We start from the raw sequence: 55,763 nt of genomic DNA, 5'->3' as shown, positions 1-55,763 counted from the left end.
GGCGCGCTTCTACGAGGGCGACCTTGCCGATGCGGCGCTACTGGCGCAGATCTTCACCGAAAACAGCATCGACGCGATCATCCATTTCGCCGGGTCGATCATCGTGCCGGAATCGGTCGCCGATCCCCTCTCCTATTACGACAACAACACGGTCAAGTCACGGGCGCTGATCGCCGCGGCCGTCGCGGCGAAGATCCCGCATTTCGTCTTCTCCTCGACCGCCGCCGTCTACGGCACGCCCGACGGCACGGAACCGGTGCTGGAAAGCGCGGCGCTGCGGCCGGAATCGCCCTACGGCTCCTCCAAGCTGATGACCGAGATCATGCTGCGCGACACCGCCGCCGCGTATGACTTCACCTATACGGCGCTGCGCTACTTCAACGTCGCCGGCGCCGATCCGCGCGGGCGCACCGGCCAGTCGACGGCAGGCGCCACGCATCTCATCAAGGTGGCGAGCGAGGCGGCGCTCGGCAAGCGCGCCGGCATGGATGTCTTCGGCACCGACTATCCGACGCCGGACGGCACCTGCGTGCGCGACTATATCCACGTCACCGACCTTGCCAATGCGCATCTGAAGGCGCTGCAGCGCATGCGGGCGGGCGGCGGCTCGATCGTCGCCAATTGCGGCTATGGGCGCGGCTTCTCCGTGCTGGAGGTGCTGGAGCAGGTGAAGGCCGTCTCCGGCAAGGACTTCCCCGTGCGCTTTGCCGGGCGCCGGCCGGGCGATGCGGTGCTGATCGTCGCCAACCCCTCCGTCGCGATGCGGGAACTCGACTGGAAGCCGCAGCATGACGACCTCGGCTTCATCGTGCGTACAGCGCTCGACTGGGAGGAGCACCTCGGCAAGCGCAACCAGATCTGACGCCTATTCTTCGCCGAGCAGCGCCTTTTCGTGGGCGATGGCACGGGCGATAAGCTCTGCCCAGATTCCCTCGTAGAAGGCACCGTCGAGGCCGAGGGCCTCGGCATTGCGGTGCGCATTGTCGCGCACTTCCCGGACGCGCTCCGGCACGTCGGCGGGAATGCCAAGGCCCGCCTTGATCTCGGCCGCCCGGCCGATGAAGCTCCAGCGCTCGGCGAAGAGCGCCATCAGCGCCCGGTCGACCCGGTCGATGTTTTCCCGGATTTCCGCCATCGTCGTGCAGTCTGCGGCCGTCTTCGCCATTGCGGTCTCCCTTGTCGGGACCCCGATAGCAGAGGAATGTTTTGGGGGAAAGCCGCGAACGTCTCCTGAGACGCAAGGCCACATGCAGGCCCGGGGGTTAAGCGGAAGGAGGGTGCGGTCCTATCTTCTGCTTGCGGGCCTGCATGCTGGCCGAGGCGGAACCTAGGCAAGCAAGCTGGCGCGAGGCTGGATGCTTTTACGTTACGTGAGCACCTTGTTTTCCGGCACCCGGCTAGGTCCCGATGGCGAGCTTGATGGCGAAGCCGACGATCGTCACCGCCAGCACGCCGCCCGCCCACAGGCCTACGAACCAGAGCAGCCTGCGGCCGGTCGAACCCTCCGTCATCAGTGGTACCCCTCCTCGGGATCGACCTTGCCGCGGAAGACCCAATAGGCATAGGCCGTGTAGCCGAGGATCATGGGAATGAGCACCAGCGCGCCGACCAGCAGGAAGGCGAGGCTCTCCTCCGGCGCGGCCGCCTGCCAGATCGTCAGCGAGGCCGGCACGATATAGGGGTAGAAGCTGATGCCGATGCCGGCGAAGCCGAGCACGAAGAGGCCGAGCGCGGCGATGAAGGGCCGCGAATCGTGCCGGGTGCGCAGGCCCTGGACCAGCAGGGCGAAGCAGCCGAGCACGAGAAGCGGCACGAGCAGACTGAAGAGCAGCGTCGGCCAGCCGAACCAGCGGTCGAAATAGAGCGGCTCCAGGAAGGGCGTCCACAGGCTGAAGACGCCCATGGCAAAGAGCGTGCCGATGCCGGCCTTCAGCGCATAGCCGCGGGCGCGTTCGGCAAGGTCGCCGCTCGTCTTCATCACCAGCCAGGTGGCGCCGAGCAGCGCATAGCCGACGATCAGCGCCAAGCCGGTCGCGATGGAGAAGGGCGTCAGCCAGTCCCACCAGCCGCCGGCATAGGCGCGCCCTTCCACCGGAATGCCCTGCACCAGCGCACCGAGCGCCACCCCTTGCGTGAAGGCCGCGACCATGGAACCGCCGGAAAAGGCGATGTCCCAGAGGAACTCGCCGCGCCGGGTGCGCCAGCGATATTCGAAGGCGACGCCGCGGAAGATGAGGCCCAGCAGCATCAGCACCAGGGGCATGTAGAGCGCCGGCAGGATCGTCGCATAGGCGAGCGGGAAGACGGCCATCAGCCCGCCGCCGCCCAGCACCAGCCAGGTCTCGTTTCCATCCCAGACAGGCGCGACGGAGTTCATCATCACGTCGCGATCGTGTTTCTCCTTGAAGAAGGGAAAGAGGATGCCGACGCCGAGATCGAAGCCGTCGAGGATGACATAGGCAAGCACCGCGAAGGCGATGATGGCTGCCCAGATGAAGGGAAGATCAATGGCCATGGTGGCGGCTCCCGGACGGGGTGGCGGCGGCGGGCATGATGCCGGCCGAACGGAGGGGACCTTCCGCCAGATCCGGCATGGGATCGCGCGGCAGGCGGCCCATCAGGCGCAGGATGTAGAAGGTGCCGGCGCCGAAGACGAGGAAATAGACCACGATGAAGGCGATCAGCGAGGTGGCGACGGCGGGCGCATCGATGGGCGCCACGGAATTGGCGGTGAGCAGATGGCCGTAGACCGTATAGGGCTGGCGGCCGACCTCCGTCGTCACCCAGCCGGCCAGCACGGCGAGGAAGCCGGCAGGCCCCATCAGCACGGCAGCACGGTGCAGCCAGCGGTTCTCGCCGAGCGTCCCGCGCCACCGACACCACAGCGACCAGAACCCGATGCCCAGCATGGCAAAGCCGATGGCGACCATGATGCGGAAGGACCAGAAGACGATGCCGACCGGCGGATGCAGCTCCTTCGGCACCGTGTCGAGCCCGGCCAGCGGCGCATCAAGGTCATGCTTGAGGATGAGGCTCGACAGTTTCGGGATCTCGAGGGCGTAGTCGACGCGCTGTTCGGCCGAATTCGGAATGCCGAAGAGGATGAGCGGCGCGCCGTCGGGATGGCTCTGGTAGTGCCCTTCCATCGCCATGACCTTGGCCGGCTGGTGCTCCAGCGTGTTGAGGCCGTGCATGTCGCCGGCGAGGATCTGGATCGGCGCGACGACGGCCGCCATCCACATCGCCATGGAAAACATCGTCTTCGCGCGCTTCGGCGCATCGCCGCGCAGGAGGTGGTAGGCCCCGACGGCGCCGACGACGAAGGCGGTTGTCAGGTAGGCGGCCAGCACCATGTGCACGAGGCGATAGGGGAAGGACGGATTGAAGATCACCGCCCACCAGTCGACCGGCACGAACTGGCCGGCTTCGTTGACGGTGAAGCCGGCGGGCGTCTGCATCCAGGAATTGGCGGCAAGGATCCAGGTCGCCGAGATCAGCGTGCCGATGGCGACCATCAGCGTGGCGAAGAAATGCAGCTTCGGACCGACACGGTTGAGGCCGAACAGCATGACGCCGAGGAAGCCGGCCTCCAGGAAAAAGGCCGTCAGCACCTCGTAGCCCATCAGCGGGCCGATGACCGGCCCCGCCTTGTCGGAGAAGACGCTCCAGTTCGTGCCGAACTGGTAGGACATGACGATGCCGGAAACGACGCCCATGCCGAAGGCGAGCGCGAAGATCGTCTTCCAGAAGTTGAACAGCGCGAAATAGACCTCGTCCTTCGTCCAGAGCCACAACCCTTCCAGCACGGCGAGATAGCTCGCAAGGCCGATCGAGAAGGCGGGAAAGACGATGTGGAACGATACGGTGAAGGCGAACTGGAAGCGGGCGAGCAGCGTTGCGTCCAACGATTCGAACATTGGCCACGTCCTTTCGTAAGGCTGGCGCGGCCCTCGACAGGCCGCGCTCGCAGGAAAGAATGCGGTCCGGAACAGGCAAAGGTCAATTCCGTGCACGCGCCCACGTTGCCGCACCGCGACAATCGCCCGCGTGCGGCATTTCGGCCAGCATCGGCCCCCGCCGCCTCGAACGAACGAAGCTCCCGGCGGGGAACCGGGAGCTTCGGATGGCAGGGCAAAGGGATCGTCGCTTACCGGTCGGCAGTCGCCGTGCGGTCGAGGCCCGGATAATAATCGCCATTGGCCGGGCCGATCCGCCGGGGCGTGGTTTCCGCCCGGGAATAGACATGGCCGTTTGCTATGCGGGCCTGGCGCTTCGCCTCGATCATCTGATCCTGCTCGGAAGTGGGCGAGACGCCCCTGTAATAGTCGCCGCCAGCGAAGGCGGCGGAACCACCGAAGAGCGATGCGGCGAGAAGCGTCGCCGCGAAGGCTGCGTTGAGGGACTTGCTCATTGTTTCATTCCTTGGTCAGTCTTGGGAGTTGGCCTTGCAGATGTGGCCGCTCAGCGGTCGTTCCTGTCGAGGCCCCTGTAGTAGTCGCCCCTGGCAGGGCCGGCAGCCGCCACGATCACCGTGGACTTTGCGTCGCTCCTGTCGATGCTCTGCGTGGTGACACGGTCGATGGTCTGGCTCTGGGCCTGGTCGCGGTCGATACCGCGATAATAATCGCCGTCACCACCGGCGAGGGCTGCGGAGCCGCCGAAAACGGAGGCGGCGAGAAGGGCGGTCGCAAAGGTCGTGCTCAAGGTCTTGGTCATTGTCTTGTTCCTTTCATATATGCATCTTGAAACGGCAGTTCGGGGTCCATCGTGGCCGCGGACATCGCGTTCCGCCGATGGCGACAGGGACGATCCGGCTGACTTCCAGGCGATGCCCGCATGGCGGCAGCCGCACGTCTCTCGTCTTCATCATGGCCCGGCATCATCGTTCCTATCGGTCTTCCAGGAGCGGTTGGCCGCTCTTGCGAAATAAAGATGGTCCCTCAATTTGCGGGATGGAAGGGTCTCAAACTGGAAACAGCCGTCAACGTTTTTTGAACAATGAAAAGCGCGGCTTCGGCACACAACCAAGTCGGCTAAAACCGGCAAAACCGTCCATATAGACGGTTTTTCATGAGGAAAGCCTCATGATTCAAACCATTGATTTATCGCAATTATATTCATCCTTCCCACCGCGAAAGGGAAAGGGCGCACGCGGAAGCTGCAGCGGAAGAAGGCCGTCTTTACAATTATGGCATTGAAAGCCGCAACGCCGATTTCAAGAGTTTCACGAATGTGTGAGGGGTGAAAAACACGGCTGAAATCGCTTTCGGCGTGCCCTGAATTGTGTCCGCATTGTGTCAGAAAGGCCGACACCGGCCACCGCCGGGGACAACACGCAGGCGCAAATCATCAGTTGCACATTTTCACAATAATCAATCTATAGGAGAATTTAAGACTCTGGGCGCACGATAAAGGTGCATTCCTTTTGAAAGGTGCAACCGCCTTGTCGCCGGACAATCCAAAGGAGGAGATGTCATGCACGCCCTGTCCCGCCTGTCTAAGGATCGCGCCGGCACCTCGGCGCTGGAATTTGCGATCATCGCCCCCCTCTTCTTCCTCATCCTCTTCACGCTGATCGCCTACGGCATCTATCTCAGCGTCACCCATGCGGTGCAGCAGGTGGCGGCGGATGCCGCGCGCACGGCGGTCGCCGGCCTCAACCCGACCGAGCGCGTCACGCTGGTCAACCGCTACCTCGACGCCTCGCATTTCGACTATGCCTTCCTCAACCGTGCGAAGATGCAGGTCGTCGTCACCGACGACCCGGCCAATCCGGAACAATTCACCGTCACGATCACCTATGATTCCGGCGACCTGCCGATCTGGAACCTCTTCACCTTCGCGCTGCCGAGCCAGAGGATCGAGCGTTATTCCACCGTGCGCGTGGGAGGGCTGTAACCATGAAGACCCCGCGCACCCTTCTTTGCGAACGCAACGGCAATATCGGCACGCTTGCCGCCATCAGCCTGCCGCTCATCATCTTCTCGCTTGCCCTCGGCGTCGACTATGGCTACCTCACCGTGCAGCAGCGCCAGTTGCAGGCCGCCGCCGACCTGGCCGCCATCGCCGCCGCCGCCAATGTCGCCGAGGCCGAAAAATCCGCGGCCACCTATTTCGCCCTCAACAACCTTCCCGTCTCGGTGACCGGCAAGGACGGCACCACCATCCCCGCCGTGATCACGGCGCTCAACTCCAGGGCGACGCCCGCCACCGCCCTCGTCGAGCGCGGACGCTACACCGCCGATCCGGACATCGCGCCGGAAGAGCGTTTCAAGCCGGCCAGCGCCGATGCGGATGCCGCCCGGGTGACGCTCACCCGCCCCTCCGATCTCTTCGTCGCCGCGGTCTTCACACCCACATCGCCGATGCTCTCGGCGACCGGCTCGGCCGCCCGCTCCAAGACCGCCGCCTTTTCCATCGGTACGCGTCTTGCCAGCCTCAATGACGGCATCCTGAACGCCCTGCTCGGCAAGCTGCTCGGCACGAACCTCTCCCTCAACGTGATGGACTACCGCGCGCTGGTCGATGCCGACATCGCCGTCCACCCCTTCCTGAAGGCGGTCGCGACGACCCTCAACCTCACCGCGGGCACCTATGAGGAGGTGCTGAATGCCGGCATCACCGTGCCGCAGCTGCTCGCCTCCATGCGCGCCGTCGAGGGTCTTTCCGGCCCCGTGCGCTCGGCGCTCCGGCTCGTCGAGCAGGCGACGGCCGGCAGCAAGGTCAAGCTGCCGCTCTCGCGCATCCTCAACCTCGATCCGAAGAAGGGGCTTGCCGTCGCCACCGGCGGCGACTGGAAGATGTCGATCAACGCCCTGCAGATGATCACCGCCGCGGCAGCGCTCGCCAACGGCAAGAACCAGGTGGCGCTGGATGTCGGCGCGGTCGTGCCGGGACTTGCCGCGGTGAAGGTGAACCTTGCGATCGGCGAGCCGCCCGTCGAAACGCCCTCGCACCGGCTCGGCGCGCCGGGCAGCGCGGTGCGCAGCGCGCAGACGCGGCTGTCGGTCGAGGTGGGCATAGACGGGCTTGCCGCGCTCGCGGGCCTGCGCATCAAGCTGCCGCTCTATGTCGAGGTTGCCGCCGCGGAGGCGAAGCTGACCGATATCCGCTGCTACGGCGGCTCGCTCGGCAATGCCAATGTCGCGATCGACGCGGTGCCGGGCGTCGCGGAGATCGCCATCGGCAAGGTCGATCCCTCCGTGCTCTCCGATTTTTCCGACGATGCGCGCGTGACAAAGGCCCGCATCGTCGATTCGGCCCTCCTGAGCATCGATGCGATCACGCATGTCGAGGCGAAGAACCTATCGAAGACCCGCCTCACCTACACGCCGGCGGAGATCGCCGCCGGAACGATGAAATCCGTCTCCACGCGGGACACGCTGACCTCCGCCGTCCGGTCGCTGTTCGGCAATCTCGATGCCGAGATCAACATCAAGCTGCTCGGCCTGCCGATCGGCATTCCGGGTATCGCGTCCGCGCTCGGCAGCACGCTCGGCGCCGTCACGCCCGCCATCGACGAACTGCTCTACAACGTGCTGCTTCTTGCCGGCGTGCGGATCGGCGAGGCGGATATCCGCGTCACGGGCGTCAGCTGCCAGCGCCCCGCGCTGGTGCAATAGCGGGATCGGCGCGCCTCAATAGCCCTGCGCATATTGCGGCAAGCCGTCCTCGATCTCGTAATAGTCGCCCTTGTCGGCGCAGAAGATGTGCTTGCCGATGGCAAGCCCGGTCGGCAGGTCGAAGGTACCGGCCATGATCGAGGTATAATTCGTCCCGTCGCCCTTCCAGAACAGGGCCGAGCCGCAGGTGCGGCAAAAGCCCCGTCCCGCCATGTCGCTCGCCCGATACCAGGTGACGTTCTCCCCGCCCTCGACCGTCAGCGCGTCATCGGGCACGTTGGTCGCCGCGTAGAAATGCCCGGTCTGGCGCCGGCACTGGCTGCAATGGCAGGCGATCACCTCGCGCAGCGGCCCCTTGGTGCGAAAGCGCACCGCCCCGCAAAGACAATGGCCGGTATGTTCCTCGCTCATGCATTCCCCCCAAACGAAACCGGGCCAGCTTCGCGAGCCGGCCCGGTTCTGTCAATTTCACATTCCTGAATGCTTGCATCAGTTCCGCTAATCTACGGGACCGAAGCATGAACGGATGGAGATCAACCGTTCACGACCATGCGCTTTTCATCGCGGCCGCCCTTCATGCGCTCGGCAAGAAGGAAGGCGAGCTCGAGCGCCTGGTCGGCATTGAGGCGCGGATCGCAGTGCGTATGGTAGCGGTCGGCGAGGTCATCGCCCGACAGCGCACGCGCACCGCCGGTGCATTCCGTCACGTCGTTGCCGGTCATCTCGACATGAATGCCGCCCGGATGCGTGCCTTCCGCGCGGTGGATCTGGAAGAAGCTTTCCACTTCCGACAGGATCCGCTCGAAAGGACGGGTCTTGTAGTTGTTGAGCGTGATCGTGTTGCCGTGCATCGGATCGCAGGACCACACCACCTTCTTGCCTTCCCGCTCGACGGCGCGGATCAGCTTCGGCAGGTTGTCGGCAACCTTGTCATGGCCGAAGCGGCAGATCAGCGTCAGGCGGCCGGCCTCGTTCGCCGGGTTCAGGAGGTCTATCAGCTCCAGGAGGCCGTCGCTGGTCAGAGACGGGCCGCACTTGAGGCCGAGCGGGTTCTTGATGCCGCGGCAATATTCGATATGCGCATGGTCGGGCTGGCGCGTGCGGTCGCCGATCCAGATCATGTGGCCGGACGTCGCATACCAGTCGCCCGAGGTCGAATCGACGCGGGTCAGCGCCTGCTCGTAGCCAAGCAGCAGCGCTTCATGGCTGGTGAAGAAATCGGTCTCGCGCAGGCCCGGATGGTTTTCCGCACTGATGCCGATCGCCTTCATGAAGTCCATCGTCTCGGAAATCCGGTCGGCGAGCTTGCGGTAGCGCTCGGCCTGCGGCGAGTCCTTGACGAAGCCGAGCATCCACTGGTGCACGTTCTCCAGATTGGCATAACCGCCCATCGCGAAGGCGCGCAGGAGGTTCAGCGTCGCGGCAGACTGGCGGTAGGCCATGATCTGGCGTTCCGGGCTCGGCACGCGGGCCTCTTCGGTGAACTCGATGCCGTTGATGATGTCGCCGCGGTAGGACGGCAGCGTCACGTCGCCCTGCTTCTCGATGCCCGAGGAGCGGGGCTTGGCGAACTGGCCGGCAATGCGGCCGACCTTCACGACGGGCTGCTGGGCGCCGAAGGTCAGCACCACGGCCATCTGGAGGAAGGCGCGGAAGAAGTCGCGGATCGTGTCGGCGCCGTGTTCGACGAAGCTCTCGGCACAATCGCCACCCTGCAGCAGGAAGCCGTTGCCCTCCGCCACGCTCGCAAGCGAGGCCTTCAGGCGCCGTGCTTCGCCGGCGAAGACGAGCGGCGGAAACTTCGAAAGGCGCTCTTCGGTCGCCGCCAATGCGGCGAGATCGGGATAGTCCGGAACCTGCTGGATGGGCTTGTGCCGCCAGCTACTCGGGGTCCAATTCTCTGCCATGATGTTCACCTGTCCTGATGCGCCCGCGATAACCGGGGGGCGCCACGTCCGTTTGAAGATGCGGGCTTATAAACCGTTAGATGGGTCTTGCATAGCCGCAGATCCAGCGGCGGCGGCGCATTTGCGACGGCTCCGCCCTCCGCTCCGGGACAGGCTGTAGAGCACGGAGGGCGACAGGTCTGGCCTAGAAGCGACGCGGGCTTGCACGCAAGGCAACTGCCCTGTCCGGCAGGGCCTGTCGCGTGCCCCTCGGCTCCGGCCGGCCGCGCCCGTTGAGGAGGCGCGCAAGAAGCGCGCTCACCGCTTCCAGCCCGCGCCAGGCTTCCGCTTCCAGCGGATCGGACAAAGGGTCTATCCGGCGCTGCTTCATCGTCTTTTCCGCCCTGTCGAGGGCGATCATCCATTCCGGGCTCATGACGGCCTCCTGTTTCCGGTGTCCTTCCCGAGATAGCGACCGGACCCCGGCAAGCGTAGACGCGGAAATGAAACGCCCGTTTCACCGATGAGCGATGCCTGCCGGCGGCTTTTGCGCTAGAAGGAAGCGTTCAACAGGAGCGGTGCATGTCGGAAGTCGACTGGAGCGATCTGCAGCTTTTCTTCCACGTCGCGGCGGAGGGCGGGCTTGCCGGCGCCGCGGCGATCACGGGCGCCAGCGCGCCGACGATCGGCCGCCGCATGCTGGCGCTGGAGCGGGCCATGGGCCGCACGCTCTTCATCCGCAGCCAGCAGGGCTACCGGCTCGCCCCGGACGGCATGGTGCTGTTCGAGCATGTCCAGACGATCCGCCGCACGACCGCCGACATCACCCGCTGGCACGGCGACGCCTTCGCGCTGCCCATAGTCGCCATTGCCGGCGATATCTGGCTGATGGGCTTCGTTGCGGAGAACACGAGCGAGCTGCGCGGCCCCGCCGACAGCTTCCGCCTCTGCTGCAAGCAATTGCCGGCGGGAGGGGACCTGACCTATCGCCACGGCATGATCGGCCTCTTCCACAGCGCGCCGAAGACCGGCAATGTCGCCGTGCGCAAGTCGGTGACCGTCGCCTATGCGGTCTATCGCGCCGCAAACCTCGCCCTCGAAGCGGACCTGCCCTGGGTCTCGATCGGCACGGAAGTTGCCGTTTCCGATGCGGAGAAATGGGTTTTCCGCAACCACGAGCCGCAGATCCACACCTGGACGAACGCGCCTGCCGTGCTGGCCCGGCTGATTGCGGGCGGCGCGGGACGCGGCGTGCTGCCGGCCTTCGTGGGCGATGCCATGCCGACGCTCGTGCGCGAGGGCGAGCCGATAGAGGCGCTCAGCCATCCGCTCTGGCTCGCCGTCAACGACGACGACCGCCACCGGCCGGAAATGCGGCTCGCCCTCGATCGCCTCGCAAACCTCTTCAAGCGCCACGAAGACCGCTTCGCCGGCCGGCTGGCCGGCGAGACGCGGCCGTCCGTCAGACCCGCTGTCCGTTCCTGACGCGGTAGCTCGGCTGGTACATGGTCACCAGCTCCTCGCTCGCCGTCGGGTGCACCGCCATGGTGCGGTCGAAGTCGTCCTTGGTGACGCCGGCCTTCAGCGAGATGCCGAGGAGCTGCGCCATCTCGCCGGCCTCGTGGCCGAGGATATGCGCGCCGACGACCTTGCGATCGGCCGCATTGACGATGAGCTTCATGATCGTCTTCTCCTGCCGGCCGGAGAGCGTCGCCTTCATCGGGCGGAATTCGGCGCGGTAGACCTCCAGTTCGTCGAAGGCTTTTGCCGCCGCCTCCTCGCTGAGGCCGACGGTACCGATCTCCGGCTGGGAGAAGACCGCGGTGGCGATGAGGTCGTGGTCCGGCGAAACCGGGTTGCCGCGGAACTCCGTCTCGATGAAGCACATCGCCTCATGGATCGCGACGGGGGTGAGCTGCACACGGTCCGTGACGTCGCCGAGCGCGAAGATGCCCGGAACGTTGGTACGGGAATAGGCATCGACGAGGATCGCCCCCCGCTCGTCCATCGCCACGCCCGCCGCCTCCAGGCCGAGGCTGCCGGTGTTCGGCACCCGGCCGAGCGCCAGCATCACCTGGTCGACGGCAAGCGTCTCGCCCGCCTTGGTGGTGACGGTGCGCCCGCCGCCCTCGGCCGCGCTCACGTTGGTGATGATGTCCTCGCAAAGGATGCGGATGCCCTTGGCGATCATCGCCGCCTGCACGCCCTGGCGCATGTCCTGGTCGAACCGCGACAGGATCTGCTTGCCGCGGTAGATCAGCGTGGTCTCGACGCCGAGGCCATGGAAGATGTTGGCGAACTCGACGGCGATATAGCCGCCGCCGGCGATCAGGATGGATTTCGGCAGTTCCGGCAGGTCGAACGCCTCGTTGGAACTGATGCAAAGCTCATGGCCGGGAAGGTCGGCATGCGGCGTCGGATGGCCGCCGACCGCGATCAGGATGCGCTCGGCGGTCACAAGCTCGTCTGTCGCCGTCAGGCGCACCGTGTTCGGCCCGACGAGCACGGCGCGGGTCGCAAGGATCGTCGCCCCGGCATTGTCGAGGCCCTTGCGGTAAAGGCCCTCCAGGCGGGTGATCTCCTTCTCCTTGGCGGCAACGAGGGCCGGCCAGTCGAAGCGCGTCTCGCCGACCTGCCAGCCGAAGCCGGCGGCATCCTCGAAATGCTCGGGGAACTGCGAGGCATAGACATAGAGCTTCTTCGGCACGCAGCCGCGGATGACGCAGGTGCCGCCGAAGCGGAATTCCTCGGCGATACCCACCTTCTTGCCCATGCTGGTGGCAAGGCGCGCGCTGCGCACGCCGCCGGAGCCTCCGCCGATGACGAAGAGGTCGTAGTCGAATGTCGGCATGGTGATCTCCTGCGGGCAAGGCTGGCCGGACGGCCGTCAAAGTCCACCAAACCTCTCTTCCGTCATGGTCGGGCTTGACCCGACCATCCACAGCCGCGGGTGCCGCTTGGATCCTCGGGTCAAGCCCGAGGATGACGGTAGTGGGCAGGCGATGTCCGTCATAAAACAGAGGGCGGCTTGCGCCGCCCTTTCGTCATTCGATCACTGCTGCGGCTGTTGCGCCTCGCCGCCTTCGGCGGCTGCGCCGAGGATCGGGTTGAGCTTCTTGGCGCTTTCGGCGCGCAGGTCACGGTCGACGCCGACAGCCCATATCTCGGCGGCCTTCATGACTTCGCGCGTGGCGATCGGGCCGTCCGACAGCAGCTTCTTGCCGACAGGCGAGTTGTAGAAGTCGGCGATCGCCTTCAGCTCTTCCTGGGTGAAGGTCTTGGCGTAGATCGTCGCGGCTTCCCGCTCCAGGTCGGCGCGGCGCGGCGCGAGCGCCAGGGCCTGCTCGTCGACGGTGGCGTTGATTTCCGACTCGTGGTTCGGTGAGGCCTGGACGAGCGTCGCCTTGATGCGAACGGCAAGGCCCGGCAGGATGTTGTCGAAACCGTTCGTCGCGCCGATCGCGTCGATGGCGGCGCGGGCCGCCTTGACCTGCTCGTCGGTGACGTCCTGCGCCTTGGCGGCGCCGGCAAGCGCTGCCGAAACGATGAGGGTCGCCGCGAGGGTCCGGCCGAAACCAGCAAATTTGATCATGTCGGTCTGTGCTCCTGTCTAGTCTTTCGCCGTCAGCGTGCGCGCACCCGCGGGTCCCGCGATGATGGCCAGCGACGCCATGTTGATGAAGAGGCCGTGTTCGACGACACCGGGTATGTCATTGAGGCTGCTTGCGAGCGCATCTGCATCAGGAATGCGGCCAAAAGATGCGTCGAGAATGTAGTGTCCGCCATCCGTCATGAAGGTGCCGTCGCCCGAGGCGCGCAGCGCGATTGCCCCGGAAAGCCCGAGGCGGGCCGCCGTCTTCTCGATGGCGATGCGGGTGGCGGTGAGGCCGAAGGGATTGACCTCGATCGGCAGCTTGAAGGCGCCGAGCGTCTCGACCACCTTGCTCTCGTCGGCAATCACGATCATGCGCGTCGAAGCGCTGGCGACGATCTTCTCGCGCAGCAGCGCGCCGCCGCCGCCCTTGATGAGGCGCAGCCTGCCGTCGACCTCGTCGGCGCCGTCGATGGTGAGGTCGAGTTCCGGCAGTTCGTCGAGCGACTTCAGCGGCACGCCGAGCTCGACGCAGAGCCGCGCCGTGCGCTCGGAGGTGGGCACGCCCTCGACCTTCAGCCCACCGGCGACCTTTTCGGCCAGGAGCCGCACGAATTCCTCCGCGGTCGATCCGGTGCCGATGCCGAGGCGCATGCCGTCCTCGACATGGGTGAGCGCGACCTCCGCGGCCTTGATTTTCATTTCCCGGGCGTCCATGGCCCAAAACTCCCTGAATGGTCGTAGCCGGCGCCGAAGCGACCGGAATTCCGGTGAGACACTTACACGCCCCTGCCGGCAAACGAAAGCCAAAATCGCCGCATGTTCCGATGCCGGCCGCGCGCCCGCCGGGGTGGAGAAGGCGATTGCAAATGCCGCCGCCATCGCATACCGGAGGGGCCTGCCTGCCTCCTCCCCATACACAAGGTTTTCCCATGTCCGCTTCTCTCGTAGTCTTCGATCTCGACGGTACGCTCATCGATACGGCGCACGACCTCGTGGCGAGCCTCAACCACACGATCGGCCTCGAGGGCCTCGATCCCGTCGGCTATGGCGACCTCACCTATCTCGTCGGCCATGGCGGCCAGGTGATGATCAAGCGCGCCTTCGCGCTGCGCGGGCGGGAGATCTCGGACGCGGAACTGCAGCGCATGCTCGCCGCCTTCGTCGAGCACTATTCCGGCGCCATGCCGGGTGTCTCCGTGCCCTATCCGGGCCTCCTTGCCGCCATGGACCGCCTCGCCGGCGCCGGCTATCGCCTTGCCGTCTGCACCAACAAGCTGGAAGGCCTCGCCCGGCGCCTGCTCGATGGCCTCGCACTCACCCCGCGCTTTGCCGCGATCACCGGCGGCGACACCTTTGCGGTGCGCAAGCCCGATGCCGAGCATCTGCTCGGCACCGTCCGCCTCGCCGAGGCCGACCCCAGCCGCACCGTGATGATCGGCGACAGCCTCAACGACATGCTCGTCGCCCGCAATGCCGGCGTGCCCTCCATCGGCGTGCCCTTCGGCTATTCGGACGTGCCCGTCGCCGAGCTCGAGCCGAGCCATGTCATCGCCCATTTCGACGAGCTGACACCGGACCTGGTCGAGCGTCTCATCGCCCGCTGACATGTTTGGCGAGCGGCCAGGCACCACCGGGTGAGAACGGACGCTTGAAACGCTGACCGCCGGCGCGGCGGCCCTAGCTCGCGCGCAGGTAATGCTCGGTCAGTTCCGTCCAGAAGGCGGCGCCGACCGGCAGGAGGTCGTCGTTGAAATTGTAGCCGGGATGGTGGAGCGACTTGTCGTTTTCGCCGCCCTTGCCGCCAAGGAAGAAATAGGTGCCCGGCCGCTCCTTCAGCATATAGGCGAAATCCTCGCTGCCCATGAAGGGGCGGTCAAGGTCGACGACCTTGTCGGCACCGGCAAAGCGGATGGCGAGGTCGCGTACGAGATCCGTCTCGGCCTTGTGGTTGACCGTCGCATCGTAGAAACGCTGGTAGTCCACCGTGGCGCTCATGCCGTAGCTTTCCGCCTGGCGCTCGGCGATGAGGCGGATGCGGCGCTCCAGCTCGTCGCGCACGGCAGGATCGAAGGAGCGGATGCCGACGACGATCTCGGCCCGGCTCGGGATGATGTTGCTCGCCGAGCCCGCATGGAACGATCCGACCGTCACCACGGTCGGATCGAGCGGGTGGATGTTGCGCGAGACGATGGTCTGCAGCGCCATGACGATCGAGGCGCCGCAGACGATCGGGTCGAGCGTCTCCTGCGGCTCCGCGCCATGGCCGCCGACGCCGTTCACCGTGATGCGCGCCTCGTCGACCGCCGCCATGATCGGGCCGTCACGCAGCGCGAACTGGCCGAAGGGCAGGCCCGGCTCGTTGTGCAGGGCGAAGACGGCATCGCAGGGGAATTTGTCGAACAGCCCCTCCTCCACCATGATCTTCGCGCCGCCGAAATTCTCCTCCGCCGGCTGGAAGATCAAGTGAACGGTGCCGTCGAAATTGCGCCGCTCGGCAATCGCCCTCGCCGCGCCGAGCAGCATGGCCGTGTGCCCGTCATGGCCGCAGGCATGCATTTTTCCCGGCGTCTTGCTGGCATAGGCAAGGCCGGTCTCCTCGTGGATCGGCAGCGCATCGATATCGGCCCTGATGCCGATCGACTTGCGGCCGGTGCCGTTCACGAGGGTTGCGACGAGGCCGGTTTTCGCAAGGCCGCGCGTGACCTTGTAGCCGTAGCCTTCAAGATGGCGCGCGATGACATCCGACGTGCGCACCTCCTCCAGCCCCAGTTCCGGGTGCTCGTGCAGGTCGCGGCGGATCGCCACCATTTCCGGCATCGAGTTCTGGAGGGTCGTATGGATCGTCATGTCATCGTCCTTTTCAGGCACCACGCGTCGGGATCCTGCGTTCGAAATAGCGGAAGGCGACCACCAGGATGGCGGTCAGGCAGAGATAGATGAGCGCGAGCAGCAGCAGCGGCTCATAGGTGATGTAGGTCTCCTGCCGCACCTTGGAGATGACGGCGTAGACATCGATCACGGTGATCGTCGCGACGAGCGGCGTCGCCTTCAATTGCAGCACGGTCTCGCCGTTCAGCGTCGGCAGCGCCCGGTGCACGGCACGTGGCAGCCAGATGCGGCGGAACATCGTGAACCGGCTCATGCCATAGGCGCGCGCGGCCTCCAGTTCCCCTGCCGGCACGCCGGCAAAGGCGCCGCGCATCACCTCTCCCTCATAGGCCGCAAAGGAGATGGTCAGCGCCGCCACCCCATAGGGCCACGCCTCGCGCAGATAGGGCCAGAGGAAGGAATTGCGGATTTCCGGGAATTGCGGGAAGAGCGAGCCCAGCCCGTAATAGAGCAGCCACAGCTGGAGCAGCAGCGGCGTGCCGCGGATGATCGTGCAGAAGCCGCGCGCCAGCAATTTCAGCGGCCATGGCCCGGTCACCTGCACGAGGCCGATCGGCACGGCGAGCAGGAAGCCGAGGATCGAGGTGGTGAACAGTATCAGCAGCGTGACGCCGACGCCATAAACGAGGCGGCCGGAATATTTCGGCACCCAATCCCAGCGCATGAACCAGACGATGCAGAAGACCAGCACGGCGGCGATGGCCATCAGCACGATGCGGTGCGGCTTGAGGAGCGCGCGCTTCGAGGGCAGTTCTGTGAGGGCCAGGGCGGAAACGGTCTCCTCGCTCATCACGCATGCCTCGTCAGGCCGCGCCGATAGTGGCGCTCGATGATGCCGATCAGGACGTTGGAGAGCAGCGTGAGCAGCAGATAGAGCATGCCGGCCGCGCAGAAGAAGAGAAGATAGGCCTTGGTGCTGCCGGCCGCCTGGCGTGTCACCAACGTCAGCTCGCTGAAGCCGACGACCGCGAGAAGCGCCGTGTCCTTGGTGGCGATCAGCCAGAGGTTCGAAAGTCCGGGAATGGCATGCGGCAGCATGGCCGGCAGCGTGATGCGGCGCATGACCTGAAGGGGCGACATGCCATAGGCGCGCGCCGCCTCCATCTGCCCCGCCGGCACCGCCTTGATCGCGCCGCGCAGGACCTCGGTGGAATAGGCGCCCTGCACGACGCCGATGACGAAGATGCCGGCGGCAAGGCCGCTGATATCGACCGACCCGAAGCCGAGCGCGGCGGACATCTTGTTGAGCACGTCCGTGCCGGCATAATAAAGGATCAGGATCAGCACCAGTTCGGGGACGGCCCGAACGACGGTCGTATAGACCTCGAGAAGGTCCTTCGTCACCGGGCCGCCATAGAGCTTGCCCATGGCGCCGCCCGTGCCGAGCAGCAGGCCGAGCGCATAGCCACCGACGGCGATCTGGACCGACTGCCACAACCCTGCCAGAAGCACCCCGCCCCAGCCGGGCGGTTCGAGCGCGAGAAGGCTCCAGTTGATCAGCGATCCGGCATCGGCCATGAGGTTTTTCGTCCTTGCAAGGAACATGGCCGGCGGCGGGAGCCGCCGGCGTCAAGCACAGACCGGCGATCAGCCGCCATAGACGTCGAAGTCAAAATACTTCTTCGAGAACTCGTCATAGGTGCCGTTCTCGCGGATCGCCTTGATCGCGGCGTTGATCTTTTCCTTGAGTTCGGTCTCGCCCTTGCGCAGGCCGACGCCGACACCAGCACCGAGGATTTCCGGATCGTCCTTCACATTGCCCTTCAGGTCGCAGCAGGCCGCGCCCTGCTCGGTCTTCAGGAAATCGCTGAGGGCGATCGAGTCGGCCTGCACCGCATCGATTCGGCCGGCGGCGAGGTCGTTGTTCGCCTCGTCCTGGGTCTGGTACTCCTTCACGGTCGCGCCATTCTCGCCGAAATACTTGTTGGCGTAGACTTGGTGAATGGTGGCGACCTGCACGCCGATCGTCTTGCCGGAAAGGCCTTCCGGCGTCGGCTCGAAGTCCTGGCCCTTCGGACCGATCACGGCGGTGGGCGTGTTATAGTATTTGTCGGAGAAGTCGATCGTCTGGAGACGCTCGGCCGTGATCGACATGGAACCGATGATCATGTCGATCTTGTTGGAGGTCAGTGCGGGGATGATGCCGTCCCAGGCGACCGGCGTGATGACGCAGTCGAGCTTGGCCTCGGCGCAGATCGCCTTCATGAAGTCGACTTCCCAGCCTTCCCAGTTGCCGGAGGCATCCGGCGAGGTGAAGGGCGGATAGGGCTCGGCGGCAAAGCCGACGCGGACCTGCTGGGCCGCGGCGCCGGACAGGGCGGCAAGGCCGATCGCGGCGGCAAGGGCGATTGTCTTTACGGCATTCTTCATGATCTTCCCTCTGTTGGTTTTTGCTTCTCAGTGGATGGAGCTGATGAACTTCTTCAGCCGCTCCGATTTCGGCGACCCGAACAGTTCGTCCGGCGGGCCCTGCTCCTCGATGACCCCGTTCGCCAGGAAGACGACGTGGCTCGCGACATTGCGCGCGAACTTCATCTCGTGCGTGACGAGGATCATCGTGCGCTTTTCCTTGGCAAGATCGCCGATGACGGAGAGCACCTCGCCGACCAGCTCCGGATCGAGCGCGGAGGTGGGCTCGTCGAAGAGCATGACATGGGGCTGGATGGCGAGCGCCCGGGCGATGGCCGCGCGCTGCTGCTGGCCACCGGAGAGGAAGGCCGGATAGGCATCGCGCTTTTCGTGGAGCCCGACGCGGCGCAGCAGCGCCTCGGCCCGCTCGATCGCCTCGTCCTTCCTCACGCCGAGCACATGGACGGGCGCCTCGATGACGTTTTCCAGGATGGTCATGTGCTGCCAGAGATTGAAGCTCTGGAACACCATGCCGAGGCGCGAGCGCAGGCGCTGCACCTGCTTGCGATCGGCCGGCATCATGCCGCCGTGGCCGTCGTTCTTCATGGCGATCGTCTCGCCGTGGATGGTCACCGAACCGGCGCTCGGCAATTCCAGCATGTTGATGCAGCGAAGGAAGGTGGACTTGCCCGAGCCCGAACCGCCGATGATGGCGATCACGTCGCCCTCATGCGCGGTCAGCGAAACACCCTTGAGAACGTCAAGCGGCCCGAAGCGCTTGTGCAGGTCCCTGACCGCGATTGCCTCGGCGCGTTCCGTCATCGCGGAGCTGTCTCCAGCGCGCGGAAAATCGATGCATGGCCCATGCCAAATTCCCCTGTTTTTCAGCGTTCCCGCGGGCATCTTCGGCCCGTCGTGTCGTCTTATGGAATGCATCGTGGCACTTGTTAAGAAATTATTCAAGCGTATAATAGGCGCATCGCTGACTTTTCCGGCAGCGCCCGTCCAAGATGATTTTCCCTTAGGAGCAGTGAATGACCGCCTACGGTTCGCAGGAAATGTCGGCCCCCCTGATGCGTGTTCTGATGCGCCGCCCCGGCGAGAGCCTGAGGGGCGCCGATGCCGCCAAGTGGCATTACGGCCCGACCTTCGACGGCGCCCGCGCGGTCCACCAGTACAAGGCCTTCGCCGAGCTCGTGGAAAAATCCGGCACCGAGATCATCTGGCTGGAGGACGAAGGCGACGGGCTCGCCGACGCCATGTTCACCCACGATCCCTCGCTGATGTCCGATCACGGCGCGATCCTCCTGCGCATGGGCAAGCCGCTGCGCGTCGCCGAAACCGCGCTGCACGAAAAGGCCTATGCCGAACGCCAGATCCCGATCCTCGGCCGCATCGAGGGCGACGGCACCGTGGAGGGCGGCGACTGCATCTGGCTCGATGCGAAGACGCTCGTCATCGGCCGCGGCGTGCGCACCAACCAGGAAGGCATCGACCAGATCACGAAGATCCTCGGCCCGCACGGCGTCACGGTTCTCGCCTACGACCTGCCGCTCTGGCAGGGCGAGGAAGCCTGCCTCCACCTGATGAGCGTGATGAGCCCGCTGGCGGACGACCTTGCCCTCGTCTTCGCCCCGCTGCTGCCGGCCGCCTTCTACCAGCTGCTCAAGAAGCGCGGCATCCGCCTGATCGAGGCGCCGGCCGACGAATTCCACGCCAGCAACGGCCTGTCGCTCAACGTGCTGCCGACCCGGCCCTACGAGGTCATCATGGTCGAAGGCTTCCCGGCCACCAAGGCGGCGATGGAAGCGGCCGGCTGCACGGTGGAGACCTTCGAGGCCGACGCGCTGTGCATCGCCTGCGAGGGCGGGCCGACCTGCCTGACGCGGCCGGTGCTGCGCCGCGCGGCCTGAAGCAGCTCCAGCGGAAGGGGGCAGCCTTGCGTCCGGAATTGCGCAGAGACTAGAGAGGAACCATGGCCCGCCGGACCTTCCATCGCGCCCCCGAGGCCGAACGCCGCCACGACCTGATCGAGGCGACGCTCGACTGCATCGCGGAATACGGCCTGGAGGGCGCGACGGTCCGGCAGATCGCCATCAAGGCGGGCGTGACGGCGGGCCTCATCCGGCATTACTTCCAGTCCAAGGAGCACATCCTGCAGGAGGCCTATCGGGTCGTCATCGCCCGGCTCACCGAAAAGGCCGAGCGGGTGACGGGCGATCCGGAAACGCGGCTGCGCGACTTCATCGTCATCAACCTGACGGAACCGGTCGCCAACAGCCGAAGCCTCTCGCTCTGGGCCTCGTTCATCAGCCGCGTCAGCGTCGATCCGGAACTCGCCGCCATCCACCGCGAGGGCTATCTGAGTTTCCGCAACGCGCTGGAGGGCCTGCTCGGCGACTTCCTTGCCGCGCGCGGCGCGGACGCCTCGCCGGAGCGCTGCCGCACGCTCGCCATCGCGATCAACGGCCTGCTCGACGGACTCTGGCTGGAAGGCTGCCTGGCCGGCGAGCTTTTCGGGGAAAGCGAGCTCGTCGAGATCGCGCTGACCTCGATCGAAACCCTGCTCGGGCTGCGCCTGAGACCGGTCGACGCCGCAGGCACCGACCGATAAACGACACCCAATGGAAATGCGGAGGACGGCCATGCGCTATGCATCCATCACAGATCGGCTTGCCAATCTCGGCTCTGAAAAATGGGCCATCCACGCCGAGGCGCGACGCATGAAGGCCGAAGGCGCGGCGGTCATCGAGCTGACCATCGGCGAGCCGGACGTACCGCCGGACCCGGCGCTGCTGGCCGAGGCCGCGCGTACCATGCATGCCGGCCGCTACCGCTATTCCAACGGCCGCGGCGAACCCTCCGTGGTCGACGCGCTGGTGCGCAAGTACCAGAAGCGCCGCTGCGACGTGACCTCCGCCAACGTGCTCTGCTTCCCCGGCACCCAGACCGCCCTCTTCGCCGTCATGCTCGGCCTCGTGGAAGCGGGCGATGCGGTGCTCGTCGGCGATCCGCTCTATGCCACCTACGAGGGTGTCATCCGCGCCACCGGCGCCGAGCGCATCGCCGTGCCGCTGCGCCCGGAAAACGGCTTCCACATGAAGGCGGCCGACCTCGAAGCCGCCATCACGCCGGCCTGCCGGGTACTGCTGCTCAACACGCCGCACAACCCGACGGGCGCGGTGCTGAGCGCCGCCGAGATCGCCGAGATCGGCGCCGTCTGCCGCAGGCACGACCTGTGGATCGTCTGCGACGAGGTCTATGAAGAGCTCGTCTTCGGCGCGGCCTTCGCCTCGCCCTTCGACAATCCCGACCTTGCCGAGCGCACCATCGTCGTCTCCTCCATCTCGAAATCCCACGCCGCGCCGGGCTTCCGCAGCGGCTGGGCGATCGGCCCGGCGGAATTCTGCACGCGGCTGCTCTCGGTTTCCGAGACGATGCTGTTCGGCGGCCAGCCCTTCATCGCCGACATGACGGCCTATGCGCTCGACAACCCGATCTCGACCGCCGCGACGATGCGCCAGAGCTACAAGGCGCGCGCCGCCCGTTTCGCCGAAGCCCTGTCGCGCGCACCCGGCCTCGTGCCGCTGCCGCCGGAGGCCGGCATGTTCATCGTCGTCGACGTTTCCGAAACGGGCATGAGCGGCGAGGATTTCGCCTGGGCACTCCTGCGCGAGGAACGTGTCGCGGTCATGCCGGGTTCCTCCTTCGGCGAGGAGGCGGAAGGCTTCATCCGCCTCAGCCTGACCGTGCCCGATGCCCATATCGACGAGGCCTGCCGGCGCATCACCGCGCTCGCAACCCGTTCCACCATGCCGAAGGAGCGCCGCGCATGAGCACGAAAACCGTCGGGGAAGTTCTCGTCGACCTCCTGGAGGCTAACGGCGTCGAGGTCGTGTTCGGCATTCCGGGCGTGCACACGGTCGAACTCTACCGGGGCCTTGCCGCCGCGAAGATCCGCCACATCACGCCGCGCCACGAACAGGGCGCCGGCTTCATGGCGGACGGGTATGCCCGCGTTTCCGGCAAGCCGGGCGTCGCGCTGGTCATCACCGGCCCCGGCCTTACCAACACCATCACGGCGATGGCGCAGGCGCGGCAGGATTCCGTGCCCATGCTGGTCATATCCGGCGTCAACCGGCGCGATTCGCTCGGCCACGGCCGCGGCCTGCTGCACGAATTGCCGGACCAGCAGGGCATGATGAAGACGCTCGCCCTCTATTCGCACACGCTGCTCAATCCCGCCGACCTGCCGCTCGTCATGGAACGCGCCTTTGCCGTGCTGCTGTCCGGCCGCCCCGGCCCGGTGCATATCGAAATCCCGACCGACGTGATGGCGAAGCCCATCGAGACCGGCAGCTTCCCCGCCGCGGTCGCCACGCGCCCGCGCGCCGATGCGGAAACCCTGCAGCGCGCCGCCATCCTGTGCACCAACGCCTCGCGCCCCGTCATCCTCGCCGGCGGCGGCGCGGTGACGGCGGAAGAGGAGATCCGCGCCCTTGCCGAGCGCATCGGCGCGCCCGTCGTCACCACCGTCAATGCCCGCGGGATGCTTGCCGGAAGTGCCCTGCGCGTGCCGGCGAGCCCCAGCCTCAAGGCCGTGCGCCGGCTGCTTGCCGATGCCGACCTCGTCGTCGCCTTCGGCACGGAATTCGGACCGACGGACTATGACATCAATGTCGACAACGGCTTTCCGCGGCTGAAATCGCTGATCCGCATCGATATCGACGCCGCCCAGCTTGCCCGCACGCCACAATCGGGGCTTTCGATCTTCTCCAGCGCCAAGACGGCGGCGGCCGGCATGCTCGGCTTCCTCGAGGGTCACAAGGCGACAAGCAACGGGGCTGCACGCGCCGAAACCGCCCGCAAGGGCGCCTGGAACGAGCTGACGGCGAAGATGCAGGCGGAAATCGGCGTCATCGATGCCATCTGGCGCACGCTGCCGAAGGCGATCATCGTGGGCGATTCCACCCAGGCCGTCTATGCCGGCAACTACTATTGCGACGCGCCGCGCCCGCGCAGCTGGTTCAACGCCGCGACCGGCTACGGCGCGCTCGGCTTCGCCCCGCCCGCCGCCATCGGCGCAGCCCTTGCCGAACCCGATGTGCCGGTTATCTGCCTTGTCGGCGATGGCGGCCTGCAGTTCTCCCTGTCGGAGATCGGCTCGGCGGCGGATGCCGGCGCGCGCGTCATCTTCCTCGTCTGGAACAATGACGGCTACCAGGAGATCGAGAACTTCATGGTCGAGGCCGGCATCACGCCGGAAGGGGTGAAACCCTCCGCGCCCGACTTCATCGCCATCGGCACCGCCTATGGCGTGCCCGCCGAACGCCTCGCCGACGTGCGCGACCTGCCGGCCGCGCTGGAGCAGGCAGGCGGCCGCAAGGGCCCGAGCCTCATCGAGATCCACCAGACGAAGACAGCCGGCGCTACGGCCTGATTCGCGGCGGCAAGGCATCGGGCACGCCGCCCCGCACGTTCCCGAACGGACCGGCCGACGACGCAAAGCCCGGATATGCCCGGGTTTTCCGGGCGCCGGCGGCGCTGGCCGATTCCACGCCTTTGCAAGCCGTCGTTTATTTGTCATGGATGGCGCTGCCGTCTGCCAGCCCTTGCGCCGACGGCCACGGGAACGGACTCGAATACAGGTTGGCGGACCAGCAGGCTTTTCCAGGACCAGTCTATCAAAGGGTGCCGCCCGGTGCGCGGCCTCCCGTGCCCTCGCTCATCCAGAAGGCGCTCGACTGGGTGCCGATGCGCGACTTCGCAGCGGCCCATGTCGGCTTTACCGGCCGGTTCAACCGCGCGACCCGGCGGCTCGACCGCGAGGGCGGCCCGGCCATCCTCGCCGCCCAGGGCCACTTCCATTTCGGCGAACAGCTGGTGATCCCCGTCGCCACCAAACGCCTGACGACCCGGCTGCGCGACAACATCTCCGATCGTGGCCAGCTTCGCTGGATCGGCACACATTTCCTCGACGGCAGCGACTGGAGCCGCGTCGTCGAACCGCTCGACAAATCCTCCTCCCATGCGGAGATCGTCGAACTCGTCGAAACGCGGCAGGATTTTCGCGCGGGGGCACGCTACCAGGCCTATGCCGAGCGCATCAGGGGCGGCGCGACGGTCAAGCGCAACCGCATCGCCCTCGACACGATCGACAAGCTCGACAATTTCTTCGAATACTATCTGGCGCTCATCGCCGACATCGAGAAGAACGGTATCGTGCCGCATTCCGATCTCGGCCTGCGCGGCCAGACCGGCCGGCGCCATCGCTGGACACGCACGCTCTGGCAGGACCTTGCCGAGCGCGACATCGGCGTGGCGATCGGCGCCGATGGCACCCTCATCCGCCATACCAACGGCAAGCACCGCATGGCGGCCGCGCTCACGCTCGGCATCGAGCGCATTCCCGTCGAAATCCGGCTCGTACATGCCGGCTGGCTCATGCGCCGGAGCGAGCGTCTCGGCCTCTCACCGGCCGATGCCCTCGTCGCCACGCTTGAGCAGGCCCGCGCGACGGGATGGCCCGCGGTATAAAAAGCCCGGCGAACCGGGCCTTTCACCTACAAAAACCAGCTTTGGATGCCTCAGGCGACCGGACGGCTCTTCAGGAGGTCGCGGATCTCGGTGAGAAGTAGCACGTCTTCCGGCGGCGGTGCGGGCTCGGCGGCACCGGCAGCCTTTTCCTTCTCCAGCGACGCGCGCATGCGGTTCACGCCCTTGATCATCAGGAAGATGATCCAGGCGAGGATGAGGAAGTTGATGAATACGGTGATGAAGCTGCCATAGGCGAAAACGGCGCCCTGCTCGCGGGCGGCGGCGAGCGACGAGGCCGTCACATTGCTCGACAGGGGCAGGAAGTAGTTGGAAAAGTCGAAACCGCCCCCGGTCAAGGCACCGACGATCGGCATGACGAGGTCATTGACGACGGATTCGACGATCTTGTTGAAGGCTGCACCGATGATGACACCCACGGCGAGGTCCATGACATTGCCGCGGGCGATAAACGCCTTGAACTCATTGAGCATGAGGGTCTCCTGTTGCTGCAAAGCCCGAGCAACCTAGATTAGTTTTCATGGAGATGGAACTGCGTTCCATCAATATCGACGGGGTTACACACCGCTCCTTTTCATCCTCGACCTTCGACGCAATTTCCTTCCCGTCCGCTTTGGCCTATTCTCGTTTGAAAGGCCGAAGGACTGCGGGAGGAAGCATGCCGGGCTCGCTGATATTCGCCTTGGCGCTCGCCTATCTGCTCCTGCTCTTCGCAGTCGCAAGTTACGGTGACCGGAAGGCAAAACGCACCGACCGCACATCGAAGGGCCGGCCGCTCGTCTATGCGCTGAGCCTTGCGATCTACTGCACCTCCTGGACCTATTTCGGCGGCGTGGGCCTCGCCACGACCAATGGCCTCGAATTTGCCGGCATCTATATCGGCCCGATCCTGATGTTCACGCTCGGCATGCCGCTCCTGCGCCGCATCGTGACGCTGGCCAAATCCGAGCGCCTCACCTCGATCGCCGACTTCGTCGCCGCGCGCTACGGCAAGAATCCCGGCGTTGCCGCCGTCGTCGCCCTCATCTCGCTGATCGGCTACATTCCCTATATCGCGCTCCAGCTGAAGGCGGTCTCGAGCTCCGTCTCGGCCATGGTCGATACCACCGGCTTCGGCATCGCCGCTTCCGGCGGCCTCATCGACCTGCCGCTGGTCGTCACGCTGTTCCTTGCCTGCTTTGCCATCGTCTTCGGCACGCGCCACACGGACGCCACCGAGCACCAGGACGGCCTCATCCTCGCCATCTCGATGGAATCGCTGGTCAAGCTCGTCGCCATCGCCTCCGTCGGCATCTACGTCATCTACTTCATGTTCGACGGGCTCGGCGACCTCTGGCAGCGCGCGGCGGAAAACGAACGCGTCATGCAAGCGCTGACCTACGAGACGCCGGTCGCGCGCTGGATCCTGCTCATCGTGCTCTCCGCCTTCGCCATCGTCATGCTGCCGCGCCAGTTCCACGTCACGGTCGTGGAGAACCGCACGGCCGGCGAGCTGCGCATGGCGGGCGTCCTCTTCCCGCTCTACCTCGTCGCCATCAACCTCTTCGTGCTGCCCGTCGCCATCGGCGGCGTGCTCACCTTCAACGGCCAGGGCGATGCCGACCTCTACGTGCTGACCCTGCCCTTCGCGCTCGACCAGCCCGTCCTGACGCTCATCGCCTTCATCGGCGGGTTCTCCGCCGCCACCGCCATGGTCATCGTCGCCTCGGTGGCGCTCTCCATCATGGTGTCGAACGACATCGTCATCCCGGTCGTGCTGCGGCGCAATCTCATCGGCGGCGTCGAGCAGCAGGACGACCTGTCGCGCATGCTGCTGCGCATCCGGCGGCTCGCTATCTTCTTCGTGCTGCTGCTCGGCTATGCCTATTACCGCGCCGCGACCGCCAATGCCGGCCTCGCCTCGATGGGCCTGCTCGCCTTCGCCGCGGCGGCGCAGGTCGCCCCGACGCTGCTCGGCGGCCTCTTCTGGCGCAATGCCAATGCCCGCGGCGCCATGGCCGGAATGATCTCCGGCCTCGTCGTCTGGGCCTACCTGCTCTTCCTGCCGAGTATCGGCGTCGCCGACAATGCCTATATCGCCGAAACCGTGCTCGGCTTCCTGTTCCCCGGTGCGACCATCTTCACTGGCGAGAACGCGGACCCGCTGGTCAACGCCACGCTGCTCGCCATGATGGTAAACATCGGCGCCTATGTCATCGGCTCGCTCACCCGCAACCCGACCTCGCTGGAACGGCTCCAGGCCGGCACCTTCATCCGTCCCAAGCCGCGTCTCGAACGGGCCTTCCGCGGCCGGCGCACCAAGGTGACGGTCAAGGATCTCAAGTCCACCATCGCAAAGTATCTCGGCGAGGAGCGCATGCAGCGCTCCTTCCATACCTATGAGCGGCAGGTCGGCCGCTGGCTGGAGGACAATTCGCCGGCCGATGCCGCCATCGTGCACTTTTCCGAACAGCTGCTCGGCAGCGCCATCGGCTCCTCCTCGGCCCGCCTCGTCCTGTCGCTCGTGCTCCAGCGCATCGACGACACGCCGACGGATACGGACTGGCTGCTCGACCAGGCCAGCGAGGCGCTGCAATACAACCAGGACATGCTGCAGACCGCGCTCGGCCAGATGGACCAGGGCATCGCCGTCTTCGACAGCGCCGGCAACCTCACCGTCTGGAACCGCCGTTTCCGCCAGTTGCTCGACCTGCCGGAATATGTCGGCCAGGTCGGCTTTCCGCTTTCCGACATCGTGGAAATCCTCGTCGAGCGCGGCGATATCGCGGAGGAGGACCGCGAGGCCGCGGTGACGCGCACCATGACCTTCGACGAACCCTTTGCGCTGGTGCTTTCCGGCGGCGAGCGCATCATCGAGGTGCGTACCAATGCCATGCCGGAAAAGGGCTTCGTCTCCACCTATACCGACATCACCGACCGCGTGGCGGCCGACCGGGCCCTCAAGCAGGTCAACGAGACGCTGGAACAGCGCGTCGCCCAGCGCACCGCCGAGCTCACCCGCGTCAACACGGAGCTGGCCGAAGCGCGCGCGGCCGCCGAGGAGGCGAATATCAGCAAGACGCGCTTCTTCGCGGCCGCCGGCCACGACATCCTCCAGCCGCTGAACGCCGCCCGCCTCTACTCCTCCTCCCTCGTCGAACGGCTCGGGGAGACGGAGAACCGCCAGATGATCCACAACATCGATTCCTCGCTGGAATCGGTGGAAGCCATTCTCGGCGCCGTGCTCGACATTTCCCGCCTCGACACCGGCGCGATGAAGCCGCGCGTGCAGACGGTGCCGCTGAAGGACCTCCTGAAGCGCATCGAGACCGATTTTGCGCCCATGGCGCGGGCGAAGAGCCTGAAGTTCACCGTGCTCCCCTCCTCGCTCGCCATCCGCACCGACCCAAACCTCCTGCGCCGCGTCGTGCAGAACCTCGTCTCGAACGCCATCAAGTACACCAATTCGGGAAAGGTCCTCGTCGGCGTCCGGCGCAAGGGCGGGCACGCCTATATCCAGGTGCTGGATTCCGGCATCGGCATTCCCGCCTCGAAATTCCGCACCGTGTTCAAGGAGTTCGCCCGCCTCGACGAGGGTGCGCGCACGGCGCCGGGCCTCGGGCTCGGCCTTTCCATCGTCGACCGCATCTCGCGCGTGCTGTCGCATCCGGTCGAGCTGCAATCGACGCAGGGGCGCGGCACCAGTTTCAAGGTGCGCGTGCCGATCGATGCCGTCGCAAGCCGCCACGTCGCCGACAAGCCCGCCGCGCTGCCGGCAAGCGACGAGCCGCTCAAGGGCCTGCGCGTCCTCTGCGTCGACAACGAGCCGAAGATCCTCGACGGCATGCGGCTGCTGCTCTCCGGCTGGGGCTGCGCGGTGACGCTCGCCGAATCGGTGGCCGCGGTCGAGGCGCTGGCCGCAGCCGGCACCCCCGCCTTCGATGCGGTCATCGCCGACTATCATCTCGACGACGGCACCGGCATTGCCGCGATCGGAAAGCTCCGGGCGGCGCTCGGCCGGCAAGTCCCGGCCCTGCTCGTCACCGCAGACCGCACGCCGGACGTGCGCGCCGAGGCCGAGCGCGACACTATCCTCGTGCAGAACAAGCCCGTCCGCCCCGCCTCCATGCGGGCCTGGCTGACGCAGCTTTCGACGACGCAGCGGGAAGCGGCGGAGTAGGTCTCAGGCGGCGGCCTGGGCGCTGCCGATCTTGCCGAGCTGGATGACCGCCTGGGTGCGGCTGTCGACGTTGAGCTTCAGGAGGATGGCAGAAACATGCGCCTTGATGGTCGCCTCGGAGACGCCGAGCTCATAGGCGATCTGCTTGTTGAGCAGGCCTTCGGCGAGCATGGCGAGCACGCGCGACTGCTGAGGCGTCAGCGTGCGCAGCCGCGCAATCAGGTCCGCCACCTCGCTGTCCTGCTCCGGCCCGCGCACATAGCCGCCGGGCGTATAGATATTGCCCTCCAGCACCGAGCCTATGCCCTCGCGGATATCCTCGATCGAGGCGGATTTGGAGATGAAGCCGGATGCGCCGAGATCGAGCGCCCGACGGATGGTAACCGGGTCGTCGCTCGCCGAGACGATGACGACGGGAAGGCTCTGGAATTCCGCTCTCAGCGAGATCAGGCCGGACAGGCCGCTGACGCCGGGCATGGCGAGGTCGAGCAGCATGAGGTCGGCGTTCGGATGGTCGGCGGCCGCCTTGCGCGCCGCCTCGAAATCGCCGGCCTCGACGATATCAGGATTGCCCGCCATTCCGGTCAGCGCCTGTTTCAACGCGCCGCGGAACAGCGGATGGTCGTCCGCGATGATGATCGTGAGTGCCGATGCCATGCGCTCCCTCCCCGGAGTAGACGGACCCGCGACGGACACAGCACGGCCTTGGCCGGCGAAGGATGTCCGTCAGGTCTTCTGCGGGATCGCGTCCTTCCCGGGGGCGGTTTCCTCCTCACCCTCCTCCAGGTTTTTCACGATGCCCATGAACCTTTGCATCATCTTTTCCATGATGGTCATGGTCCGGTCAATCTCTTCATCCGTGGGTAGCGACGGTTTTGCGGCCGTCTCGCCCGTCACGCCGCCTTTTTCCAGCGCCTCGACGCGCTTGGTGAGGAGGTCGAGCTCCTTTTCGAAGGCCGCGCGCTCGTCCGCCGCCATGCGGCAGACGATTTGGCCCTCCTGCTCCCGGCACAGCGAAACCTCACCCGTCGCGGTGTCGAGGCGGACAAAACCGCCGTCCGTCTTCTCCATGCGGTAGCGTCCCTCGCCCTCGGCCTGGGCGGAGCCCGCCACGAGGGCGGCGACGAAGATGAAAGGCAGAGCGTGAATTCGCATGCAAAATCCTCCAAGAGCCGGTTTGCGGGCCTGTCGCCGGTGGACATTCGCCGTTCTTTGCGGCAAGCGCTACCGTTGAAAAACAGCAGCCAGTGGAGGAACGGACGAGATGGCCAAAACAATCTACAAGATCGTTCCGGCAAGTCTGTGGCAGAAGGCGAAGGCGGCCGGGATTTTCGAGGGCGCCGCCATCGACCTCTCGGATGGTTTCATCCATTTCTCCACCGCCGCGCAGGCGAAGGAGACGGCCGCCCGCCATTTCGCCGGCCAGACCGACCTCCTCCTCGTCGCCGTCGATGGCGAGGCGCTCGGCGAAAGGCTGGTCTACGAACCCTCGCGCGGCGGCGACCTCTTCCCCCATCTCTATGCTGCCCTTCCGCTCTCCGCCGTGCTCTGGGAAAAGCCCCTGCCGCTCGGCCCGGACGGCGCCCACCAGTTTCCGGAGATGCCGCTCTGATGTCGCTCTTGTCCACCCTCGGCCGCAAGGGCCTCTTCCTCTTCGATCCCGAAACCGCGCATGGCCTGTCGATCGCCGCGCTGAAGGCCGGTCTCGTGCCCGCCTGCCCGGCCAAGGCCGATCCGCGCCTCGTGCAGACCGTCGCCGGCCTTGCCTTCCCCAACCCGCTCGGCATGGCCGCGGGCTACGACAAGAATGCCGAAGTGCCGGAGGCCCTCCTGCGCCTCGGCTTCGGCTTCACCGAGATCGGCACCGTCACCCCGCGCCCGCAGGAAGGCAATCCGAAGCCGCGCATCTTCCGCCTTGTGCAGGACGATGCCGTCATCAACCGCCTCGGCTTCAACAATGCCGGCCATGCGGCGGCGCTGGACCGCCTGAAGACCTGCCGGCGCGATGCGTTGACCGGCGTGAACATCGGCGCCAACAAGGACAGCGCCGACCGCATCGCCGACTATGTCGCCGGCATCCGCACCTTCTACGACGTGGCGCACTATTTCACCGCCAACATCTCCTCCCCCAACACGCCGGGCCTGCGCGACCTGCAGGCCAAGGAAAGCCTGCATGCCCTGCTGTCCGCCGTGCTCGCCGCACGCGCGGAGGAGGCGGCGAGACGCGGCCGCCATGTGCCGGTCTTCCTGAAGATCGCGCCGGACCTTACCGAGGAGGGCCTCGACGACATCGCCGAAGTGGCGCTCGCCCATCCGCTCGACGGCCTCATCGTCTCCAACACCACGCTGTCGCGCGAAGGCCTCGGCGACACGCGCCAGGCCGGCGAGGCGGGCGGGCTTTCCGGCAAGCCGCTCTTCGAGAAGTCGACCGTGGTGCTCGCCAAGATGCGCCGGCGTGTCGGCGAAAGCCTGCCGATCATCGGCGTCGGCGGCGTCTCCAGCGCCGAGACGGCAGCGGAGAAGATCCGCGCCGGCGCGAACCTCGTGCAGCTCTATTCCTGTATGGTCTATGCCGGCCCGACCCTGCCCGGCGAAATCGTGAAAGGCCTCTCGCGCATTTGTGATCGCGAGCAGATCGCCTCGATCTCCGCGCTTCGCGGCACGCGCACCGCCCATTGGGCCGATCGCGCCCTCTGACCGCCACACGGGAACCATAGTCCTCCTGAAGGGTTTCGTTCCTGCGGGTGGAGTGTTCGGCAAAAGCCGATTCGCATCGACGGTAGCCTGCACCGATCCCGCCCATAACGGCCAAAAAGGCCAGGAAGGGACGATATCATGGATGATCACAACGAACGGATCCGGCAAAGGGCCCATGAAATATGGGAAGAAGAAGGCCGCCCGGAAGGCCGCGAATATTCCCACTGGCTGCGCGCCAGGGCGGATGTGCGCGAGGAGGAAGGCGAAGTGTCGATCTTCGCAAGGAGCGGGCTCATTCTGCGCCCGGACATGCATCCAAGCGAGGAAATGGAACGAACCAGCAAATCTGACATCGCTCGCAACACGCTTCCGCCCGGCACCGTGCCCGAGAATCCGACAGCGGAAAATCCCGACCGCATTGCGCGCCTGACGCCGGCACGGCCCCGAAAGCCGCTTGATGCGCGCGATATCGACACGCAGCTCGACCAGCCCTTTTGAGGGGCCGAGCGTTCGGGTCGGGGATAATCCCCGGCCCGGTCCAAAAAACTACGGGCCGGCTAACTTCCGCAGGCGATCACCTCAAGGGGATCGGCACGCTCAGCTTGACAGGACCATCGCCCAATAGGGCCGGTTGCCGGACGCGGGATTGGAGACGACAGCGACGCCCAGGCCGCGGTAGCCCGTTCCGAGCATGTTTTCCAGGTGCTTCGGCGAGCGATACCAGGCATCGAAGGCTTCCGCCGCGCTGTCCTGCCCGGCCGCGATGTTTTCCGCTGCCGGCAGAGGCACCTCCATGCCCTTCATGCGCTTCAGGAAATTCGCGCTGAAGCCGATATTGTGCTCCATCCTGCCCGCGCTCGCCATGCGGCTTGCCTGGTCCATGGCCGCGCGCTGCGCCGCCTTGTCTAGGGAAAGCGGCGCAAGGCCGCGTTCGGTCCTGATCTTGTTGACGAAGGCGAGCGAGGCCGGCGTCTGGTCGCTGCCGGTGCCGGCCGACGGGGTCAGCACGCCGGTGGTGGAACAGCCCGCGGCGAGCACGGCGACGGACGCCGCGGAGGCGGCAAGAAAGGCACGACGGGACATCATGGTCAGCGACGGTAGCTCAGGACGCGGATGAGAATGAAGACGGGCACGACGATGACGGCGCCGAGCAGCAGGTAGTCGCCCAGACGGCCCAGCGTCTTGAAGCCGGTGTTCCAGAGATCGACGATGAAATCGCGCACGGCAAAGAGGATGTCGTCCGGATAGAGCCCGAAGATCGACATCAGGAAGCCCACGGCCACCGACAGGATCAAAAGCTTGATGATCACGCGGATCGGTGTATCGCCGAGGAACCCGTTCACGCCATTCGACATCGGTTGATTCTCCAAAAACTCGTGTCCGTCCCAGATAAGCCGTCACCGGTCCCGCCGCAAGCAAGGGGTCCTCGCGAGAATTCGCTTGCCTTTTGCCGCGGCCCTGCCATGTAGCGCCGTCCGTTTTTCCGTTTTCGAGCCCCTATGACGAGCCCGCACTTCTCCTCCGGCGATCTCATCGCCGACCGCCGCGCCGATTATGCCCGCATGTTCGCGGAATCGGGCGAATTCGCGGAGGCTGCGGAACTCATGGAACAGGCGCTCGAACAGGTGCCCTCCTGGGCCGCCGGCTGGTTCCGGCTCGCCGAATATGCGGAGAAATCGGGCCGGAAGGAGGCAGCGACGGCCGCCCTTCAGAAGGTCGTCGCCCTCGACCCGGCCGATATCTTCGGTGCCGGCCTGAAACTGGCCGTGCTGGGCGCCGCCGAAACGCCCGCCGCGCCCTCGACAGCCTATGTCGAGCGGCTCTTCGACGACTATGCCGACCGCTTCGACACCGCCCTCGTGCAACGGCTCGACTATACCGTGCCGCAGACGCTCGCCCGGCTGGTGCGCCGGCATGCGGGCGAGGATGCGCATTTCGGCCTCGTCTCGGATATCGGCTGCGGCACCGGCCTCTTCGGTGTGGAACTGCGCGCCAGCGCCAGGCGGCTCGAGGGTTTCGACCTTTCCGCCGGCATGCTGGCCAAGGCGGAGGAGAAAGGGGTCTACGACCATCTCGCGCAGGCCGACCTGTCGTTGCCGGCCGCAGAGAGCGGGCTTTTCGCTGCTGCGCCGGAGGAACGGGCCGACCTCGTCGGCGCTGCCGACGTGCTGATGTATCTCGGCGACCTCGCCGAGGTCTTCCCGAGCGCCGCGCGCCTCTTGAAGGCCGGCGGCGTCTTCGCCTTTTCCGTCGAGGACGGCGGGACGGGTGATGCACCGCTGCTGCGCCCGTCGCTGCGCTATGCCCATCCGGAACGCTTCATCCGCCAAAGGGCCGAAGAAAGTGGCCTTGCCATCCTCGCCGTCGAGAAAAGCGTGATCCGGCAGGATGCCGGCCAGCCGGTGCACGGGCTGCTCTTCCTCGCAAGGCGCGAAGCCTAGCCGAAGGCAACGCTTGCGCCGGCCATTGCGCCCTATACAACAGCAAGAACCATCGGAGATCTGGCATGGACGGCGACAAGCGGCGCTTCGGCTTCTGGAATCCCACTCCCACCCGCCATACGCCGCTGGAAGACGCACAGGGCCTGTTCGCCAGCAGCATGATCGCCGCGCTCGGCCTTGCCCTGATGGGCAGCGCCGGGCTGGTGGCGAGCGGCACCGCCGGCGTCGCCTTCGTGCTGCACTACCTGACCGGCGTGAGCTTCGGCGTCTACTACACCGTCGTGAACATCCCCTTCTATATCCTGGCGCTGAAGCGCCTCGGCTGGGCGTTCACGATCAAGACCGTGCTCGCCGTGACGATGACCTCGCTGATCACCGAGCTTCAGCCGCATTTCGTGACGATCGAGAGCATCGACCCGATGTGGACGGCGGTGCTGGCGGGTATCCTGCTCGGCTTCGGCCTGCTCGGCCTCTACCGCCACCGCGCCAGCCTCGGCGGCATCGGCGTGCTCGCGGTCTACATGCAGGAGCGTTTCGGCATCCGCGCCGGCCTCGTGCAGCTCGCCTTCGACGTCGTCGTGCTCATCGCCGCCTTCTCGGTGGCTGCGCCCTTCATCGTGCTCTGCTCGGTGGTCGGCGCGCTCGTGCTCAACCTCTTCCTGACGGTCAACCACCGCGCCGACCGCTACATCGCCATGTGAGGCTATTTTTCGGCGGGCCGCTTCACATTCGTCCGGCGCTCACTAGCTTAGGCCGGTGAGCACCGTCGATTCCACCACCGGCCCCAGCCTCCTGCCCGCCGCCTTCACCGCCTGGTTCTCGGCCAGGGGATGGCAGCCGCGTGCGCACCAGATGGAGCTCCTTGCGCGGGCGACCGCGGGCGAAAGCCTGCTGCTCATCGCGCCCACCGGCGCCGGCAAGACGCTCGCCGGCTTCCTGCCGGCCCTTACCGACCTTGCTCGCCGCGGCAGGATCCCGCCCGGCAGCGCCTTCACCGGCATCCACACGCTCTACATCTCGCCGCTGAAGGCGCTGGCCGTCGATATCGAGCGCAACCTGACGAAGCCCGTCGAGGAGATGGGCCTGCCCATCACCGTCGAGACGCGCACCGGCGACACGCCGCAGGCCAAGCGCCAGCGCCAGCGCCTCAATCCGCCCGATATCCTGCTGACGACGCCCGAGCAGGTTGCCCTGCTCATCGCCAGCGGCGAGGCGCCGCGCTTCTTCAAGGACCTGAAATACGTGATCTTCGACGAGCTGCATTCGCTCGTCACCTCCAAGCGCGGCCATCTCCTGTCGCTGGGGCTCGCACGGTTGCGCCGCCTTGCGCCCGGCCTTCGCACCATCGGCCTTTCGGCCACCGTCGCCGAGCCGATGGACCTGCGCCGCTGGCTGGTCGCCCAAGAGCCCGGCGAGGCGCGGCATGCCGGCCTCGTCACCGCACCGGGCGGGGCGCGGCCGATCATCACCATCCTCAAGAGCAAGGAGCGCGTGCCCTGGTCCGGCCATTCGGCGAAATACGCCATGCCCGAGGTCTACGAGGCGATCCGCGATCACAGGACCTCCCTGCTCTTCGTCAACACGCGCAGCCAGGCGGAAATCCTCTTCCAGGAGCTCTGGAACATCAACGAGGACACGCTGCCGATCGCCCTACACCACGGCTCGCTCGATGTCGGCCAGCGCCGCAAGGTGGAGGCCGCCATGGCGGAAAACCGCCTGCGCGCCGTCGTCGCCACCTCGACGCTCGATCTCGGCATCGACTGGGGCGACGTCGACCTCGTCATCCATGTCGGCGCGCCGAAGGGCGCCTCGCGGCTTGCCCAGCGCATCGGCCGCGCCAACCACCGCATGGACGAGCCGAGCCGGGCGATCCTGGTGCCCGCCAACCGCTTCGAGGTGATGGAGTGCCAGGCGGCGCTGGACGCCAACTATCTCGGCGCGCAGGATACGCCGCCGGTGGGCGACGGCGCGCTCGATGTGCTCGCCCAGCATGTCCTCGGCATGGCCTGCGCGGCACCCTTCGACGAGGATGCGCTGTTTGCCGAGATCACCGCCGCCGCGCCCTATACCGGTCTGCCACGGGAAAAATTCGGCCGTATCGTGCAGTTCGTCGCGACCGGCGGCTATGCGCTGAAGACCTACGAGCGCTATGCCCGCATCCGCAAGACGCAGGATGGGCTGTGGCGTGTTTCCAATCCGCAGGTCGCCCAGCAATACCGCCTCAACCTCGGCACGATCGTCGAGATGCCGATGCTGAACGTGCGCATGGTCAAGCGCGGCGCCAAGGGTGCGATCGGCCGGGGTGGCGCCTCGCTCGGCAAGGTGGAGGAATATTTCCTCGAAATGCTGGCGCCCGGCGATACCTTCCTCTTCTCCGGCAAGGTGCTGCGCTTCGAGGGCATCCGCGAGAACGAATGTCTCGTCTCCCAGGCCTTCTCGCTCGATCCGAAGGTGCCGGCCTATGCCGGCGGCAAGTTCCCGCTCTCGACCTATCTCGCCGACCAGGTGCGCGGCATGCTGGACGATCCCCACCGCTGGGGCGGGCTGCCCGAGCAGGTGCGCGACTGGCTGGCCCTGCAGCGGGACGTCTCCGCCCTGCCGAAGCGCGACGAACTGCTCATCGAGACCTTTCCGCGCGGCAGCCGGCACTACATGGTCGCCTATCCGTTCGAGGGGCGGCTGGCGCACCAGACGCTCGGCATGCTGCTGACGCGCCGGCTGGAGCGCGCCGGCCGCCGGCCGCTCGGCTTCGTCGCCACGGACTATTCCCTTGCCGTCTGGGCGCTCGACGATCTCGGCTACAGTTTTGCGGTGGAGCGCCCGTCACTCGCAAACCTCTTCGACGAGGACATGCTGGGCGACGACCTGGAAGCCTGGCTCGACGAAAGCTTCATGCTGAAGCGCACCTTCCGCAATTGCGCCGTGATTGCCGGGCTTATCGAGCAACGCCATCCGGGCAAGGAAAAGACCGGGCGGCAGGTCACCGTTTCCGCCGACCTCATCTACGACGTGCTGCGAAGCCACGAGCCGGACCACATCCTGCTGGAAGCCACGCGCAACGATGCGGCGGCGGGGCTTTTGGATATTCAGCGATTGGGCGATATGCTGGCGCGAATCAAGGGCCACATCACCCACCGGCGGCTGACCCGCATATCGCCGCTCGCCGTGCCGATCATGCTGGAAATCGGCAAGGAGCCGGTGGCGGGCGAGGCACAGGATTCTCTGCTGGCGGAAGCGGCGGAGGACCTGATCGCCGAGGCGATGGGCGAGGCGGCCATCTGAAGGGCCATCTGAAGGGATTGAACGACAGGCATGCAGAGGCTCGCGCTGGCATCGGCGAAGATCGAGGATTTCAGCGCCGTTTCGGCCCGCACCGTTGTGGCGGGCGTGGAAGTGGTGTGCGATCCGCTCGGCGCGCTCTACCTCCCGGAAACCCGCCTTCTCGTCGTCTCGGACCTGCATCTGGAAAAGGGCGCGGCCTTCGCGCGGCGCGGCATGATGCTGCCGCCCTACGACACGCTCGCCACGCTCAAGGTGCTCGAAGCCGTCATCGCCCGGCACGATCCGGCGATCGTCGTCAGCCTCGGCGACAATTTCCACGACCGCGTCGGCTCGGCCCACCTTCCGGACATTTTTCGCACGAAGATCACGGAGCTGGCGCGCGGGCGCGACTGGATCTGGATCAACGGCAACCACGATCCCGACGGGACGGTCGACCTGCCCGGCCAGTCGGCGGACGAGCTGCACTATGCGGGCCTCGCCTTCCGGCACGAGCCGTCGCTGATTTCCCCGGCCGGCGAGATCGCCGGGCACCTTCATCCGGCCGCCACCGTCATCCGCCGGGAGAAGGCCGTGCGCCGACCGTGTTTCGCGACCGACGGGCGGCGCCTCCTGATGCCCGCCTTCGGCCTGATGACGGGCGGCCTGGATCTGCGCCACAGGGCGATGACCGGCCTTTTCGAGCGGCCAAGCCTCGTCGCGCACATGCTCGGCCGCGACCGCATCTATTCGGTGCGCTTCGCCAACCTTATCGGCTGACGACCTCCGGCGCATAACGCACCAGCACCGTGCCGTTTTCGAGCGGCCTTGCCTCGATCAGCGTGAAGTCACGCCGCGCGCCCTCCTTGAAGAAGGGCGTGCCCTTGCCGAGCTGCACCGGCACCACCGCCAGCATCACCTCGTCGACAAGCCCGGCCTCCAGCAGCGAATCCGTGAGGTCGGCGCTGCCGAAGACGTAGATCGTCTTGTCGAGCGTCGCCTTGCGCGTCGAAAGCGCCGCGACGATGTCGGCGGTCACCTCGGTGTTGTTCCAGTCGGAGGTGGTGATGGTGCGCGAGGCGACGAGCTTCGGCAGGGCGTTCATGAAGGCCTTCACGGCCCCCTCGTCCTCGGTCGTCGTCCAATAGGCCTTCATGCCCTCATATGTCACGCGGCCGAAGACCAGAAGACTCGCCGACGTACCGAAATCGGTGCTGAGCTTCTCCAGCTCCGGACCCCAGGCCCGGTTGTGGAAGTCGTGATCCCATTTCTTCTCGCCCTCGAAGAAGCCGTCGAGCGTCACGAGGTTCCAGATGATTACCCTTGCCATCGTCCTGTCCTCTCTTGCCGGCCGTCTGCCGCGCACCTTTAAACCAGTTGCGAACTGCAACTAGTTGATGGATAGCGAAACCGATTGTAATGTGCAAGCAGTTTTGGAGAATTCGATGAAAGACACCCACCGCTCCGGCTGCCCGATCAACTTGACGCTCGAAATCCTCGGCGACCGCTGGAGCCTGATCGTGCTGCGCGACATGATGTTCGGCAATCGCCGCCATTTCCGCGAACTCCTGACGAAATCGGAGGAAGGCATCGCCTCCAACATCCTGGCGGACCGGCTGCGCCGCCTCGTCGACGAGGGTCTTGTCAGCAAGGCGGACGATCCGAGCCACAAGCAGAAGGCGCTCTACAGCCTCACCGAAATGGGCATCGCACTGGTGCCGGTCTTCGCCATGATGGGGGCCTGGGGGCGGCGCTTCCTGCCGGTGACGGAGGACCTGTCGATCCGTGCGGAGCTGCTGGAAGAGGGCGGCCCGCCGCTGTGGGCGGCTTTCATGGACGAACTGCGGGCCATCCATCTCGGCGCGCCGCGCCCTGCCCGCTCGGTCTTCAACGAGCTGCAGGCCGCTTATCAGGCGGTCGTCGCCCGCCGCGCCGCCGCAGCCGATGCTTGACGAAAGCGTCGCGGTTGATTTCCATCAAGGCAGCACCGGACGCCGGTTCTAGTCTGGGCAAAAAGGAGGCTGCACCATGTACAAGCATATCCTCATCCCCACGGACGGGTCGGATCTTTCCAACGCCGCCATCGACCAGACGCTGCAGCTCGCCAGGACGCTCGGCGCGAGGGTGACGGCGCTGACGGTGGCCGAACCGCTGCATTTCCTGCCCGTGACCCCCGGCGCGACCGCCAGCCTCAGGACGGATTACGAAGCGCATGTGAAGGAGGACGGCATCCGCATCCTCGGCGCCGTCGAGGCGAAGGCGAACGCCGCAGGCGTGCCGGTCGAGACGCTGCAGGTGACGGCCGGCGACGCCTGGCAGGCGATCGTCGACACCGCCAAGGCAAAGGGCTGCGATTTGATCGCCATGGCCTCGCACGGCCGGCGCGGCGTCAGCGCCTTCCTGATGGGCAGCGTCACGACGAAGGTGCTCAGCCACGCCAAGGTGCCCGTCCTCGTCTACCGCTCCTGACGCTCAGTCCTTGCGGAAGACGATGCTGGCCAGCCATCCGGTGAGGACGGCGAGGAGGACGGAGAAGGCGCCGTAGGCGAGCGCGTTGTTGTAGGCGGCATTGGAGATCATCTGCTCGATGCCGGTCTTCATCACGCGCAGCGGCAGCGCCTTCTCGGCAATGAAGACACCATCGCGGAAGAGGTGCGCGCGCACGACATGGGTGCCGTTCGGCACGCTTGCCGGCAGTTTCACCGTCGCCTTGAACAGGCTCGCGCTGATGAACTGCACGCCGCCCGGATCACGCTGGTAGAAGCCGCCGCTCTCCTTGAGGCGCCGGAAGGCCTCGCGGAACTCCGTGATGGTGCTGCCGTCGCCGACATAACCGATCGGCGAAAGGCGGATATGCTGGATGCCGACGCCGACGCCGTTGAGCACCGGCGGTTCGGCGATCGTTTCGACATCCCGCGTGCTCGACAGCGAATAGGATTCCGGCACGAGCTCGAAGGTCATCGAGCGGCGGTTGATCCAGATGCCGAAGACGCGCTCCTTCACGCGCACCGTGTTGTTGTCCTTCGGACCCTCCAGCGCCACGACGATATCGTATTTGCGCTGGGCGAGCAGGGACGGATCATAGCCTTCGATGGCGCCGAAGATCGTCAGGTCCGCGCCGCGGAAATCCGAGGAGATCGCAATCTCGTCCGTCGAGATGCCGATCTCGAGCTTTTCCGGGAACTCGACCGGCTTGTCCTCCAGCACCTGCGCGGCAGCGGGAAAAGCAAGACCCAGGGTAAGAAGGAGCGCGACGACGGCTCTCATCGATAGACCCCCTCGCTGACGACGGAATAGACATCGGCCGGCGTGACGACGAGATCGACGGCAAGGCGGGCACCGACGGCAAGGACGAGCAGCGCCAGCAGCGCACGCAACTGTTCGCCGCGCAGCTTCTGGCCGACGCGCACGCCGTACTGCGCGCCGATGACGCCCGCCACCATCAGGATGAAGGCGAGCACGATATCGACCGAATAGTTGGTCGTCGCCTGCATCATCGTCGTATAGGCGGTGACGAAGATGATCTGGAACAGCGAGGTGCCGACGACGACATTGGTCGGGATGCGCAGGAGATAGATCATGGCCGGCACCATGATGAAGCCGCCGCCGACGCCCATGATGGAGGTGAGAATGCCGATGCCGAAACCGAGGCCGATGACCGGGATGACGGAGAGGTAGATCTTCGACTTCTTGAAACGCATCTTCAGCGGCAGGCGGTGCACCCAGCTGTGCTGGCCGGGCCGGCGCAGCGAGACGGGCTGGTTGTTCGCCGCGCGGCGCAGCGCCCGGATGCTCTCGAGCAGCATCAAGATGCCGACGGTGCCGAGCAGCACGACATAGAGCAGCGAGATGACGAGATCGAGCTGGCCGACGCTGCGCAGGAGCGAGAAGATCCAGATACCGACGGTGGCGCCCGCAAGGCCGCCGAAGAGCAGCACCGTGCCGAGCTTCACATCCAGCGTTCCACGCCGGAAATGCGAAAGCGCGCCCGATATCGAGGAGGCGACGACCTGGTTGGCACCCGTCGCGACGGCGACGATCGGCGGGATGTTGTAGAAAATGAGGAGCGGTGTGATGAGGAAGCCGCCGCCGACCCCGAACATGCCGGAAAGGAAGCCGACGGCCGCGCCCATGCCGAGAATGATGAAGATGTTCACCGAGAGCTCTGCAATGGGCAGATAGACAGTCACAACAATACCCCGATCGGCAAATTTCCGCTTGCGCGGGCTCAAGACATCCGGCGGCCGCTGACCGTTCCGCCTGCCGTCGCGGCTCTCCTTCGGCAGGCTGCGAATGCACGGAAGCGCCCCGCCGCGGGAGGGTTAGGCCCCTCCGGCAGCCGGTTGCGCCTTGCATCACGCAAGGATCGGGCACGGGCGCAGCCTTCCGGCGCGCGCCGCTCTTTTTCGCAGTTCCGGACGCAAGGCGCATTCTGCACGCTTGCGGGAACCGCTCTGCCGCCCTTTCAGGATGATAACGTTTCTCGAACACTTATCATCTTGGAGCGACATGAAAATTTCTACCGCATCATTCCTGAAATCGGGGCCGATTTAAGGATGAAATCGTGCGGCGAATACACAATGCCACAGCGTCCGTTGCACATCGTGAACGGTGTGCCGCACTGTGGTGAGCGTCATGCCCGCAGGGTGGGGACAAGTCAACCGGAGAAGCCGTTTTCAGGACCTCTCCGGCGGTCCGCCGATCAGCTCGGCTGCTTGTTGCGCTTCAGGAGCTCCGTCACCAGCGCATCGTCGATCTCGCCGGTTTCCTTCTGGCCGACGGACTTCTGGAAGGCCTTGATGGCGGCGACCGTCTTCTTGCCCATCGCGCCGTCCGGCGTGCCGGCATTGAAACCGTTGTTGTTGAGGATCGCCTGGATGTTGCGGATCGCCTTCTTCATGTCGACGCTGGCGGTCTTCGTCGGCTTGCCGACCCATTCATCGGGCAGGTCCGCCGAATTGGTCTTCTCGTCGAGCGGCTGCGGCTTCCACAGGTCCGCCTTCGCCTTGGCGCTGGAAAGCTGCTCCGGGCGCATGGCGTTGGCCACCTCGTCGCGCTTCTGCGCCGCATCGCCGTCGCCATCGCGGGCGGCGATGGCGAACCACTTGTAGGATTCCTCCAGGTCCTGCTTCACGCCGTTGCCGCGCGCATAGAGGATGGCGAGGTTGAACTGGCTGTCGCGCACGCCGAACTCGGAGGCCTTCTGGAACCACTTGGCCGCGCCGTCGAAATCCGGTTGCTCGGTGCCGACGCCCGTGGCGAGGAGAACGGCGAGATTGTGCATGGCGCTCGCATTGCCCTTGTTCGCCGCGACCTCGTAGAGCTCGCGGGCGCGCGGCAGGTCGCGCTCGACGCCCTGGCCCTTCTCGTAGAGGTTGGCGAGGCGGTATTCGGCGGGCGCGAAGCCGCGGGCGGCGGAAAGCTCGTACCAGCGGGCGGCCTCCGCGAGATCCATCGCAACGCCGCGGCCTTCCGTATAGCGTGCTCCGATCTCGAACAGCGCCAGCGGATCGCCGTCGGTCGCCGCCTTCGAGAGCGAGGCCGGGGTGATCGCTTCCGGAACGACGATCGCCGCCGTCTGCGTCTGGTCGACCGGCAGCGCTTCCTCGACGGCAGCGGTTTCCGGCGTCGTCACCGGCTCGAAGCCGGCCGTCGCTGCGCCGTCTGTCGTCTCGGCCGGCGCCGTCAGCGCCGCGCTGCCGGTGGCGGCGGTCTGGGTCGGCGTCGGCTCGGCGCCGGCATTCGTCTGCGTGTCGGCAAGGCCGCGCGTCGCCCCGCTCCCGGCATCATCACCGTCGCCGGCGACCGGATCCGTCAAGGTTTCCTCGTCGGCGGCCGGCATGGCGGCGGTGTTGGCGGTCGCGGTGTCGCCCGCGCCCGCCGTGGTCTCGACCGGTGCCGTCTCGTTCGTCGTGATGGCGGTCTGCTCGACGACGGCCGGCGCCTCGTCACCCGCCACCAGCGTGTTGACCAGCGGATAGGACATGATCGCCAGCAGCACGGCGCCGACGGCAAGCAGGATCGGCCGGCGATGGCGCGACAGCGCCGATGCCGGCTTCTCGCCCTTCGCCAGCTTTTCCGTCTTCCTGGCGGGAGCGACACGGGAGATCGTATCGGTCTCCTCGGCGGCAAGCTTGGCGGCGCGGCGGGCGGCGGCGATGAAATCCGCCTTCTCGCCTTCGCTGCCGGCCGCCGGGCGGCTTCCCGAAGCCTGGCCGGCCCGCACGCGCTCGAGGATGCGGCGGACATCCGGCACGCCGGAGCCGGGCTCCAGCAGCTGGTTCGCCTCTTCCGGCGCCAGCTCGTCCGTGGGGTCGAGCGAGGGCGTCGGGTCGATCTGCTGGCGTTCGGCCTGCGGTGCGGCCTCCTTGCGGCCGGGGGCGAAGCGGCGCTTCAGGCCGGCAAGCAGGCCACCCTTGGCCTGGACCTCCGCCGGCTGGCCGGCAGCGAGCGCGGCGGGCTCGTCCGCAAGCGTCTCTTCCGGGGCGGGACGCTCGGGAACGGGAATGTTCTCGACCTCGATCTCGGCAAAGCGGCTTTCCTCCTGCGGCGCCTCGGCTTCGGCCTTGCGGGTCTCGCGGGCGCCGAAGCCGTCATCGTCAAAAGGGTAGTCGTTGCCGTAGATGCTGGAGACGGGAGCAGCGTGGCGCTCCACGTCCATGGCCGGCATCTCTGCGCGCGGCATGACAGCCTCGCGACGGCCGAAGGTCTCGTGCGGGGCGTCGAGCTGCTCGAGGCGGCCGGCGATCTGCACCAGCGTGTCGTGCAACGCATCGAAGGTGCGCGCGGTGCGCTCCTCGCTCGAGCGGGTCAGCTCCTCCAGAACGCGCAGGTCGTCGGCAAGGCCGGCGATCGCCTCCATGTCGGTGCTGGCAGCCGTGGCCGGACCGGCATGGCGGTAGGCTTCCATCACGGCTTCCGCCGCCTGGCGGGCGGCCTCGACGATATATTCGTCATTGGTCGCCATGTAGTCCTCGATCGTCGCAAGACGGTTCTCGAACTCGGCGGGCACGGGCGCCGCGGCGGATGGCGTGCTGATCAGCGTGGAGAGATGCGCGATCTGCGCCTCGAGGCCCCGCAGGGCCTCATGGTCGCCCGCCGGGGCGACGCGGGTCGCATCGAGCCGGTCGGCAATCGCCGAAAGGCGGCCCTCGATATGGGCGAAACGGTCTTCCTGGAAGGGGCTGCCGGTCGGCACGTCGAGGCTGTCGATGCGGCGGGCAAGCGCGTCCAGCCGCTCGGCGAGCTGGTCGTTGACGCTGCCCTGGTCGAGCGCGTCGATCTTGCGGGAAATGTCGGAGAGATAGTAGGCGAGCTCGTCGCTGCCCTGGGCGGGCGCGGCCTGCTGGCTTTGCTCCAGCATCTGCGAGAGCTGCTCGATCCGCTCCTCGAGGCGCAGCGCCGTGCGCTCGTTCGACAGGTCCTCGATGCGGTTCGCCAGCGCCTCGATGCGCAAGGCAAGGCCCTGGTCCGGCACGGGCTCCGGACGGTGGGCGATGAGATCGAGCTGGCCGGCGAGATCGGCGATGCGGCCTTCGAGGCGCTGCATCATGCCGTTGTCGGCCATGGACGACTGCTGCATGCGGCCGGCCGCGGCGATCGCCCGGCTGATTTCGTCGAGACGGGCATCCAGCCCCTCGAACTGCGAGGTGACGGCGGAAACGAACCGGCCGTCATCCGGCTGCGCCTGGCGGGCCAGCATGTCGATGGCGCGGGCGATGGTCTCGATCTTGCCTTCGAGCGCGTGGATGGCCGGCGTGGCGCTTATGGCGCCGATCTGGCTCTTCAGCTCGTCCAGCCGGTAGGCAAGCGCCACCAGCTCGTCGTCGCGCGTCTGGTCGAAGATCGAGAGTTTCTTCTCGACGCCGTTCCAGCGATCCTCCATGCGGCGCACGGAATCCTCGCGGGCGAGCCCGTCGAGCACCGAACGCAGTTCGTCGAATTCGACGCGCAGGCCTTCCGTCTGGCCGACCGCCTGACCCGACTGGCGACCGAGCTGGTTGATGCCGGTGGAAAGCCGCAGCAGCTCCTCGCGCAGGTCGTCATTGTTGTCGCGGCCTTCGGCCATCTGGCGGATGCCGCGGATCTCCGAGCGCAGCAACTGCATCTCGCGCTCCAGCCCGTCGGCGATGTCCTTCTTCAGGTCCTGGCGCAGCGAAACGAGCGCCTTGGCGATATCCTCGACGGAATTGTCCGCACGGGCGGGCGCGGCCTGCTGATGGCCATAGGCCGGATGCGCCTGCTGGCCGCCATAAGCGGCACTTGTCTGCTGGCCGCCATAGGCAGCATGGGCCTGCTGGGCGGCGGCATGGTGATCGGCCGAAAGCGGGCGGCGCTCCAGACGCTGGGCGACGCGTTCGCGGCCCCCGTCGATCGCGCGCTGGCGCTGCACGATTTCGGAAACCGGGTCGTCGCGCAACGGGATCGCGCGCGCCGAATCGTAACGGGGCTGTTCGCCGCGGGGTGCGAAGCGCTCCTCGCCGCGACCGCGCGCCTCCCGGCCCCCCGCCATCAGGCCCTCGATGCGGGCTTCCAGCCCCTCGATGGTGCGATTGAGCGCGTCGAGCGAGGATCTTTCGCCGTGACGTTGCGGGTTTCGCGATCCGTTCATCTTTCGCCTCGCTTTGGCGGCCATCCGGCCTGCCGGGAGATACTTTTGAAAGCACTGCCGCCCGGCTGCGCCTTTTCTTCCATATCGGCGGATCCCCGCCGTCAAACACTGCATGCGCAATGGGAAACAGTATCGCCCCTGTCGGCTCCGGACCGCCTGTCCGGTCGTCACAAAGGGAAGCCGAAATGATTCCCGATCCCATGCCCTCAGGCGTCACAATTCATGAAACATGGTAAACAAGGGGTTAATCGCCCCGGAAATTTTTTAACGATTTGCTCATAGAATGGTCCTCGCGGGGAAAGGCGACCGTTTGCGGCACAGCCATGGGCGCGGGGGATTCCATCCGCCACCCCGCCGGCGACGCTCCACCCCTCCCCGCCCGAGGAAAATTTCACCGCCACGCTACGTTTTGACGTTTACGCAAACGTCAAAGTTTTATAGTATCCCTTGCCAAGGAGCGGACGCATGTCCGCAGGACAGGTGAGGAATCCCAGCATGCCGACCTACAAGGCCCCCGTGAATGACACGCTTTTCATCCTGAACGACGTTCTGGCGCTGGAGCGGTACAACAACCTGCCCGGCTTCGCCGACGCGACGGGCGACATGCTGGAAGCGATTGCCAGCGAGGCCGCGAAGGTGGCGGAAGAGGTGCTGTTCCCGGTCAACCTTTCCGGCGACCAGGAAGGCTGCAAGCGCCATGACGATGCGACGGTCACGGTGCCGAAGGGCTTCAAGCAGGCCTATGATCTCTATCGCCAGGGCGGCTGGATCGGTCTTGCGGTGCCCGAGGAATTCGGCGGCCAGGGCCTTCCCTACGTGCTGCACACCGCCGTCGGCGAGTACATGTCCTCGGCCAACATGGCGCTCACCATGTATCCGGGCCTGACGCAGGGCGCGATCGCCGCGATCCTCGTGCACGGCTCCGAGGAGCAGAAGGCCGCGTATCTTCCGAAGATGGTGGAAGGCGTCTGGACCGGCACCATGAACCTGACGGAGCCCCATTGCGGCACCGATCTCGGGCTCCTGCGCACCAAGGCCGTGCCGCAGGCCGACGGCTCCTACAGGATTTCCGGCCAGAAGATCTTCATCTCCGCCGGCGAGCACGACATGTCGGAGAACATCGTGCACCTGGTGCTCGCCCGCATCGAAGGCGCGCCGGAAGGCACCAAGGGCATCTCGCTCTTCATCGTGCCGAAATTCCTGCTCAAGGAAGACGGCACGCCGGGCGCGCGCAACACGGTTTCCTGCGGTGCCATCGAGCACAAGATGGGTATCCATGGCAACGCCACCTGCGTCATGAACTATGACGAGGCGACCGGCTACCTCATCGGGGCGGAGAACAAGGGCCTCAACGCCATGTTCGTGATGATGAACGAGGCCCGTCTCGGCGTCGGCCTCCAGGGCCTGTCGATCGCCGAAATCGCCTACCAGAACGCCGCCGACTATGCCCGCGAGCGCCTGCAGGGCCGCTCGCTCTCCGGCGCGAAGAACCCCGCCGGCAAGGCCGATCCGCTGATCGTCCACCCCGACATCCGCCGCGCCCTGATGACCATCAAGGCCTGGACCGAGGGCGGCCGCGCCTTCACGCTCTGGACGGCGCTGAAATCCGACATCGCCCACCGCGCTGCCGACGAGAAGGAACGCCAGGCCGCCGACGACATCCTCGGCCTGATGACGCCGATCCTCAAGGGCGTGCTGACCGACAAGGGTTTCGACCACGCCGTCATGGCCCAGCAGGTCTTCGGCGGCCACGGCTATATCGAAGAGCACGGCATGAGCCAGTATGTGCGCGATGCGCGCATCGCCATGATCTACGAGGGCGCCAACGGCATCCAGGCGCTCGACCTCGTCGGCCGCAAGCTCGGGCTGAACGGCGGGCGCGCCGTCATGGCCCTTTTCAAGGAGATCGGCGATTTCTGCGAGGAGAACCGGGGAGACGAGAAGCTCGCCTATTTCACCAAGCACCTGAAGAAGGGCTTGAACGACCTCCAGGCGTCCACCATGTGGTTCATGCAGAACGCCATGGCCAAGCCCGACAATGCCGGCGCCGGCTCGACCGACTACATGCACCTCTTCGGCCTCGTCGTCATCGGCTACATGTGGGCGAAGATCGCCAAGGCCGCCGAGGACGGCCTTGCGGCCGGCGCGGGCAAGCGCGAGGACTTCTTGAAGAACAAGCTGGTCACCGCGAAATTCTTCATGGAGCGCCTGATGCCGGAAACCGCGCTGCGCAAGGCCCGCATCGAGGCCGGCGCCGACACGATGATGGAGCTTCCGGCCGAGGCGTTCTGACAAGCCTTCCCGCAAAGGAGCGGGCTTCACCGCCGTACCGGCATGGAACGGAAAACGGCCCTGCGATTCTTCTTCCCCGTGCGAGGGAGAGGATGGCCGGCAGGCGAGAGGGGGTTGCCGTCAGCGCAAATCCCCGCGACAGTTTCGAACGACAGGGCGCCACCGCGCCGCCAGGGAGAAGAGACCAATGACCGACGTCTTCATCTACGATCATGTGCGCACCCCGCGCGGGCGCGGCAAGAAGGACGGCTCGCTGCACGAAGTGCCGTCCGTGCGCCTTGCCGCCAAGGTGCTGGAGGCGGTGCGCGACCGCAACGGGCTCGACACCGCCAAGGTCGACGACATCGTCATGGGCTGCGTCGATCCGGTCATGGATGCCGGCTCGGTGATCCCGAAGGCCGCCGCCTTCGAGGCGGGCTATTCGACCCGCGCGCCAGGCATGCAGATCTCGCGCTTCTGCGCCTCCGGCCTCGACGCCGTGAATTTCGGCGCGGCGAAGATCGCGCAAGGGGCGGACGACATCGTCATCGCCGGCGGCGTCGAGAGCATGTCGCGCGTCGGCCTCGGCATGTCGGGCGGCTCCTGGTTCATGGATCCCTCCGTCAACTTCCCGGCCTATTTCATGCCGCAGGGCGTCTCGGCCGATCTCATCGCCACCAAGTACGGCTTTTCCCGCGACGACGTCGACGCCTATGCCGTCGAGAGCCAGAAGCGCGCGGCGCAGGCCTGGCAGAACGGCTATTTCAAGAATTCCGTCGTGCCGGTGAAGGATATCAACGGTCTCACCATCCTCGCCCATGACGAGCACATGCGCCCCGGCACGGACATGCAGGCGCTCGCGCAGCTCCAGCCGTCCTTCCAGATGCCCGGCGAGATGGGCGGCTTCGAAGCCGTCGCCATCCAGGCCCATCCGGAAATCGAGGGCATAAACTACGTGCACCATGCCGGCAACTCCTCCGGCATCGTCGACGGCGCCGCCGCCGTCCTGCTCGGCTCGAAGGAAGGCGGCGCGATCCTCGGCAGGAAGGCGCGCGGGCGCATAAAGGCCTTCGCCAATATCGGCTCCGATCCGGCGCTCATGCTGACCGGCCCCGTCGACGTCACGGAGAAGCTGCTCGCCCGCACCGGCATGCAGCTTTCCGACATCGATCTCTTCGAGCTGAACGAAGCCTTCGCCGCCGTGGTGCTGCGTTATATGCAGGCCTTCGACATCCCGCACGACAAGATCAACGTCAACGGCGGGGCCATCGCCATGGGCCATCCGCTCGGCGCCACCGGCGCGATGATCCTCGGCACGGTGCTCGACGAGCTGGAGCGCCGCGACCTCAACACCGCCCTCGTCACGCTCTGCATCGGCGCCGGCATGGGCACGGCGACGATCATCGAACGGGTCTAGAGGGCGTGCGCATGAAAGCCCTTCACCCCGCCTCCGCTGCGCTCGGCGCGCCCACTCCCCGCAAGCGGGGCGAGGGGGACCGGCGACGGCGCGGCAAGTCCCTTCTTCCCGTTCACGGGGAGAAGGTGCCGGCAGGCGGATGAGGGGCGATAGCCGCCTCGCCAGAGAGATTTCAGGGAAGAGGAATCCCATCATGAGCTACAAGAATTTCACCATCGAGACCGACGCCGACGGCATTGCGCTGGTCACCTGGGACATGCCGGAAAAGTCGATGAACGTCTTCACCATCGAAGTGATGGACGAGCTCGACAGGATCATCGACCAGGTCGCGGCGGATGGCGCGATCAAGGGCGTCGTCATCACCTCGGGCAAATCCTCCTTCTCCGGCGGCGCCGATCTTTCGATGATCCAGGCGAGCTTCGACCTCCTGAAGGAGGCTCAGGCGAAGGATCCGGCCACCGCCGTCGAAAAGCTGTTCGAAGCCACCGGGCGCATGACCTGGCTGTTCCGCAAGCTGGAAACCTCGGGCAAGCCCTGGGTCGCCGCCATCAACGGCACCTGCATGGGCGGGGCCTTCGAAATGTCGCTCGCCTGCCACGGCCGCGTCGCCTCGAATGCCAAGTCGGTCAAGATCGCGCTGCCCGAGGTGAAGGTCGGCATCTTCCCGGGCGCCGGCGGCACCCAGCGCGTGCCGCGCCTCGCCAATGCGCAGGATGCGCTGCAGATGATGACCACCGGCTCCTCGCTGACCGCGGCGCGCGCCAAGGCGATGAACCTCGTGCATCAGGTCGTGGAGCCCGACCAGCTCATCCCCGCCGCCAGGCAGATGATCAAGGACGGCCTGAAGCCCGTCCAGCCCTGGGATGAAAAAGGCTTCAAGGCTCCCGGCGGCGGCATCTGGACGCCGGCCGCGGCGCAGCTCTGGCCCGCCGCGCCCGCCATCCTGCGCCGCGAGACCGCCGGCAACTATCCGGGTGCGCTCGCCATCCTCAAATGCGTCTATGAAGGCCTGCAGGTGCCCTTCGAGACGGGGCTGAGGATCGAGCAGCGCTATTTCACCCACATCCTCCAGACGACCGAAGCCTTCTCCATGATCCGGTCGCTGTTCATCTCCATGCAGGAGCTCGGCAAGGGCGCCCGCCGGCCGGCCGGCCAGCCGAAGGCGGAGTTGAAGAAGGTCGCCGTCGTCGGTGCCGGCTTCATGGGCGCCTCCATCGCCTATGTGACGGCCGCCGCCGGCATTCCGGTCGTGCTGATCGACCGCGACCAGGAGGCCGCCGACAAGGGCAAGGCTGTCTCGCAGGGGCTCGTCACCGGCGCGATCGGCAAGGGCCGCATGACGAAGGAGGACGGCGAGACGCTGCTCTCCCTCATCACGCCGACACCAGACTATGCCGCGCTTGCCGATGCGGACCTCGTGATCGAGGCCGTCTTCGAGGACCGCAATGTCAAGAAGGACGTGACCGAGAAGATCGAGGCGGTGCTGCGCGAGGACGCGATCTTCGCCTCCAACACCTCGACCCTGCCGATCACCGGGCTTGCGAAGAATTCCAGGCGCCCGGAGCAGTTCATCGGCATCCACTTCTTCTCCCCGGTCGACAAGATGATGCTGGTGGAGGTCATCCTCGGCAAGGAGACGGGCGACCGGGCGCTTGCCACCGCGCTCGATTACGTCGCGGCCATCAAGAAGACGCCGATCGTCGTCAACGACACGCGCGGCTTCTACGTCAACCGCTGCGTCTTCCGCTACATGGCCGAGGCCTATGACATGCTGATCGAAGGCGTGCCGGCGGCGATGATCGAGAACGCCGCCAAGATGGCCGGCATGCCGGTCGGGCCGCTGTCGCTCAACGACGAGGTCGCCGTCGATCTCTCCTACAAGATCTTCAAGGCCTCCATCGCCGATCTGGGGCCGCAATCGGTCGATCCGCGCCATATGGACCTGGTGACGAAGCTGGTGGAAGGCGAAGGCCGCCTTGGCCGCAAGGCCGGCAAGGGTTTCTACGACTATCCGCCGAAGCCGGCCAAGAAGAAGCTTTGGCCCGGGCTGAAGGACCTCTACCCGCAGCAGAAGCCCGAGGATGTCGATGTGACGGTGCTGAAGGAGCGCCTGCTCGTCACCATCGCGCTGGAGGCCGCGCGCACCATGGAGGAGGGCATCGTCACCGATCCGCGCGAGGCCGATGTCGGCTCCATCCTCGGCTTCGGCTTTGCGCCCTATACCGGCGGCACGCTGTCCTATATCGACGGGATGGGGGTGAAGGCCTTCGTGGCGCTGTGCGAAAAACTCGCCGCCAAGTATGGCAGCCACTTCCAGCCGACGCCGCTGCTGAAGGACATGGCCGCCAAGGGCGAGACCTTCTACAGCCGCTTCGCACCGGAGGCCAAGAAGGCGGCCTGAACGAGCCTCACGGACAAGAAAGGGTGGCCTGGGCCGCCCTTTCCTCGTTTGGCACCGTCAATTCCATCTCCCGATCCACGAAAAATAAAACGGCTCGACCCGTAAATTAATTTCGAGAAAAATCAGGAAATCATTGCGCTTTTTGGCCTTTTCTCCGATCTGATTCCAGAAAAATTCCCACCGACCATTGCACTTTCCGAAATAAACTTTATATAGAACATATCGAAAACTGCTTGCGACCTTTGTCTTCGAGCTAACCAGCTCTGTCAGATTTCCTTTCAAGATCGATCAAAACGGACAATGTATCGTCCGGTTACACTAGCGATGGAAAGGATATCGTTATGAATTCAGGTACCGTAAAGTGGTTCAACAGCACCAAGGGCTTCGGCTTCATTCAGCCTGACGACGGCGCGACGGATGTGTTCGTCCACATCTCGGCTGTCGAGCGTTCGGGCCTCGGCTCGCTCGCCGAGGGCCAGAAGGTCAGCTACGAAATTGTCCGCGACCGCAAGTCCGGCAAGAATTCGGCCGACAACCTTCGCGCCGCATAAGATTGTCATTCTGCCCGCCGACCACGGATGTACTGGCGGCGGAGCGTTCGAATGACGGGAAGAGGTCGGGGTCACGCCCGGCCTTTTTGTTTCCATAGCCCCGAAGGAGAAGGTCATGAGCCGGAAAACCCATGCCGTCGGCGACCATGTCGTTCTGAAGGCCGGCCTGTCCCGCACGGCAACGGGCGCGCGGACGTGCCGGATCGTCGGCGTCCTGCCGGCCGACCATGGCGAAGCCCAGTATCGCGTGCGGCTCGACAACGAGAATTTCGAGCGGCGCGTCGTCCATAGCGACATCGATGCCGACGAGACCGCCGCGCCCGCGACGCGCAAGGCGGGGACGACGGTTGCCGGCAAGGGCGGCCCCTGGCTGAAGCCGTCGAGCATCCGCATCGGAAAATGACGCCGCGGAGCCTGCGGCCGCTTTGCGACCACGGGCCAAACGCGTTGCGCGGGCGCGGTGCCTTGAAACCATCCCGCGCAGGTCGATGACGCTGTGGCGACATCGTCCACCCCCCAGTGCGGCGCAAGCCGCGAGAGAAAGGACATATCGTGCAGGTTCTCGTCAGAGACAACAATGTCGACCAGGCGCTTCGCGTACTGAAGAAGAAGATGCAGCGCGAAGGTCTCTTTCGCGAAATGAAAGCGCGCAGCGCCTACGAGAAGCCGTCCGAGAAGCGGGTCCGCGAGAAGGCCGAAGCCGTGCGCCGCCAGCGCAAGCTCGCCCGCAAGAAATTGCAGCGCGAAGGTCTGCTGCCCGCGCCCAAGCGCGCGGTGCGTCCGGCCCGCTAGAGCATTTCCAGCTGAAGCGAAGTCGCTTCGGCGTCGGATAATGCGGCAAAAACAAGAATCCAGAACATTTTCGGTGAACCGGAGTTCACCGGAAATGTTCTAGAGCAGTTGCTTCTACGCAATCGTGAACGCAAACCGCTTCGCCCTTTGCCGGAACTGCCCTGACGATCCAGAAAGGAGAGGTCATGACCGCAACCAAGGAAAAATTCTTCAATCCCGTCAAGCTTTCCGCGCAGGACAAGGCGGCGGCGACCGACCAGACGGCGCGCACCATCATCGCCGCCGAAGCGACCGCGCGGGACAAGAAGACCGCCCGGCTGCGCGCCCTGCGCCTGCAACAGGAGCCGGTCGAGGCGGAGCCCAAGCCGCCCCGCAAATCCCGCAAGCGTACAGCGCCCGCAGCCACCTGAACCGGATGCGCATATCGGCTCCGGGGATGGGACATTTTTTCCTGTTCCATGCGGAACAGCGCGGGGCGGGGGGATGTGAGACCTTCTGATCACCGGATGAGAGAGGCTCATCCTCAACCAGAGATCAGGAGAGACCCCCCTATGCGCAAGATCATCGTTTCCGCCGCCATCGCCGCCGTTGCCGCCATCTCCTTCGCCGCCCCTTCGCAGGCCGGCTACTATAGCTACGGCTACAAGCCGCACTGCTTCATCAAGAAGGTCAAGGCCTACGACTACTACGGCAATGTCATCTTCAAGAAGATCAAGGTCTGCAAGTAAGCGTCCCCGGCACAGACCTTTGAGCGAAAGGCCCGGAGCCCAGCCTCCGGGTCTTTTGCCGTCCGGTGTTCCGCGCTACGCCTGCCGCGCGGCATCGGCCATGCGCACCAGCAGTTCGGCACGCGTGCCGACGGTGCGGCTTGCATAGGCGAGCTTCGCGCCGAGGCTCGACGCCATGGCGCCGATGATCTTGGAGCCGAGACCGGTACCGCGCACCGGGCCCTCGCCGCGCCAGCCGATGCCGTCGTCCTCGACGAAGAGCAGCGCGGTTTCAGGGTCAAGCCGGGTGAAGCCGACCCGCACCTCGCCGCCGGTCTCGCCATAGGCGTATTTGAAGGCATTGGTGACGAGCTCCGTGACGATGACGCCGAGCGAGACGGCCCTGTCGGTCGGCACGTGCAACGGCTCCAGCATGCGGTTGAGCCGCACATTGCGGCCCTGGCCCTTCATCGACGTGTCGAGCTCGGACAGCAGCGTCGAGAGATAGGCGCCCATGTCGACATGGCGCACATCCTCCGACGTATAGAGCCGGCGATGGATGCCGGCGATGGCCGTGATGCGGGCCTGTGTCTCGGAGAGCGCTTCCTTCACCGCCTCGTCGGATGCGCTCGACATCTGGAGACGGATGAGGGCGGCGGCGAGCGCCAGCGAATTGCCGACCCGGTGGTTCACCTCGGCCAGCAGCACCTCTGCCCGTTCCTTGGCGGCGCGGATCTCCTGCTCGGCCCTGAGCTTCGCACGCTTCAGCTCGGCATTTTCCAGCGCCTGGCCGAGCGCATTGGCCAAAAGCGGCATGAAATCCTCGCCGACCGACTTGATGACATAGTCGGCCGCGCCCGCCTTCAGCGCCTCGACGGCGACCTGGGCGTCGTTGGAGCCCGTCACATAGACGACCGGCACCGCACCCGGCGCATCGACCAACTCCCTCAGGAAGGAGAGTCCGGTGCCGGATTGCAGGAAATGGTCGAGCACGACGGCATCGAAACCACCTTCGGCGAAAAGCGCGCGGCCGTGCTCCACGTCCTCGGCATGCAGCACCTCGTAGCCGAGACGGCCGAGCGCGCGCTCGGCGAGCCGCGCCAGAATCGGATCGTCGTCGATATAGAGGATGCGGGCGGCGCCTTCCTTCATTTACTGCGTCTCGGGAATCTGTATCACGGAGAAGAACAGGCCGAGCTGGCGGATCGCATGGGCGAAGCTCTCGTATTCCACCGGCTTGGTGATGTAGACGTTGGCGCCGAGATCGTAGCAGCGCTGGATCTCCCGCTCGTCGTCCGTCGTCGTCAGGATGACGACCGGCAGGCGCTTGGTGTGGACATTGGTCTTGATGCGCTGGAGGATATCGATGCCGGACATGTCCGGCAGGTTGAGATCGAGCAGGATCAGCAGGAACTTGCCGGCGCTGGCAAGGCCCGACCGGTCCTTGCCGAGCACGAAATCGAGCGCCTCCGTGCCATTGGTGAAGGGCACGACCTCGTTGTGCACGCCGGCGCGGCGGATGTTCTTCTCGATGAGGCGCGCATGGCCCTCGTCGTCCTCGA

At 65.9% G+C, this 55,763-nt stretch carries 55 protein-coding genes and 1 pseudogene (2 of these 56 running past the window's edge); 29 read left to right on the top strand and 27 right to left on the bottom strand.

The window, feature by feature from the left end; translation table 11 throughout:
* A protein-coding gene (gene galE / locus AABF56_RS21725; protein WP_272804335.1) for a UDP-glucose 4-epimerase GalE crosses the window boundary here: on the top strand, positions 1–862 show its 3' portion. 131 nt of this gene lie to the left of the window's left edge; only the last 862 of its 993 coding nucleotides appear in the window; its start codon lies beyond the left edge, outside the window; the stop codon is at positions 860–862.
* A 3-nt stretch (positions 863–865) separates the two neighbouring features.
* Here galE and AABF56_RS21720 read toward each other — a convergent pair whose 3' ends face one another.
* The 5 genes from AABF56_RS21720 to AABF56_RS21700 form a co-directional block, all read right to left on the bottom strand.
* The gene (locus tag AABF56_RS21720; RefSeq protein ID WP_272804334.1) at positions 866–1,165 is read right to left on the bottom strand and encodes a chorismate mutase family protein; all 300 of its coding nucleotides are present in this window, start codon (positions 1,163–1,165) and stop codon (positions 866–868) included.
* Between the two features lie 345 nt (positions 1,166–1,510).
* Positions 1,511–2,515: a cytochrome d ubiquinol oxidase subunit II gene (gene cydB / locus AABF56_RS21715; RefSeq protein WP_272804333.1), complete on the bottom strand. Its 1,005-nt coding sequence runs from the start codon at positions 2,513–2,515 to the stop codon at positions 1,511–1,513.
* Positions 2,505–3,917, bottom strand: coding sequence for a cytochrome ubiquinol oxidase subunit I (locus tag AABF56_RS21710; RefSeq protein ID WP_272804332.1), 1,413 nt, complete (start codon positions 3,915–3,917; stop codon positions 2,505–2,507). Before AABF56_RS21710 ends, cydB begins: the two co-directional genes overlap by 11 nt.
* Positions 3,918–4,147: 230 nt before the next feature.
* Entirely contained in the window at positions 4,148–4,411 is a 264-nt protein-coding gene (locus AABF56_RS21705; RefSeq protein WP_272804331.1) for a hypothetical protein, read from the bottom strand.
* Positions 4,412–4,461: 50 nt separating this feature from the next.
* Entirely contained in the window at positions 4,462–4,716 is a 255-nt protein-coding gene (locus tag AABF56_RS21700) for a hypothetical protein (RefSeq protein ID WP_244767415.1), read from the bottom strand.
* A gap of 759 nt (positions 4,717–5,475) precedes the next feature.
* Here AABF56_RS21700 and AABF56_RS21695 point away from each other — a divergent pair.
* Both AABF56_RS21695 and AABF56_RS21690 read left to right on the top strand, forming a co-directional pair.
* Positions 5,476–5,898 carry a TadE/TadG family type IV pilus assembly protein gene (locus AABF56_RS21695; RefSeq protein ID WP_272804330.1) on the top strand — a complete coding sequence of 141 codons (423 nt, stop codon included), beginning with the start codon at positions 5,476–5,478 and terminating at the stop codon, positions 5,896–5,898.
* 2 nt (positions 5,899–5,900) lie between these two features.
* Positions 5,901–7,622 carry a pilus assembly protein TadG-related protein gene (locus AABF56_RS21690; RefSeq protein WP_272804329.1) on the top strand — a complete coding sequence of 574 codons (1,722 nt, stop codon included), beginning with the start codon at positions 5,901–5,903 and terminating at the stop codon, positions 7,620–7,622.
* Between the two features lie 15 nt (positions 7,623–7,637).
* Here the strand turns inward: AABF56_RS21690 and AABF56_RS21685 are convergent, their stop codons facing one another.
* The 3 genes from AABF56_RS21685 to AABF56_RS21675 all read right to left on the bottom strand — a co-directional run bounded on the left by AABF56_RS21685 (position 7,638) and on the right by AABF56_RS21675 (position 9,944).
* On the bottom strand, positions 7,638–8,033 hold the full coding sequence (locus tag AABF56_RS21685) for a GFA family protein (protein WP_272804328.1): 396 nt from the start codon (positions 8,031–8,033) through the stop codon (positions 7,638–7,640).
* Between the two features lie 122 nt (positions 8,034–8,155).
* Positions 8,156–9,529, bottom strand: coding sequence for a class II 3-deoxy-7-phosphoheptulonate synthase (locus AABF56_RS21680; RefSeq protein ID WP_272804327.1), 1,374 nt, complete (start codon positions 9,527–9,529; stop codon positions 8,156–8,158).
* Between the two features lie 184 nt (positions 9,530–9,713).
* Entirely contained in the window at positions 9,714–9,944 is a 231-nt protein-coding gene (locus tag AABF56_RS21675; protein ID WP_244767410.1) for a hypothetical protein, read from the bottom strand.
* A 146-nt stretch (positions 9,945–10,090) separates the two neighbouring features.
* Here AABF56_RS21675 and AABF56_RS21670 point away from each other — a divergent pair, with 146 nt between their 5' ends.
* Entirely contained in the window at positions 10,091–10,993 is a 903-nt protein-coding gene (locus AABF56_RS21670; protein ID WP_272804326.1) for a LysR family transcriptional regulator, read from the top strand.
* Here the strand turns inward: AABF56_RS21670 and gor are convergent.
* From gor to rpiA, 3 genes are all read right to left on the bottom strand, one after another.
* Positions 10,971–12,359, bottom strand: a complete 1,389-nt coding sequence (gene gor / locus AABF56_RS21665; protein WP_272804325.1) for a glutathione-disulfide reductase — start codon at positions 12,357–12,359, stop codon at positions 10,971–10,973. The genes AABF56_RS21670 and gor overlap by 23 nt on opposite strands.
* A 201-nt stretch (positions 12,360–12,560) precedes the next feature.
* Positions 12,561–13,100, bottom strand: a complete 540-nt coding sequence (locus tag AABF56_RS21660) for a DUF2059 domain-containing protein (protein WP_244767407.1) — start codon at positions 13,098–13,100, stop codon at positions 12,561–12,563.
* Positions 13,101–13,118: 18 nt separating this feature from the next.
* The gene (gene rpiA / locus AABF56_RS21655; protein WP_244767406.1) at positions 13,119–13,817 is read right to left on the bottom strand and encodes a ribose-5-phosphate isomerase RpiA; all 699 of its coding nucleotides are present in this window, start codon (positions 13,815–13,817) and stop codon (positions 13,119–13,121) included.
* A gap of 215 nt (positions 13,818–14,032) precedes the next feature.
* On the opposite strand from rpiA, the gene AABF56_RS21650 reads away from it, so the two are divergent.
* Positions 14,033–14,707, top strand: coding sequence for an HAD family hydrolase (locus AABF56_RS21650; RefSeq protein ID WP_272804324.1), 675 nt, complete (start codon positions 14,033–14,035; stop codon positions 14,705–14,707).
* Between the two features lie 73 nt (positions 14,708–14,780).
* Here AABF56_RS21650 and AABF56_RS21645 read toward each other — a convergent pair whose 3' ends face one another.
* The 5 genes from AABF56_RS21645 to AABF56_RS21625 form a co-directional block, all read right to left on the bottom strand.
* On the bottom strand, positions 14,781–15,950 hold the full coding sequence (locus AABF56_RS21645; RefSeq protein ID WP_272804323.1) for a M20 aminoacylase family protein: 1,170 nt from the start codon (positions 15,948–15,950) through the stop codon (positions 14,781–14,783).
* 13 nt (positions 15,951–15,963) lie between these two features.
* On the bottom strand, positions 15,964–16,782 hold the full coding sequence (locus AABF56_RS21640; protein WP_244767403.1) for an ABC transporter permease: 819 nt from the start codon (positions 16,780–16,782) through the stop codon (positions 15,964–15,966).
* Positions 16,782–17,510, bottom strand: coding sequence for an ABC transporter permease (locus AABF56_RS21635; RefSeq protein WP_244767402.1), 729 nt, complete (start codon positions 17,508–17,510; stop codon positions 16,782–16,784). Before AABF56_RS21635 ends, AABF56_RS21640 begins: the two co-directional genes overlap by 1 nt.
* A 69-nt stretch (positions 17,511–17,579) precedes the next feature.
* Positions 17,580–18,362 carry a transporter substrate-binding domain-containing protein gene (locus AABF56_RS21630; RefSeq protein ID WP_244767401.1) on the bottom strand — a complete coding sequence of 261 codons (783 nt, stop codon included), beginning with the start codon at positions 18,360–18,362 and terminating at the stop codon, positions 17,580–17,582.
* A gap of 27 nt (positions 18,363–18,389) precedes the next feature.
* Entirely contained in the window at positions 18,390–19,163 is a 774-nt protein-coding gene (locus AABF56_RS21625) for an ABC transporter ATP-binding protein (protein WP_272804322.1), read from the bottom strand.
* Between the two features lie 212 nt (positions 19,164–19,375).
* Between AABF56_RS21625 and AABF56_RS21620 the strand changes: the two genes are divergently transcribed.
* The 5 genes from AABF56_RS21620 (at position 19,376) to AABF56_RS21600 (ending at position 24,878) form a co-directional block, all read left to right on the top strand.
* Positions 19,376–20,254, top strand: a complete 879-nt coding sequence (locus tag AABF56_RS21620; protein ID WP_244767399.1) for a dimethylarginine dimethylaminohydrolase family protein — start codon at positions 19,376–19,378, stop codon at positions 20,252–20,254.
* 62 nt (positions 20,255–20,316) lie between these two features.
* Entirely contained in the window at positions 20,317–20,955 is a 639-nt protein-coding gene (locus AABF56_RS21615; RefSeq protein WP_272804321.1) for a TetR family transcriptional regulator C-terminal domain-containing protein, read from the top strand.
* A gap of 31 nt (positions 20,956–20,986) precedes the next feature.
* Positions 20,987–22,177 (top strand): pyridoxal phosphate-dependent aminotransferase, encoded by a 1,191-nt coding sequence (locus AABF56_RS21610; protein WP_272804320.1) that lies wholly within the window; start codon positions 20,987–20,989, stop codon positions 22,175–22,177.
* The gene (locus AABF56_RS21605; RefSeq protein WP_272804319.1) at positions 22,174–23,781 is read left to right on the top strand and encodes a 5-guanidino-2-oxopentanoate decarboxylase; all 1,608 of its coding nucleotides are present in this window, start codon (positions 22,174–22,176) and stop codon (positions 23,779–23,781) included. Before AABF56_RS21610 ends, AABF56_RS21605 begins: the two co-directional genes overlap by 4 nt.
* A 275-nt stretch (positions 23,782–24,056) precedes the next feature.
* Positions 24,057–24,878 (top strand): hypothetical protein, encoded by an 822-nt coding sequence (locus AABF56_RS21600; protein WP_272804318.1) that lies wholly within the window; start codon positions 24,057–24,059, stop codon positions 24,876–24,878.
* A gap of 50 nt (positions 24,879–24,928) precedes the next feature.
* Here the strand turns inward: AABF56_RS21600 and mscL are convergent, their stop codons facing one another.
* Complete coding sequence (mscL, locus tag AABF56_RS21595) at positions 24,929–25,369, bottom strand: large conductance mechanosensitive channel protein MscL (protein WP_064332380.1); 441 nt, start codon at positions 25,367–25,369, stop codon at positions 24,929–24,931.
* 185 nt (positions 25,370–25,554) lie between these two features.
* Here mscL and AABF56_RS21590 point away from each other — a divergent pair, with 185 nt between their 5' ends.
* On the top strand, positions 25,555–29,055 hold the full coding sequence (locus AABF56_RS21590) for a PAS domain-containing hybrid sensor histidine kinase/response regulator (RefSeq protein ID WP_272804317.1): 3,501 nt from the start codon (positions 25,555–25,557) through the stop codon (positions 29,053–29,055).
* A 3-nt stretch (positions 29,056–29,058) separates the two neighbouring features.
* On the opposite strand, the gene AABF56_RS21585 is transcribed toward AABF56_RS21590, so the two are convergent.
* Both AABF56_RS21585 and AABF56_RS21580 read right to left on the bottom strand, forming a co-directional pair.
* Positions 29,059–29,712: a response regulator gene (locus AABF56_RS21585; protein WP_244767393.1), complete on the bottom strand. Its 654-nt coding sequence runs from the start codon at positions 29,710–29,712 to the stop codon at positions 29,059–29,061.
* Between the two features lie 69 nt (positions 29,713–29,781).
* Entirely contained in the window at positions 29,782–30,210 is a 429-nt protein-coding gene (locus tag AABF56_RS21580; protein ID WP_272804316.1) for a hypothetical protein, read from the bottom strand.
* A 109-nt stretch (positions 30,211–30,319) separates the two neighbouring features.
* On the opposite strand from AABF56_RS21580, the gene AABF56_RS21575 reads away from it, so the two are divergent.
* From AABF56_RS21575 to AABF56_RS21565, 4 genes and pseudogenes are all read left to right on the top strand, one after another.
* Positions 30,320–30,667 (top strand): DUF952 domain-containing protein, encoded by a 348-nt coding sequence (locus tag AABF56_RS21575; RefSeq protein WP_272804315.1) that lies wholly within the window; start codon positions 30,320–30,322, stop codon positions 30,665–30,667.
* Positions 30,667–31,752, top strand: a complete 1,086-nt coding sequence (locus tag AABF56_RS21570; protein WP_272804314.1) for a quinone-dependent dihydroorotate dehydrogenase — start codon at positions 30,667–30,669, stop codon at positions 31,750–31,752. The genes AABF56_RS21575 and AABF56_RS21570 overlap by 1 nt, the downstream gene beginning before the upstream one ends.
* 138 nt (positions 31,753–31,890) lie before the next feature.
* Positions 31,891–31,989 (top strand): annotated as a pseudogene (locus AABF56_RS37795) (DUF2934 domain-containing protein); the annotation flags it as partial.
* A 30-nt stretch (positions 31,990–32,019) separates the two neighbouring features.
* On the top strand, positions 32,020–32,250 hold the full coding sequence (locus AABF56_RS21565) for a hypothetical protein (RefSeq protein WP_272804313.1): 231 nt from the start codon (positions 32,020–32,022) through the stop codon (positions 32,248–32,250).
* 99 nt (positions 32,251–32,349) lie between these two features.
* Here the strand turns inward: AABF56_RS21565 and AABF56_RS21560 are convergent, their stop codons facing one another.
* Positions 32,350–32,838 carry a CAP domain-containing protein gene (locus AABF56_RS21560; RefSeq protein ID WP_272804312.1) on the bottom strand — a complete coding sequence of 163 codons (489 nt, stop codon included), beginning with the start codon at positions 32,836–32,838 and terminating at the stop codon, positions 32,350–32,352.
* A gap of 2 nt (positions 32,839–32,840) precedes the next feature.
* Positions 32,841–33,107 carry a DUF6460 domain-containing protein gene (locus AABF56_RS21555; protein ID WP_023512405.1) on the bottom strand — a complete coding sequence of 89 codons (267 nt, stop codon included), beginning with the start codon at positions 33,105–33,107 and terminating at the stop codon, positions 32,841–32,843.
* A gap of 144 nt (positions 33,108–33,251) precedes the next feature.
* On the opposite strand from AABF56_RS21555, the gene AABF56_RS21550 reads away from it, so the two are divergent.
* The 4 genes from AABF56_RS21550 to pdeM all read left to right on the top strand — a co-directional run bounded on the left by AABF56_RS21550 (position 33,252) and on the right by pdeM (position 38,231).
* Positions 33,252–34,193, top strand: a complete 942-nt coding sequence (locus AABF56_RS21550; protein WP_272804311.1) for a methyltransferase domain-containing protein — start codon at positions 33,252–33,254, stop codon at positions 34,191–34,193.
* A 65-nt stretch (positions 34,194–34,258) separates the two neighbouring features.
* Positions 34,259–34,894, top strand: a complete 636-nt coding sequence (locus AABF56_RS21545; protein WP_244767386.1) for a YitT family protein — start codon at positions 34,259–34,261, stop codon at positions 34,892–34,894.
* Positions 34,895–34,949: 55 nt separating this feature from the next.
* A complete protein-coding gene (locus AABF56_RS21540) occupies positions 34,950–37,475 on the top strand; it encodes a ligase-associated DNA damage response DEXH box helicase (RefSeq protein ID WP_272804310.1) in 2,526 nt (841 codons plus the stop codon).
* A gap of 30 nt (positions 37,476–37,505) precedes the next feature.
* Complete coding sequence (pdeM, locus tag AABF56_RS21535; protein ID WP_272804309.1) at positions 37,506–38,231, top strand: ligase-associated DNA damage response endonuclease PdeM; 726 nt, start codon at positions 37,506–37,508, stop codon at positions 38,229–38,231.
* Here pdeM and AABF56_RS21530 read toward each other — a convergent pair.
* Positions 38,221–38,781, bottom strand: coding sequence for a dihydrofolate reductase family protein (locus AABF56_RS21530; protein ID WP_272804308.1), 561 nt, complete (start codon positions 38,779–38,781; stop codon positions 38,221–38,223). The genes pdeM and AABF56_RS21530 overlap by 11 nt on opposite strands.
* A 115-nt stretch (positions 38,782–38,896) precedes the next feature.
* Here AABF56_RS21530 and AABF56_RS21525 point away from each other — a divergent pair, with 115 nt between their 5' ends.
* Positions 38,897–39,403: a winged helix-turn-helix transcriptional regulator gene (locus AABF56_RS21525; protein WP_272804307.1), complete on the top strand. Its 507-nt coding sequence runs from the start codon at positions 38,897–38,899 to the stop codon at positions 39,401–39,403.
* Positions 39,404–39,479: 76 nt separating this feature from the next.
* The gene (locus AABF56_RS21520) at positions 39,480–39,920 is read left to right on the top strand and encodes a universal stress protein (RefSeq protein WP_244767382.1); all 441 of its coding nucleotides are present in this window, start codon (positions 39,480–39,482) and stop codon (positions 39,918–39,920) included.
* Between the two features lie 3 nt (positions 39,921–39,923).
* Here the strand turns inward: AABF56_RS21520 and AABF56_RS21515 are convergent, their stop codons facing one another.
* The 3 genes from AABF56_RS21515 to AABF56_RS21505 form a co-directional block, all read right to left on the bottom strand.
* On the bottom strand, positions 39,924–40,718 hold the full coding sequence (locus tag AABF56_RS21515) for a TIGR02186 family protein (RefSeq protein ID WP_272804306.1): 795 nt from the start codon (positions 40,716–40,718) through the stop codon (positions 39,924–39,926).
* Positions 40,715–41,641, bottom strand: coding sequence for a sulfite exporter TauE/SafE family protein (locus tag AABF56_RS21510; RefSeq protein WP_244767380.1), 927 nt, complete (start codon positions 41,639–41,641; stop codon positions 40,715–40,717). The genes AABF56_RS21515 and AABF56_RS21510 overlap by 4 nt, the downstream gene beginning before the upstream one ends.
* A 512-nt stretch (positions 41,642–42,153) precedes the next feature.
* Positions 42,154–46,062, bottom strand: a complete 3,909-nt coding sequence (locus AABF56_RS21505) for a peptidoglycan-binding protein (protein WP_272804305.1) — start codon at positions 46,060–46,062, stop codon at positions 42,154–42,156.
* A gap of 495 nt (positions 46,063–46,557) precedes the next feature.
* Here AABF56_RS21505 and AABF56_RS21500 point away from each other — a divergent pair, with 495 nt between their 5' ends.
* The 8 genes from AABF56_RS21500 (at position 46,558) to AABF56_RS21465 (ending at position 54,222) form a co-directional block, all read left to right on the top strand.
* Entirely contained in the window at positions 46,558–48,354 is a 1,797-nt protein-coding gene (locus AABF56_RS21500) for an acyl-CoA dehydrogenase C-terminal domain-containing protein (RefSeq protein ID WP_272804304.1), read from the top strand.
* A 187-nt stretch (positions 48,355–48,541) separates the two neighbouring features.
* Positions 48,542–49,750, top strand: a complete 1,209-nt coding sequence (locus AABF56_RS21495; protein ID WP_272804303.1) for an acetyl-CoA C-acetyltransferase — start codon at positions 48,542–48,544, stop codon at positions 49,748–49,750.
* Between the two features lie 190 nt (positions 49,751–49,940).
* The gene (locus AABF56_RS21490; protein WP_272807392.1) at positions 49,941–52,151 is read left to right on the top strand and encodes an FAD-dependent oxidoreductase; all 2,211 of its coding nucleotides are present in this window, start codon (positions 49,941–49,943) and stop codon (positions 52,149–52,151) included.
* 341 nt (positions 52,152–52,492) lie between these two features.
* Positions 52,493–52,702 (top strand): cold-shock protein, encoded by a 210-nt coding sequence (locus tag AABF56_RS21485; RefSeq protein ID WP_244767375.1) that lies wholly within the window; start codon positions 52,493–52,495, stop codon positions 52,700–52,702.
* Between the two features lie 115 nt (positions 52,703–52,817).
* The gene (locus tag AABF56_RS21480; RefSeq protein ID WP_272804302.1) at positions 52,818–53,105 is read left to right on the top strand and encodes a cold-shock protein; all 288 of its coding nucleotides are present in this window, start codon (positions 52,818–52,820) and stop codon (positions 53,103–53,105) included.
* 149 nt (positions 53,106–53,254) lie between these two features.
* Positions 53,255–53,494, top strand: a complete 240-nt coding sequence (rpsU, locus tag AABF56_RS21475) for a 30S ribosomal protein S21 (RefSeq protein ID WP_244767373.1) — start codon at positions 53,255–53,257, stop codon at positions 53,492–53,494.
* Positions 53,495–53,679: 185 nt separating this feature from the next.
* Positions 53,680–53,904 carry a hypothetical protein gene (locus AABF56_RS21470; protein ID WP_244767372.1) on the top strand — a complete coding sequence of 75 codons (225 nt, stop codon included), beginning with the start codon at positions 53,680–53,682 and terminating at the stop codon, positions 53,902–53,904.
* A 141-nt stretch (positions 53,905–54,045) separates the two neighbouring features.
* Positions 54,046–54,222, top strand: a complete 177-nt coding sequence (locus AABF56_RS21465; RefSeq protein WP_272804301.1) for a hypothetical protein — start codon at positions 54,046–54,048, stop codon at positions 54,220–54,222.
* Positions 54,223–54,297: 75 nt separating this feature from the next.
* Here AABF56_RS21465 and AABF56_RS21460 read toward each other — a convergent pair whose 3' ends face one another.
* Together AABF56_RS21460 and AABF56_RS21455 are read right to left on the bottom strand one after the other, a co-directional pair.
* A complete protein-coding gene (locus tag AABF56_RS21460; protein ID WP_272804300.1) occupies positions 54,298–55,353 on the bottom strand; it encodes a sensor histidine kinase in 1,056 nt (351 codons plus the stop codon).
* Positions 55,354–55,763: the 3' portion of a response regulator gene (locus AABF56_RS21455; RefSeq protein WP_272804299.1), read on the bottom strand. It continues 37 nt past the right edge of the window; only the last 410 of its 447 coding nucleotides appear in the window; its start codon lies off the right edge, out of view — the gene reads right to left on this strand; its stop codon occupies positions 55,354–55,356.

The organism is Shinella sp. WSC3-e (assembly GCF_945994535.1).
In the GTDB taxonomy this organism is placed as follows: Bacteria; Pseudomonadota; Alphaproteobacteria; order Rhizobiales; family Rhizobiaceae; genus Shinella; species Shinella yambaruensis.
The sequence above is the reverse complement of the archived record's forward strand: the minus strand, read 5'-3'. Positions and strand labels throughout refer to the sequence as shown.

Coding starts and splice junctions, on each gene's coding strand:
- AABF56_RS21720 (WP_272804334.1), bottom strand. CDS start 1,165: ATGGCGAAGACGGCCGCAGACTGCACGACGATGGCGGAAATCCGGGAA.
- cydB (WP_272804333.1), bottom strand. CDS start 2,515: ATGGCCATTGATCTTCCCTTCATCTGGGCAGCCATCATCGCCTTCGCG.
- AABF56_RS21710 (WP_272804332.1), bottom strand. CDS start 3,917: ATGTTCGAATCGTTGGACGCAACGCTGCTCGCCCGCTTCCAGTTCGCC.
- AABF56_RS21705 (WP_272804331.1), bottom strand. CDS start 4,411: ATGAGCAAGTCCCTCAACGCAGCCTTCGCGGCGACGCTTCTCGCCGCA.
- AABF56_RS21700 (WP_244767415.1), bottom strand. CDS start 4,716: ATGACCAAGACCTTGAGCACGACCTTTGCGACCGCCCTTCTCGCCGCC.
- AABF56_RS21695 (WP_272804330.1), top strand. CDS start 5,476: ATGCACGCCCTGTCCCGCCTGTCTAAGGATCGCGCCGGCACCTCGGCG.
- AABF56_RS21690 (WP_272804329.1), top strand. CDS start 5,901: ATGAAGACCCCGCGCACCCTTCTTTGCGAACGCAACGGCAATATCGGC.
- AABF56_RS21685 (WP_272804328.1), bottom strand. CDS start 8,033: ATGAGCGAGGAACATACCGGCCATTGTCTTTGCGGGGCGGTGCGCTTT.
- AABF56_RS21680 (WP_272804327.1), bottom strand. CDS start 9,529: ATGGCAGAGAATTGGACCCCGAGTAGCTGGCGGCACAAGCCCATCCAG.
- AABF56_RS21675 (WP_244767410.1), bottom strand. CDS start 9,944: ATGAGCCCGGAATGGATGATCGCCCTCGACAGGGCGGAAAAGACGATG.
- AABF56_RS21670 (WP_272804326.1), top strand. CDS start 10,091: ATGTCGGAAGTCGACTGGAGCGATCTGCAGCTTTTCTTCCACGTCGCG.
- gor (WP_272804325.1), bottom strand. CDS start 12,359: ATGCCGACATTCGACTACGACCTCTTCGTCATCGGCGGAGGCTCCGGC.
- AABF56_RS21660 (WP_244767407.1), bottom strand. CDS start 13,100: ATGATCAAATTTGCTGGTTTCGGCCGGACCCTCGCGGCGACCCTCATC.
- rpiA (WP_244767406.1), bottom strand. CDS start 13,817: ATGGACGCCCGGGAAATGAAAATCAAGGCCGCGGAGGTCGCGCTCACC.
- AABF56_RS21650 (WP_272804324.1), top strand. CDS start 14,033: ATGTCCGCTTCTCTCGTAGTCTTCGATCTCGACGGTACGCTCATCGAT.
- AABF56_RS21645 (WP_272804323.1), bottom strand. CDS start 15,950: ATGACGATCCATACGACCCTCCAGAACTCGATGCCGGAAATGGTGGCG.
- AABF56_RS21640 (WP_244767403.1), bottom strand. CDS start 16,782: ATGAGCGAGGAGACCGTTTCCGCCCTGGCCCTCACAGAACTGCCCTCG.
- AABF56_RS21635 (WP_244767402.1), bottom strand. CDS start 17,510: ATGGCCGATGCCGGATCGCTGATCAACTGGAGCCTTCTCGCGCTCGAA.
- AABF56_RS21630 (WP_244767401.1), bottom strand. CDS start 18,362: ATGAAGAATGCCGTAAAGACAATCGCCCTTGCCGCCGCGATCGGCCTT.
- AABF56_RS21625 (WP_272804322.1), bottom strand. CDS start 19,163: ATGACGGAACGCGCCGAGGCAATCGCGGTCAGGGACCTGCACAAGCGC.
- AABF56_RS21620 (WP_244767399.1), top strand. CDS start 19,376: ATGACCGCCTACGGTTCGCAGGAAATGTCGGCCCCCCTGATGCGTGTT.
- AABF56_RS21615 (WP_272804321.1), top strand. CDS start 20,317: ATGGCCCGCCGGACCTTCCATCGCGCCCCCGAGGCCGAACGCCGCCAC.
- AABF56_RS21610 (WP_272804320.1), top strand. CDS start 20,987: ATGCGCTATGCATCCATCACAGATCGGCTTGCCAATCTCGGCTCTGAA.
- AABF56_RS21605 (WP_272804319.1), top strand. CDS start 22,174: ATGAGCACGAAAACCGTCGGGGAAGTTCTCGTCGACCTCCTGGAGGCT.
- mscL (WP_064332380.1), bottom strand. CDS start 25,369: ATGCTCAATGAGTTCAAGGCGTTTATCGCCCGCGGCAATGTCATGGAC.
- AABF56_RS21590 (WP_272804317.1), top strand. CDS start 25,555: ATGCCGGGCTCGCTGATATTCGCCTTGGCGCTCGCCTATCTGCTCCTG.
- AABF56_RS21585 (WP_244767393.1), bottom strand. CDS start 29,712: ATGGCATCGGCACTCACGATCATCATCGCGGACGACCATCCGCTGTTC.
- AABF56_RS21580 (WP_272804316.1), bottom strand. CDS start 30,210: ATGCGAATTCACGCTCTGCCTTTCATCTTCGTCGCCGCCCTCGTGGCG.
- AABF56_RS21575 (WP_272804315.1), top strand. CDS start 30,320: ATGGCCAAAACAATCTACAAGATCGTTCCGGCAAGTCTGTGGCAGAAG.
- AABF56_RS21570 (WP_272804314.1), top strand. CDS start 30,667: ATGTCGCTCTTGTCCACCCTCGGCCGCAAGGGCCTCTTCCTCTTCGAT.
- AABF56_RS21560 (WP_272804312.1), bottom strand. CDS start 32,838: ATGATGTCCCGTCGTGCCTTTCTTGCCGCCTCCGCGGCGTCCGTCGCC.
- AABF56_RS21555 (WP_023512405.1), bottom strand. CDS start 33,107: ATGTCGAATGGCGTGAACGGGTTCCTCGGCGATACACCGATCCGCGTG.
- AABF56_RS21550 (WP_272804311.1), top strand. CDS start 33,252: ATGACGAGCCCGCACTTCTCCTCCGGCGATCTCATCGCCGACCGCCGC.
- AABF56_RS21545 (WP_244767386.1), top strand. CDS start 34,259: ATGGACGGCGACAAGCGGCGCTTCGGCTTCTGGAATCCCACTCCCACC.
- pdeM (WP_272804309.1), top strand. CDS start 37,506: ATGCAGAGGCTCGCGCTGGCATCGGCGAAGATCGAGGATTTCAGCGCC.
- AABF56_RS21530 (WP_272804308.1), bottom strand. CDS start 38,781: ATGGCAAGGGTAATCATCTGGAACCTCGTGACGCTCGACGGCTTCTTC.
- AABF56_RS21525 (WP_272804307.1), top strand. CDS start 38,897: ATGAAAGACACCCACCGCTCCGGCTGCCCGATCAACTTGACGCTCGAA.
- AABF56_RS21520 (WP_244767382.1), top strand. CDS start 39,480: ATGTACAAGCATATCCTCATCCCCACGGACGGGTCGGATCTTTCCAAC.
- AABF56_RS21515 (WP_272804306.1), bottom strand. CDS start 40,718: ATGAGAGCCGTCGTCGCGCTCCTTCTTACCCTGGGTCTTGCTTTTCCC.
- AABF56_RS21505 (WP_272804305.1), bottom strand. CDS start 46,062: ATGAACGGATCGCGAAACCCGCAACGTCACGGCGAAAGATCCTCGCTC.
- AABF56_RS21500 (WP_272804304.1), top strand. CDS start 46,558: ATGCCGACCTACAAGGCCCCCGTGAATGACACGCTTTTCATCCTGAAC.
- AABF56_RS21495 (WP_272804303.1), top strand. CDS start 48,542: ATGACCGACGTCTTCATCTACGATCATGTGCGCACCCCGCGCGGGCGC.
- AABF56_RS21485 (WP_244767375.1), top strand. CDS start 52,493: ATGAATTCAGGTACCGTAAAGTGGTTCAACAGCACCAAGGGCTTCGGC.
- AABF56_RS21480 (WP_272804302.1), top strand. CDS start 52,818: ATGAGCCGGAAAACCCATGCCGTCGGCGACCATGTCGTTCTGAAGGCC.
- AABF56_RS21470 (WP_244767372.1), top strand. CDS start 53,680: ATGACCGCAACCAAGGAAAAATTCTTCAATCCCGTCAAGCTTTCCGCG.
- AABF56_RS21465 (WP_272804301.1), top strand. CDS start 54,046: ATGCGCAAGATCATCGTTTCCGCCGCCATCGCCGCCGTTGCCGCCATC.
- AABF56_RS21460 (WP_272804300.1), bottom strand. CDS start 55,353: ATGAAGGAAGGCGCCGCCCGCATCCTCTATATCGACGACGATCCGATT.